56 protein-coding genes and 4 tRNA genes (1 of these 60 cut by a window edge) are annotated in these 55,117 nt (G+C 70.4%); 33 read left to right on the top strand and 27 right to left on the bottom strand.

What is annotated here, in order from left to right:
- Positions 1-1,186: the 5' portion of a sensor histidine kinase gene (locus ACWFR1_RS02700; RefSeq protein WP_453545650.1), read on the bottom strand. 101 nt of this gene lie to the left of the window's left edge; only the first 1,186 of its 1,287 coding nucleotides appear in the window; its start codon is at positions 1,184-1,186; its stop codon lies beyond the left edge, outside the window.
- 157 nt (positions 1,187-1,343) lie between these two features.
- A complete protein-coding gene (locus ACWFR1_RS02695) occupies positions 1,344-2,552 on the bottom strand; it encodes a sensor histidine kinase (protein ID WP_453545648.1) in 1,209 nt (402 codons plus the stop codon).
- Between the two features lie 162 nt (positions 2,553-2,714).
- Between ACWFR1_RS02695 and ACWFR1_RS02690 the strand changes: the two genes are divergently transcribed.
- The 14 genes from ACWFR1_RS02690 to ACWFR1_RS02625 all read left to right on the top strand — a co-directional run bounded on the left by ACWFR1_RS02690 (position 2,715) and on the right by ACWFR1_RS02625 (position 15,652).
- Positions 2,715-3,143 carry an NADH-quinone oxidoreductase subunit A gene (locus ACWFR1_RS02690; RefSeq protein WP_453545646.1) on the top strand — a complete coding sequence of 143 codons (429 nt, stop codon included), beginning with the start codon at positions 2,715-2,717 and terminating at the stop codon, positions 3,141-3,143.
- On the top strand, positions 3,134-3,697 hold the full coding sequence (locus ACWFR1_RS02685) for an NADH-quinone oxidoreductase subunit B (RefSeq protein WP_453545644.1): 564 nt from the start codon (positions 3,134-3,136) through the stop codon (positions 3,695-3,697). Before ACWFR1_RS02690 ends, ACWFR1_RS02685 begins: the two co-directional genes overlap by 10 nt.
- The gene (locus tag ACWFR1_RS02680) at positions 3,694-4,914 is read left to right on the top strand and encodes an NADH-quinone oxidoreductase subunit C (protein ID WP_453545642.1); all 1,221 of its coding nucleotides are present in this window, start codon (positions 3,694-3,696) and stop codon (positions 4,912-4,914) included. The genes ACWFR1_RS02685 and ACWFR1_RS02680 overlap by 4 nt, the downstream gene beginning before the upstream one ends.
- Entirely contained in the window at positions 4,911-5,879 is a 969-nt protein-coding gene (locus ACWFR1_RS02675) for a complex I subunit 1/NuoH family protein (protein ID WP_453545640.1), read from the top strand. The genes ACWFR1_RS02680 and ACWFR1_RS02675 overlap by 4 nt, the downstream gene beginning before the upstream one ends.
- Positions 5,879-6,451: a NuoI/complex I 23 kDa subunit family protein gene (locus ACWFR1_RS02670; RefSeq protein ID WP_453545638.1), complete on the top strand. Its 573-nt coding sequence runs from the start codon at positions 5,879-5,881 to the stop codon at positions 6,449-6,451. The genes ACWFR1_RS02675 and ACWFR1_RS02670 overlap by 1 nt, the downstream gene beginning before the upstream one ends.
- Complete coding sequence (locus ACWFR1_RS02665) at positions 6,448-7,026, top strand: NADH-quinone oxidoreductase subunit J family protein (protein ID WP_453545636.1); 579 nt, start codon at positions 6,448-6,450, stop codon at positions 7,024-7,026. The genes ACWFR1_RS02670 and ACWFR1_RS02665 overlap by 4 nt, the downstream gene beginning before the upstream one ends.
- Positions 7,026-7,424, top strand: a complete 399-nt coding sequence (gene nuoK, locus ACWFR1_RS02660; RefSeq protein WP_453545634.1) for an NADH-quinone oxidoreductase subunit NuoK — start codon at positions 7,026-7,028, stop codon at positions 7,422-7,424. The genes ACWFR1_RS02665 and nuoK overlap by 1 nt, the downstream gene beginning before the upstream one ends.
- A complete protein-coding gene (locus ACWFR1_RS02655) occupies positions 7,421-9,400 on the top strand; it encodes an NADH-quinone oxidoreductase subunit 5 family protein (protein ID WP_453545631.1) in 1,980 nt (659 codons plus the stop codon). Before nuoK ends, ACWFR1_RS02655 begins: the two co-directional genes overlap by 4 nt.
- Before the next feature lie 27 nt (positions 9,401-9,427).
- A complete protein-coding gene (locus ACWFR1_RS02650; RefSeq protein ID WP_453545779.1) occupies positions 9,428-10,981 on the top strand; it encodes a complex I subunit 4 family protein in 1,554 nt (517 codons plus the stop codon).
- Positions 10,978-12,501, top strand: a complete 1,524-nt coding sequence (locus tag ACWFR1_RS02645; protein WP_453545629.1) for an NADH-quinone oxidoreductase subunit N — start codon at positions 10,978-10,980, stop codon at positions 12,499-12,501. Before ACWFR1_RS02650 ends, ACWFR1_RS02645 begins: the two co-directional genes overlap by 4 nt.
- A gap of 34 nt (positions 12,502-12,535) precedes the next feature.
- On the top strand, positions 12,536-12,997 hold the full coding sequence (locus tag ACWFR1_RS02640; RefSeq protein WP_453545627.1) for an MscL family protein: 462 nt from the start codon (positions 12,536-12,538) through the stop codon (positions 12,995-12,997).
- Between the two features lie 167 nt (positions 12,998-13,164).
- Positions 13,165-14,028 (top strand): zinc metalloprotease HtpX, encoded by an 864-nt coding sequence (htpX, locus tag ACWFR1_RS02635; RefSeq protein WP_453545624.1) that lies wholly within the window; start codon positions 13,165-13,167, stop codon positions 14,026-14,028.
- Complete coding sequence (locus ACWFR1_RS02630) at positions 14,025-14,417, top strand: YccF domain-containing protein (RefSeq protein ID WP_453545622.1); 393 nt, start codon at positions 14,025-14,027, stop codon at positions 14,415-14,417. The genes htpX and ACWFR1_RS02630 overlap by 4 nt, the downstream gene beginning before the upstream one ends.
- Positions 14,417-15,652, top strand: coding sequence for a hypothetical protein (locus tag ACWFR1_RS02625; protein ID WP_453545620.1), 1,236 nt, complete (start codon positions 14,417-14,419; stop codon positions 15,650-15,652). Before ACWFR1_RS02630 ends, ACWFR1_RS02625 begins: the two co-directional genes overlap by 1 nt.
- On the opposite strand, the gene ACWFR1_RS02620 is transcribed toward ACWFR1_RS02625, so the two are convergent.
- The 4 genes from ACWFR1_RS02620 to ACWFR1_RS02605 all read right to left on the bottom strand — a co-directional run bounded on the left by ACWFR1_RS02620 (position 15,618) and on the right by ACWFR1_RS02605 (position 18,591).
- Complete coding sequence (locus tag ACWFR1_RS02620) at positions 15,618-16,856, bottom strand: APC family permease (protein WP_453545618.1); 1,239 nt, start codon at positions 16,854-16,856, stop codon at positions 15,618-15,620. The genes ACWFR1_RS02625 and ACWFR1_RS02620 overlap by 35 nt on opposite strands.
- Positions 16,857-16,877: 21 nt before the next feature.
- Positions 16,878-17,501, bottom strand: coding sequence for an alpha-ketoglutarate-dependent dioxygenase AlkB family protein (locus ACWFR1_RS02615; RefSeq protein ID WP_453545616.1), 624 nt, complete (start codon positions 17,499-17,501; stop codon positions 16,878-16,880).
- On the bottom strand, positions 17,498-18,004 hold the full coding sequence (locus ACWFR1_RS02610; RefSeq protein WP_453545614.1) for a methylated-DNA--[protein]-cysteine S-methyltransferase: 507 nt from the start codon (positions 18,002-18,004) through the stop codon (positions 17,498-17,500). The genes ACWFR1_RS02615 and ACWFR1_RS02610 overlap by 4 nt, the downstream gene beginning before the upstream one ends.
- A 95-nt stretch (positions 18,005-18,099) precedes the next feature.
- Entirely contained in the window at positions 18,100-18,591 is a 492-nt protein-coding gene (locus ACWFR1_RS02605; protein ID WP_386300090.1) for a YajQ family cyclic di-GMP-binding protein, read from the bottom strand.
- Positions 18,592-18,757: 166 nt separating this feature from the next.
- On the opposite strand from ACWFR1_RS02605, the gene ACWFR1_RS02600 reads away from it, so the two are divergent.
- A tRNA-Tyr gene (locus ACWFR1_RS02600) sits at positions 18,758-18,839 on the top strand.
- Positions 18,840-18,908: 69 nt separating this feature from the next.
- Here ACWFR1_RS02600 and ACWFR1_RS02595 read toward each other — a convergent pair.
- Together ACWFR1_RS02595 and ACWFR1_RS02590 are read right to left on the bottom strand one after the other, a co-directional pair.
- The gene (locus ACWFR1_RS02595) at positions 18,909-19,565 is read right to left on the bottom strand and encodes an NAD(P)H-binding protein (RefSeq protein WP_453545612.1); all 657 of its coding nucleotides are present in this window, start codon (positions 19,563-19,565) and stop codon (positions 18,909-18,911) included.
- 2 nt (positions 19,566-19,567) lie between these two features.
- The gene (locus ACWFR1_RS02590; RefSeq protein ID WP_453545610.1) at positions 19,568-20,857 is read right to left on the bottom strand and encodes an amidohydrolase family protein; all 1,290 of its coding nucleotides are present in this window, start codon (positions 20,855-20,857) and stop codon (positions 19,568-19,570) included.
- Positions 20,858-21,085: 228 nt separating this feature from the next.
- On the opposite strand from ACWFR1_RS02590, the gene ACWFR1_RS02585 reads away from it, so the two are divergent.
- The 6 genes from ACWFR1_RS02585 to ACWFR1_RS02560 all read left to right on the top strand — a co-directional run bounded on the left by ACWFR1_RS02585 (position 21,086) and on the right by ACWFR1_RS02560 (position 23,635).
- A tRNA-Thr gene (locus tag ACWFR1_RS02585) sits at positions 21,086-21,158 on the top strand.
- A gap of 44 nt (positions 21,159-21,202) precedes the next feature.
- A tRNA-Met gene (locus ACWFR1_RS02580) sits at positions 21,203-21,275 on the top strand.
- 86 nt (positions 21,276-21,361) lie between these two features.
- Entirely contained in the window at positions 21,362-21,526 is a 165-nt protein-coding gene (gene rpmG / locus ACWFR1_RS02575) for a 50S ribosomal protein L33 (RefSeq protein ID WP_007265873.1), read from the top strand.
- Between the two features lie 101 nt (positions 21,527-21,627).
- Complete coding sequence (locus ACWFR1_RS02570; RefSeq protein WP_453545608.1) at positions 21,628-22,080, top strand: FAS1-like dehydratase domain-containing protein; 453 nt, start codon at positions 21,628-21,630, stop codon at positions 22,078-22,080.
- Between the two features lie 2 nt (positions 22,081-22,082).
- Positions 22,083-22,511, top strand: coding sequence for a MaoC family dehydratase (locus ACWFR1_RS02565; protein WP_453545606.1), 429 nt, complete (start codon positions 22,083-22,085; stop codon positions 22,509-22,511).
- Positions 22,508-23,635, top strand: a complete 1,128-nt coding sequence (locus tag ACWFR1_RS02560; RefSeq protein WP_453545777.1) for a UDP-N-acetylmuramate dehydrogenase — start codon at positions 22,508-22,510, stop codon at positions 23,633-23,635. Before ACWFR1_RS02565 ends, ACWFR1_RS02560 begins: the two co-directional genes overlap by 4 nt.
- Before the next feature lie 5 nt (positions 23,636-23,640).
- On the opposite strand, the gene ACWFR1_RS02555 is transcribed toward ACWFR1_RS02560, so the two are convergent.
- Positions 23,641-24,273: an NAD(P)-dependent oxidoreductase gene (locus ACWFR1_RS02555; RefSeq protein ID WP_453545604.1), complete on the bottom strand. Its 633-nt coding sequence runs from the start codon at positions 24,271-24,273 to the stop codon at positions 23,641-23,643.
- An 87-nt stretch (positions 24,274-24,360) separates the two neighbouring features.
- On the opposite strand from ACWFR1_RS02555, the gene ACWFR1_RS02550 reads away from it, so the two are divergent.
- Positions 24,361-24,951, top strand: a complete 591-nt coding sequence (locus ACWFR1_RS02550; RefSeq protein ID WP_453545602.1) for a TetR/AcrR family transcriptional regulator — start codon at positions 24,361-24,363, stop codon at positions 24,949-24,951.
- Positions 24,952-25,013: 62 nt separating this feature from the next.
- Here the strand turns inward: ACWFR1_RS02550 and ACWFR1_RS02545 are convergent, their stop codons facing one another.
- Both ACWFR1_RS02545 and ACWFR1_RS02540 read right to left on the bottom strand, forming a co-directional pair.
- On the bottom strand, positions 25,014-26,036 hold the full coding sequence (locus ACWFR1_RS02545) for an adenosine deaminase (RefSeq protein ID WP_453545600.1): 1,023 nt from the start codon (positions 26,034-26,036) through the stop codon (positions 25,014-25,016).
- 122 nt (positions 26,037-26,158) lie between these two features.
- Positions 26,159-27,385 carry a pyridoxal phosphate-dependent aminotransferase gene (locus ACWFR1_RS02540; protein WP_453545598.1) on the bottom strand — a complete coding sequence of 409 codons (1,227 nt, stop codon included), beginning with the start codon at positions 27,383-27,385 and terminating at the stop codon, positions 26,159-26,161.
- Between the two features lie 206 nt (positions 27,386-27,591).
- On the opposite strand from ACWFR1_RS02540, the gene ACWFR1_RS02535 reads away from it, so the two are divergent.
- The 10 genes from ACWFR1_RS02535 (at position 27,592) to ACWFR1_RS02490 (ending at position 40,799) form a co-directional block, all read left to right on the top strand.
- A tRNA-Trp gene (locus ACWFR1_RS02535) sits at positions 27,592-27,664 on the top strand.
- A gap of 104 nt (positions 27,665-27,768) precedes the next feature.
- Positions 27,769-28,056 carry a preprotein translocase subunit SecE gene (gene secE, locus ACWFR1_RS02530; RefSeq protein WP_267045277.1) on the top strand — a complete coding sequence of 96 codons (288 nt, stop codon included), beginning with the start codon at positions 27,769-27,771 and terminating at the stop codon, positions 28,054-28,056.
- Between the two features lie 44 nt (positions 28,057-28,100).
- Positions 28,101-29,024, top strand: a complete 924-nt coding sequence (nusG, locus tag ACWFR1_RS02525) for a transcription termination/antitermination protein NusG (RefSeq protein ID WP_453545595.1) — start codon at positions 28,101-28,103, stop codon at positions 29,022-29,024.
- Positions 29,025-29,182: 158 nt separating this feature from the next.
- The gene (gene rplK / locus ACWFR1_RS02520) at positions 29,183-29,617 is read left to right on the top strand and encodes a 50S ribosomal protein L11 (RefSeq protein ID WP_030318720.1); all 435 of its coding nucleotides are present in this window, start codon (positions 29,183-29,185) and stop codon (positions 29,615-29,617) included.
- 78 nt (positions 29,618-29,695) lie between these two features.
- A complete protein-coding gene (rplA, locus tag ACWFR1_RS02515; RefSeq protein ID WP_024755370.1) occupies positions 29,696-30,424 on the top strand; it encodes a 50S ribosomal protein L1 in 729 nt (242 codons plus the stop codon).
- Between the two features lie 119 nt (positions 30,425-30,543).
- On the top strand, positions 30,544-31,479 hold the full coding sequence (locus tag ACWFR1_RS02510; RefSeq protein ID WP_453545592.1) for a hypothetical protein: 936 nt from the start codon (positions 30,544-30,546) through the stop codon (positions 31,477-31,479).
- A 248-nt stretch (positions 31,480-31,727) separates the two neighbouring features.
- Positions 31,728-32,258: a 50S ribosomal protein L10 gene (gene rplJ, locus ACWFR1_RS02505; RefSeq protein WP_024755372.1), complete on the top strand. Its 531-nt coding sequence runs from the start codon at positions 31,728-31,730 to the stop codon at positions 32,256-32,258.
- 110 nt (positions 32,259-32,368) lie between these two features.
- On the top strand, positions 32,369-32,752 hold the full coding sequence (gene rplL / locus ACWFR1_RS02500; RefSeq protein WP_399224180.1) for a 50S ribosomal protein L7/L12: 384 nt from the start codon (positions 32,369-32,371) through the stop codon (positions 32,750-32,752).
- A gap of 549 nt (positions 32,753-33,301) precedes the next feature.
- Positions 33,302-36,784 carry a DNA-directed RNA polymerase subunit beta gene (gene rpoB, locus ACWFR1_RS02495; RefSeq protein ID WP_453545590.1) on the top strand — a complete coding sequence of 1,161 codons (3,483 nt, stop codon included), beginning with the start codon at positions 33,302-33,304 and terminating at the stop codon, positions 36,782-36,784.
- A gap of 100 nt (positions 36,785-36,884) precedes the next feature.
- Positions 36,885-40,799, top strand: coding sequence for a DNA-directed RNA polymerase subunit beta' (locus ACWFR1_RS02490; RefSeq protein ID WP_453545588.1), 3,915 nt, complete (start codon positions 36,885-36,887; stop codon positions 40,797-40,799).
- Between the two features lie 56 nt (positions 40,800-40,855).
- Here ACWFR1_RS02490 and ACWFR1_RS02485 read toward each other — a convergent pair whose 3' ends face one another.
- From ACWFR1_RS02485 to ACWFR1_RS02420, 14 genes are all read right to left on the bottom strand, one after another.
- On the bottom strand, positions 40,856-41,119 hold the full coding sequence (locus tag ACWFR1_RS02485; protein WP_056651295.1) for a hypothetical protein: 264 nt from the start codon (positions 41,117-41,119) through the stop codon (positions 40,856-40,858).
- On the bottom strand, positions 41,106-41,339 hold the full coding sequence (locus tag ACWFR1_RS02480) for a hypothetical protein (RefSeq protein WP_453545586.1): 234 nt from the start codon (positions 41,337-41,339) through the stop codon (positions 41,106-41,108). Before ACWFR1_RS02480 ends, ACWFR1_RS02485 begins: the two co-directional genes overlap by 14 nt.
- Positions 41,340-41,362: 23 nt before the next feature.
- Positions 41,363-42,298 (bottom strand): peptidoglycan-binding protein, encoded by a 936-nt coding sequence (locus ACWFR1_RS02475; RefSeq protein ID WP_453545584.1) that lies wholly within the window; start codon positions 42,296-42,298, stop codon positions 41,363-41,365.
- A 115-nt stretch (positions 42,299-42,413) separates the two neighbouring features.
- A complete protein-coding gene (locus ACWFR1_RS02470; protein WP_453545581.1) occupies positions 42,414-42,815 on the bottom strand; it encodes an ATP-binding protein in 402 nt (133 codons plus the stop codon).
- 43 nt (positions 42,816-42,858) lie between these two features.
- The gene (locus tag ACWFR1_RS02465) at positions 42,859-43,434 is read right to left on the bottom strand and encodes a hypothetical protein (RefSeq protein ID WP_453545578.1); all 576 of its coding nucleotides are present in this window, start codon (positions 43,432-43,434) and stop codon (positions 42,859-42,861) included.
- Positions 43,434-44,549 (bottom strand): hypothetical protein, encoded by a 1,116-nt coding sequence (locus tag ACWFR1_RS02460; protein WP_453545576.1) that lies wholly within the window; start codon positions 44,547-44,549, stop codon positions 43,434-43,436. The genes ACWFR1_RS02465 and ACWFR1_RS02460 overlap by 1 nt, the downstream gene beginning before the upstream one ends.
- Before the next feature lie 12 nt (positions 44,550-44,561).
- Positions 44,562-45,698 carry a hypothetical protein gene (locus ACWFR1_RS02455; RefSeq protein ID WP_453545575.1) on the bottom strand — a complete coding sequence of 379 codons (1,137 nt, stop codon included), beginning with the start codon at positions 45,696-45,698 and terminating at the stop codon, positions 44,562-44,564.
- A 32-nt stretch (positions 45,699-45,730) separates the two neighbouring features.
- A complete protein-coding gene (locus ACWFR1_RS02450; RefSeq protein ID WP_453545573.1) occupies positions 45,731-46,924 on the bottom strand; it encodes a hypothetical protein in 1,194 nt (397 codons plus the stop codon).
- A 57-nt stretch (positions 46,925-46,981) separates the two neighbouring features.
- Positions 46,982-48,175: a hypothetical protein gene (locus ACWFR1_RS02445; protein ID WP_453545571.1), complete on the bottom strand. Its 1,194-nt coding sequence runs from the start codon at positions 48,173-48,175 to the stop codon at positions 46,982-46,984.
- 155 nt (positions 48,176-48,330) lie between these two features.
- Entirely contained in the window at positions 48,331-49,254 is a 924-nt protein-coding gene (locus ACWFR1_RS02440) for a phage distal tail protein (RefSeq protein ID WP_453545569.1), read from the bottom strand.
- 67 nt (positions 49,255-49,321) lie between these two features.
- Entirely contained in the window at positions 49,322-50,575 is a 1,254-nt protein-coding gene (locus ACWFR1_RS02435; RefSeq protein WP_453545567.1) for a tape-measure protein, read from the bottom strand.
- Positions 50,572-51,783, bottom strand: coding sequence for a phage tail protein (locus ACWFR1_RS02430; RefSeq protein ID WP_453545564.1), 1,212 nt, complete (start codon positions 51,781-51,783; stop codon positions 50,572-50,574). Before ACWFR1_RS02430 ends, ACWFR1_RS02435 begins: the two co-directional genes overlap by 4 nt.
- Positions 51,784-51,812: 29 nt before the next feature.
- The gene (locus tag ACWFR1_RS02425) at positions 51,813-52,784 is read right to left on the bottom strand and encodes a hypothetical protein (RefSeq protein WP_453545562.1); all 972 of its coding nucleotides are present in this window, start codon (positions 52,782-52,784) and stop codon (positions 51,813-51,815) included.
- Between the two features lie 97 nt (positions 52,785-52,881).
- Entirely contained in the window at positions 52,882-53,094 is a 213-nt protein-coding gene (locus ACWFR1_RS02420; RefSeq protein ID WP_453545560.1) for a hypothetical protein, read from the bottom strand.
- 306 nt (positions 53,095-53,400) lie between these two features.
- Here ACWFR1_RS02420 and ACWFR1_RS02415 point away from each other — a divergent pair, with 306 nt between their 5' ends.
- Complete coding sequence (locus ACWFR1_RS02415) at positions 53,401-54,210, top strand: hypothetical protein (protein WP_453545558.1); 810 nt, start codon at positions 53,401-53,403, stop codon at positions 54,208-54,210.
- A gap of 45 nt (positions 54,211-54,255) precedes the next feature.
- Here ACWFR1_RS02415 and ACWFR1_RS02410 read toward each other — a convergent pair whose 3' ends face one another.
- Together ACWFR1_RS02410 and ACWFR1_RS02405 are read right to left on the bottom strand one after the other, a co-directional pair.
- Entirely contained in the window at positions 54,256-54,456 is a 201-nt protein-coding gene (locus ACWFR1_RS02410) for a hypothetical protein (RefSeq protein ID WP_453545556.1), read from the bottom strand.
- A gap of 215 nt (positions 54,457-54,671) precedes the next feature.
- On the bottom strand, positions 54,672-54,962 hold the full coding sequence (locus ACWFR1_RS02405) for a hypothetical protein (RefSeq protein WP_030213969.1): 291 nt from the start codon (positions 54,960-54,962) through the stop codon (positions 54,672-54,674).
- Between the last annotated feature and the right edge of the window lie 155 nt (positions 54,963-55,117).

Below are 55,117 nucleotides of genomic sequence, written 5' to 3'. Positions count from 1 at the left end.
TCGCCAGGCTCCGGCCCGCCGCCGCCTCCGCGCCGCCGACGCCGTCGTCCCGCACCTGGATCATCAGCCGGTCGCCCGTCCGCCACACGTCCACCCAGGCGCGCCGCGCCCGCGCGTGCTCCGTGACGTTCCGCAGGAGCTCCGAGACCGTGAAGTACGCGATGCCCTCGATCGCCGCGACCGGCCGGGCCGGCAGGTCCACGTCCACCGACACCGGGACCGAGCACCGGGAGGCCACCGACGAGAGCGCCGCGTCCAGGCCCCGGTCGGTCAGGACGGCCGGGTGGATGCCCCGGGCCAGGGCCCGCAGCTCCTGAAGGGCGACCTTCACCTCGCCGTGCGCCTCGTCGACCATCACCGCGGCCGCCTTCGGGTCCTCCGCCAGCTTCTCCTTCGCCAGCCCCAGATCCATGGCGAGCGAGGCGAGCCGGGCCTGCGGACCGTCGTGCAGGTCGCGCTCGATGCGCCGCAGGTCCGCCGCGGCCGTGTCCACGACCACGCCCCGGTCCGACTCCAGCTCCGTCACCCGCGAGGCCAGCCGCCCCGGGCCGAGCAGCCCCGCGACGAGGAACCGGTCGACGCCGACGATCCCGCGCAGCACCCACGGCCCGGCCAGCACGAACAGCAGTCCGATCAGGCAGGTCACCCCGGTCTCGAAGGGCGAGTCGAGGTAGAAGTCGTGCGTCCCGTCCCCGTACAGCTGGATGCCGTCCTGCCCGACGTACGCGGGGAACACCCACTGCCACAGCGGGTACGTGAAGAGGCCCCAGCCCCAGGCCCACAGCGCCACCGACACCGAGAAGCCGAAGACGGCCCACGGCATGTGCAGCAGCGCGTACAGCAGGTGGCGCCACGACGCCCCGCTCTTCAGCATGGCGCCCATCCAGGAGAACGCCCCGCCGGTCCTGCCGCGCACCGGCTCCGGCGCCTTCACGTCCAGGTCGAGCAGCGCCCGCGCCCGGGCCCGCTCGACCGCGCCGAAGCCCCGGCACATCGCCAGCGCCCCGGCCAGGATCGGCACACCGAGGAAGGTGATGAGCAGCCCCGCGCCGGCCGAGACGAAGGCGACGGAGAGCGCGAACCAGCAGACGCTGAGCGGCAGCCCGATCAGCACGTAGCCGAGGGCGCGCCAGGTGCGGGCCTCGAACGGCGCGCGGATCGCGGCGGGGAGTCGGGGGGAGGCCATCGCGGTCGTCCTTCTCTGCCGAAAGGGGTGGGGCGGTCCGTGTTCCGGTCCGTGTTCCGTTTCATGTCCCGGTACGTGTTCCAGGGTTCCGTTTCGCCGCGCCCCGGACCATGAGGGGAGTGGGCGTCTCAGGCCGGGGGTTTTCCCTACCTGACGCTCAGGCGGCGGGCCGGGAGCGCCACGGCAGCTCCGCCGTGACCGTCGTCGGACCGCCCTCGGGGGAGTCGACGACGAGGAGGCCGTCCACCGCCCCCAGCCGCTCCGTAAGACCCGAGAGCCCCGTCCCGCCGTCGAGCCGCGCCCCGCCGACGCCGTCGTCGCTGACCTGGAGCATCAGCCGGTCCTCCACCCGCCACACCTCCACGGACGCCGTCCGGGCGCGCGCGTGCTTGGAGACGTTCTGGAGGAGCTCCGAGACCGTGAAGTACGCGATGCCCTCGATCGCCTCGGCCGGCCGCTCCGGCAGCTCCACCGACACCTTCACCGGCACTGTGCAGCGCGCCGAGACCGACGAGAGCGCGGCGCTCAGCCCCCGGTCCGTGAGGACCGCCGGGTGGATGCCCCGGGCGAGGTCCCGCAGCTCCTGGAGTGCGAGCTTCACCTCGCCGTGGGCCTCGTCGACCATCGCCGCGGCCCCCTCCGGGTCCTCCAGGAGCTTCTCCTTCGCGAGACCGAGCCCCATCGCGAGGGCGACGAGCCGGGCCTGCGCGCCGTCGTGCAGATCGCGCTCGATGCGCCGCAGGTCCGCCGCGGCCGTGTCCACGACCACGCCCCGGTCCGACTCCAGCTCGGCGATCCGCCGCTCCAGCTCGTCGGAGGGCGAGAGCAGCCCGCGGACCATGCCCCGGTCGGCGTTCGACAGACCGCGCGCGATGAAGGGAAGGACGGGCCAGAGGACCAGGAGCGAGACCAGCCCGACCGTGAACGTCACGATCCCCCAGGGCAGCCGGATCAGCCCGTACAGCTGGGTCCGCCAGGCGACCGGGTCCTTCAGCGAGGACCACAGCCAGGCGAAGAAGCCGCGGCCCGACGGCATCCGCGACGGCTCCGCGACCCGTACCCCGAGCAGCGCGCGGGCCCGCGCCCGCTCCGACCTGCCGATCAGGCGCGCGCCGCCGAGCCCGAGGGCGAGCAGCGGCAGCCCGATCACCGTGACCGAGAGGCCCACGCCGAGCAGGACGGTCACGACCGCGTAGACGAAACCGGCCAGGGCCGTGAAGAGACTGGAGAGGAGGAAGGCGATCTCCTTCCAGGTCTCCTTCCCGTAGGCGAGCCGCAGCGGCGGTCGCGGGTCGACGGCGGCGGCAGGGGACTGACCAGGGGACTGGCCGGGGGACCGTCCCGGGGATTCATGATCGGCGCTCATGGTGGCAAGCCTGCCGGTCGCGGGACGCGCGACGCCATGGGGGAGGTGGGTGAGCGGCAGTAGGGATATCCCCACCGGGGACTGGCCTGGGACTGGCCGGGGACTGCTTACGGCGCCTTTAGCAGGGCCTAGACTCGCGTCCGTACAGAACAGAAGTGACCCATGAGACACCGAGACCGAGGGGCGGACGTGCGGGAACCGACCGTTGTCGCGGCCGACGCGGCGGACTACTTCCAGACGTACTCCGTCGTCGGGCTGCTGGCCGTCGTCGGCGTGCTCTTCGTCGCCGTGGCGTTCGGCGCCGGGCGACTGCTCAGGCCCGTCGTGCCGACACCCGAGAAACTCCTCACCTACGAGTGCGGCGTCGACCCCGTGGGGGAGGGCTGGGCGCACACCCAGGTCCGCTACTACGTGTACGCCTTCCTCTACGTCGTCTTCGCCGTCGACTCGATCTTCCTCTTCCCCTGGGCGACGGTCTTCGCGGCGCCCGGCTACGGCGCCACGACCCTGGTCGAGATGTTCGTCTTCCTCGGCTTCCTGGCCGTGGGGCTGCTCTACGCGTACAGGAAGGGCGTCCTGACATGGACGTAACACCCCTGCCCGCTCCGACGCTGGGGCCGCTCGCCCGCCTCGCGCCCGAGCCGATGAAGGTGGTCCTGAACTGGGGCCGCCGCTACAGCCTGTGGGTCTTCAACTTCGGCCTCGCCTGCTGCGCGATCGAGTTCATCGCCGCGTCGATGGCCCGGCACGACTTCATCCGGCTAGGCGTGATCCCCTTCGCGCCGGGGCCGCGCCAGGCGGACCTGATGATCGTCTCCGGCACGGTGACGGACAAGATGGCCCCGGCCGTGAAGCGCCTGTACGAGCAGATGCCCGAACCGAAGTACGTGATCTCCTTCGGCGCCTGCTCCAACTGCGGCGGCCCCTACTGGGACTCGTACTCCGTCACCAAGGGCGTCGACCAGATCATCCCGGTCGACGTGTACGTGCCCGGCTGCCCGCCGCGCCCCGAGGCGCTCCTCCAGGGCATCCTCAAGCTCCAGGAGAAGATCGCCCGCGAGAGCCTGGCGGAGCGGTACGCGACGACCGCGTCCGTCTCGGAACTGACCAGCCCGCTGACGCCCCCGCCGGGAGCCAGGTCATGAGTACGTACGACTCCCTCCCCGGCTCCGTGACGGAGGTCTTCGGCGAGGAGGCGACGGCGGAACAGGCCTACGACCTGCTGACCGTAGACGTCCCGCCGGGGTCGTGGATCACGGCCCTGGAGACCGCCCGGGACGACCTCGGGTGCACCTACTTCGACTGGCTGAGCGCGGTCGACGAGCCCGGCACGGGCTTCCGGGTCTGCGCGCACGTGGTCGCCCTCGAAGCCGGCCGGCCCCCGCGCCGCCTCCTCGTCCGTACGACGGTCCCGCACGCGGCCCCGGTCCTCCCGACGGCGATCGGCGTGTACGCGGGCGCCGGCTGGCACGAGCGCGAGACCCACGAGATGTTCGGCGTGGACTTCACGGGCCACCCGCACCTGGTGCCGCTGCTCCTCCCGGAGAACTTCGAGGGCCACCCGCTGCGCAAGGACTTCGTCCTCGCGGCCCGGGTCGCGAAGGCGTGGCCCGGCGCGAAGGAGCCGGGCGAGTCCCATGACGGCAGCGGCCCGAAGCGCCGCCAGATGCTCCCGCCGGGTGTGCCGGACCCCAACGAGTGGGGCCCCCTCAAGGGCCAGCTCCCGCCGGCCCCGGCCCGCCCGGCGCGAGCGGCGGCGGGCGACCGTCCGGCCCGCCGCGCGCGCTCGGTGGCGGAGGGCTCGGCGAGCCAGCCGGAGCCGACCGCGGCGCCGACCTCTGCGCCGACCTCTGCGGCGGAGGGGCAGGAAGCCGCCCCGGCGGCACGCCCCCCGCGCCGCTCCCGCTCGGTGACGGAGGGCTCGGCGAGCCAGGCGACGGCCCCGGAGGCCGGCACCCCGCCGGACGACCAGGCCGCGACCGCTCCCGCGCCGGCGGCGCGCCCGCCGCGCCGCTCGCGCACGACGGCCGACGGATCCGCGAGCCAGGCGGCGGCCCCTGAGCAGGAGCCGACGGCGGACGGCCCGGCCACCGCTACCCCCCGCACGCGCAGCGCGGACGCCCCCTGGCACCACGCCCGCCCGACCTTCGACGAGCAGGCCCCGGAGCCCGAGACCCCGGCCGAGACCCCGGAAGCACGCGAAGAACCCACCGAACCGGCGAAGGCAACCGAACCGGCGGCAACCGAACCGGCGGCGGCAACCGAACCGGCGGCGGCAACCGAACCGGCGGCGGCAACCGACCCGGCGGCGGCAACCGAACCGACCGACCCCACCAACCCCACCGGAGGCGACCCCGCGTGAACGACGCACTCGACGTCGCCGTCCGGCTCCTCATCGTCTTCGCCGTGTTCCTCGTCCTGCCGCTGGTCGTCGGGCAGACCGAGCACAAGGTCATGGCCCACATGCAGGGCCGCCTCGGCCCCATGTACGCCGGTGGCTTCCACGGCTGGGCCCAGCTCGTCGCCGACGGCGTGAAGTTCGCGCAGAAGGAGGACATCGTCCCGGCCGAGGCCGACCGGCGGATCTTCCAGCTCGCGCCGGCCGTCGCCCTCCTCCCGTACCTCCTCGTCCTCGTCGCGATCCCGATCGGGCCGAGCGAGGGGGCCGTCGGCCAGGTCGTCGACGCGGGCATCTTCTTCGTGCTGGCCGTGATGGGCATCGGCGTCCTCGGCAGCCTCATGGCCGGCTGGGCGTCCGCCAACAAGTTCTCCCTGCTCGGCGGCCTCCGTACCGCCGCCCAGCTGCTCGCCTACGAGCTCCCGATGCTGCTCGCCGCCGCCTCCGTCGCGATGGCCGCCGGCACCGTCTCCCTCTCCGGCATCCTGAACGCCTTCGAGTGGTGGTGGCTGCCCTGGCAGATCATCGGCGCGATCGTCTTCTTCGTGGCCGGTCTCGCCGAGCTCCAGCGGCCGCCGTTCGACATGCCGGTCGCCGACTCGGAGATCATCTTCGGCGCGTACACCGAGTACACCGGCCTCCGCTTCGCGCTCTTCCTGCTCGCCGAGTACGCGGGCATCGTCGTCCTCTGCGGTCTCACCACCGTCCTGTTCCTCGGCGGCTGGCACGGCCCCCTCGGCGCCGACGGCCTCGGCTGGGTCTGGACCCTCCTCAAGACCGCCGTCCTCGCCTTCGTCGTGATCTGGCTGCGGGTGACCTACCCGCGTCTGCGCGAGGACCAGCTCCAGAAGCTGGCCTGGACGACGCTCGTCCCGCTCGCCCTCGCGCAGATCGCGCTGACCGGCATCGTGAAGGTGGCGATCCAGTAATGCCCATCCCCGGCTCCGGCCTCGCCAAGGGGCTCGCCGTCACGCTCCGCACGATGACGAGGAAGACCGTCACCGCGCAGTACCCGGACGTCCAGCCCGAGCTGCCGCCCCGCACCCGCGGGGTCATCGGACTGTTCGAGGAGAACTGCACGGTCTGCATGCTCTGCGCCCGTGAGTGCCCCGACTGGTGCATCTACATCGACTCCCACAAGGAGACGGTGCCGGCCGCCGCCCCCGGCGGCCGCGAGCGCAGCCGGAACGTCCTCGACCGCTTCGCCATCGACTTCTCCCTCTGCATGTACTGCGGCATCTGCATCGAGGTGTGCCCCTTCGACGCGCTCTTCTGGTCGCCCGAGTTCGAGTACGCGGAGACCGACATCCACGAGCTCACGCACGAGCGCGACAAGCTCCGCGAGTGGATGTGGACGGTCCCCGAGCCGCCCGCGCTCGACCCGAAGGCGGAGGAACCGAAGGAGATCGCCGCGGCCCGCAAGGCGGCGGAGAAGGCGGCCGAGAAGGCGGCGGCGGAGCAGGCAGCCGCAGCCGCCGAGGCCCAGGAGGAGCAGCAGTGACCCCGGCAGCACACCCCGCGCACCTGGCGGCGGAGGCGGCCGCGGAGGCCCACGGCTTCCTCTCGCCCTCCGGCGTCGAGATCGCCTTCCTCCTGGTCGGCCTCGTGACCCTCGGCGCGGCCGTCGTCACCGTCACCACGCGCCAGCTGGTCCACGCCGCGCTCTGGCTGGTCGTGGCGCTCGGCGGACTCGCCGTCGAGTACCTGCTCCTGACCGCCGAGTTCATCGCCTGGGTCCAGGTCCTGATCTACGTCGGCTCCGTCGTCGTCCTCCTCCTCTTCGGCCTCATGCTCACCAAGGCCCCCATCGGCCGCTCCCCGGACGCCGACTCCGGCAACCGCCCGGTCGCCCTCGGCGTCGCGCTCGCCGCCGCCGTGGCCCTCGTCTGGGTCGTCGTCGACGCGTTCCGTACGACCTGGATCGATCTCGACGGAGCCGTCCAGGGCTCCACCGAGGTCACCGGCGCCGTCCTCTTCAAGCACTGGGTGCTGCCCTTCGAGGCCCTCTCGGTGCTCCTCCTGGCCGCGCTGGTCGGCGCGATCGTCCTCTCCCGCAAGAAGGAGCAGGAGCGCTGATGCACCTCGCCTATCCCGCGGTCCTCGCCGCCCTCCTCTTCTGTGTCGGCGTGTACGGCGTCCTCGCCCGCCGCAACGCGATCCTGGTCCTGATGTCCGTCGAGCTGATGCTCAACGCCGTCAACCTCAACCTGGTCGCCTTCGACGTCTGGCTCCGCGACACCCTGCACGCCGGGCAGGCCCTCACCCTCTTCACCATCGCCATCGCTGCCGCGGAGATCGGCATCGGTCTCGCGATCGTCCTGATGGTCCACCGCAACCGCGGCACCGCGGACGTCGACCGCCTCCGCGACACGGCGGAGCACCCGGACTCCCCGGACGGCCCGGACAGCGCACCCGGCGCCGACGCGGCCGCAGACGACACGCCCCACGGCGAGAAGGCCGAGGCCACCGCGTGACCACCACGACCCTCGCCGTCCTCGTCCCCCTCCTGCCCTTCCTCGGCTCCGTCGCCGGACTCCTCCTGGGCCGCACCGCGCCCGGCTTCGTCCGGCCCCTCGCCGTGCTCCCGACGCTCGCCGCCGCCGTCCTCGCCGTGCTCGTGGCCGTCCGCCAGGGCGGCGGGAAGGCGATCGACGCCGCCACCCAGCTGACCCCCACCGGCTCGGTCCCGATCGACCTGGCCCTCCACATCGACGGCTTCGCGGCCCTCGTCGCCGTCCTCGTCGGCGTCATCGCGACCTGCGTGCAGATCTACTCGACCGGCTACCTCCGCGACGACCCCCGCTACCCGTCGTACGCCGCGCTCGTCTCCCTCTTCACCTCCGCGATGCTGCTCGTCGTCTACTCCGGCGACCTGATGGTGCTCCTGGTCGGCTGGGAGATCATGGGCATCTGCTCGTACTTCCTCGTCGGCCACTACTGGGAGACGCCCGAGGCGCGGGCCGCCTCCCTCAAGGCCTTCCTCGTCACCAAGCTCGGTGACGTCCCCTTCCTCATCGGTCTCTTCGCGCTCGCCACCGACGCCGGCACCTTCCGCATCACGGGTGTCCTCGACGCCGTCGCGAGCGGCGGCCTCGACCACCCCACCCTGATCGCGCTGCTCCTGCTCGCGGGTGTGGCGGGCAAGTCCGCGCAGTTCCCGCTGCACACCTGGCTCCCGGACGCGATGGCCGGCCCCACCCCCGTCTCCGCGCTCATCCACGCGGCGACGATGGTCGCCGCCGGCATCTACTTCACGGCCCGGCTGCTGCCCGTCTTCGCCGCCTCGGCCGCCGCCATGACCGTGCTCGCCGTGATGGCCGCGATCACGATGGTCGGCTCGGCGCTCGCCGCGCTCGCCCAGGACGACATCAAGCGCGTCCTCGCCTACTCGACGATCGGCCAGCTCGGCTACATGGCCGGCGCCCTCGCCGTCGGCGACCGCGGGGCCGCCGTCTTCCACCTCCTGTCGCACGCCGCCTTCAAGGCGCTGCTCTTCCTCGCCGCCGGCACGGTCATCCACGCCGCCGGGACGAACTCGCTCACCGCCATGTCCCGCATGAGCGGCCTCGCGAAGCGCATCCCCGACGCGTACTGGACGATGACCGTCGCCCTGCTCGCGCTCGCCGCGATCCCGCCCTTCGCCGGCTTCTTCTCCAAGGAAGCCGTCCTCGTGGCCGCCGAGCACACCGCGCTCGGGGACCAGGCCGGTGTCCCCGCCGGGGCCGGCTGGACCGTCCTCGTCGCCGGGCTCCTCACCGCCCTCCTCACCGCGGCGTACGCGCTCCGCCTCTGGCTGCGGACCTTCCGCGGCCGCGGCGCCGAGGCCCCCGACCACGGCCGCCAGCCGATCGCCATGACCACCGTCCTGTGGGTCCTCGCGGTCCCCTCCGTGGGCTTCGGACTGACCGTCACCTATCTCGACGACTGGTTCGACAGCGACGCCCTCACCCCGACCGTCACCACGGCCGTCCTCGGCACGGGCCTCGCCGCCGCCGGAGCGGTGATCACCTACGCGGTCTGGCGCACGCTCGCGGCCCGCACCCCCGTGGCGCCGCCCGTCCCGCACGTGGCCCACCCCGACGCCGACGCCGGCCTGGTCGAGGCCGAGGCCCTGCACCTGCCGCACCCCGCCGAGGACCCGGCCGACCCCGGCCGCGCCCTCCTCGGGCCGCTGCACGCCCCCGCCGCCGACGGCTTCCACCTGGACGCCGTCTACCGGGCCGCCTTCGTCCGCCCCGTACTCGCCGCCGCCTCCCTGGTCCGCTTCCTGGACCGCGAGGTCGTCGACACGTACGTCAGCGCCGCGGGCAACTCCGCCAAGGGCCTCGGCTGGCTCGTCCGCCGCGCCCAGACCGGCAACGTCCAGACCTACCTGAGCGCCCTGCTCGCCGGCTCCGTCGTCCTGGCGATCGCCGCAGTCGCCCTCGCCAACGCCGTCGCCGGAGCGTGAGCCGTGATCGATATCAGCGAATCCGTGATGCAGTTCCTTCTCGCGTTGACCGTCGTCGGCCCGCTCATCGGCGCGGCCGCCGCTCTCCTCCCGGCCCCGCCCGGACTGAAGGGGAAGTCCCCGGACCAGGCCGTGCTCCGCCACGGCGTCACCGTCACCGGCGTCATCCTGCTGGCCACGATCGTCCTCGCGCTCGGCTTCGACCACGACCAGCCGTCGAAGATGCAGGCGAGCACGGACATCAAGTGGATCCCCGCACTGGACGTGCGCATCCACCTCGGCATCGACGGCATTTCCCTCCCCCTCTTGGTCCTGACCGCGCTGCTGACCTTCCTCTGCGCGCTGTACAGCTCCTACAAGATGCCTGCCGGCCCTTCCCCCAAGGGCTTCGTCGCGCTTCTCCTCGTCCTCGAGTCCGGCACCCTCGCGACCTTCGCCGTCCTCGACCTCGTCCTGTTCTTCCTGGCCTTCGAGATGGTCCTCATCCCGATGTACTTCCTCATCGCCCGCTGGGGCGGCGAGGGCAGGCAGGCCGCCGCCTGGAAGTTCATCCTCTACACGCTGCTCGGCTCCGTCGTCATGCTGCTCGGCCTGCTCCTCATCGGCGTGAAGGCCGGCACGTTCGACATGGTGGCACTCGCCACTGACAACGGCCGTGGACTGACCACGTCCGTGCAGGTCATCGCCGTTCTCGCGATCGGTCTCGGGCTCGCCGTGAAGACCCCGATGTGGCCGCTGCACAGCTGGCTCCCGGACGCCCACACCGCCGCCCCGACCGTCGGCTCCGTCCTCCTCGCCGGCGTCCTGCTCAAGATGGGCACGTACGGCTTCGTCCGGATCCTCCTGCCGATCGCCCCCGACGGCATGCGGACCTTCGCGCCCTACCTCGCCGCCTTCGCCGTCGCCGGGATCATCTACGGATCGCTCGCCTGCCTCGCCCTCGCGCGCCCCGGCGCCAAGGGCGACCTCAAGCGCCTCATCGCGTACTCCTCCGTCGGCCACATGGGCTTCGTCCTCCTCGGCATCGCCTCCATGACCCCCACCGGCGTCAACGGCGCGCTCTTCGCCAACATCGCCCACGGCCTCGTCACCGGCCTGCTCTTCTTCCTGGTCGGCGCCCTCAAGGACCGCTACGGCACCGCCGACCTCGACACCCTCGCCGGCGCCACCGGAGCCGCCCTCTACGGCCGCGCCCCGCGCCTCGGCGCCCTCCTCGCCTTCGCCGCCGTCGCCTCCCTCGGCCTGCCCGGCCTGGCCGGCTTCTGGGGCGAGATGCTGGCCCTCTTCGGCGCCTTCGATCCGGCCGAGGGCCTCAGCCGCCCGGCCTTCCTCACCTTCACGGCGATCGGCGCGTTCGGCACCCTCCTGACCGCCGCCTACCTCCTCCTCGTCGTCCGCCGCGTCTGCATGGGCGGCCCGCGGCCCGCGGAGGAGACGGCGATCGCCGACGTCCAGGGGTACGAGTTCGCCGCCTGGACCCCACTCGTCGCCCTCACCGTCCTCGCCGGACTCTGGCCCGCGGTCCTCCTCGGCCTCACCGACCCGGCCGTCCAGCAGCTCCTCGCCGGAGGGAACCGATGACCCCCACGACGCTCGCCGGCGAGTCGCTCGTCCAGTCCGTCGACTGGCTCACGATCGCGCCCCCCACCCTCACGGCCGTGGTCGCCCTCGTCGTCCTCGTCGCCGACCTCTTCGTCCCGCAGGAACGCAAGCAGCTCCTCGGCTGGACCGCGATCGGCGGCCTCGTCGCCGCCCTCGCCCTCCTCGTCCCGCTGCGGGCCGGCGACCGCTCCACCTTCTGCCTCACCGCCGAGGCCCAGGCCCAGGGCCACACGGCCGCGTGCAGCTACACCGCCGACCACTTCACCCTCGTCATCCAGCTGCTCGTCCTCGGCGGCGCGCTGCTGACGGCGCTGCTCTCGCTCTCGGAGACCCGTGAGAAGCTCCCCGCCGGCGAGTACTGGTTCCTGCTGCTCTCCTCCGCCGCCGGCGCGGCCCTGCTGCCCGCCTCCCGCGACCTCGCGACCCTCGTCGTCGCCCTCGAAGTGGCCTCGCTGCCCGCGTTCGCGCTCGTTGGCCTCAAGCGCGGCGACCGCATGTCCGGCGAGGCCGCCCTCAAGTTCTTCCTCTCCTCCGTCACCGCGACCGCCGTCACCCTGCTCGGCGTCAGCTTCGTGTACGCGGCGACCGGCACCCTCCACCTCACGGAGATCGCCCAGCGCCTCGACTCCGTCCCCGGACAGCTGGAGACGCTCGCCGAGGCGGGCGTGGCCCTCACCCTCGTCGGCTTCGCCTTCAAGACGGCCGCCGTCCCCTTCCACTTCTGGGTCCCCGACACCTACGTCGGCGCCCCGCTGCCCGTCGCCGCCTACCTCTCCGTCGTCGGCAAGGCCGTCGGCTTCACCGGGCTCGTCCTCGTGACGGTCGTCGCCTTCCCCTCGTACGCGGACGTCTGGGGCCCCGCGCTCGCCGTCCTCGCAGCGCTCACCATGACCGCCGGGAACGTCGCAGCCCTCCGCCAGGTCTCCACGCGCGCGTGGAGCGCGGTCCGGCTGCTCGCCTGGTCCTCCGTCGCCCAGGCTGGCTACCTCCTGGTGCCGATCGCCGCCGCCGCGTACTCCAGCGACGACCAGATCGGCGCCACCGTCGCGTACGCCCTGATGTACGCCGTCGTGAACCTCGGCGCCTTCGCGGTCGTCGCGCTCGTCGCCCGCACCCACCCCCGGAACCGGATCGCGGACTACCGCGGCCTGTACGCCGCGCGCCCCGCCACCGCCCTCGCCCTCGGGTTCTTCCTCCTGAATCTGGCCGGTTTGCCCCCGGGTATCATCGGCCTCTTCGCCAAGGTGACCGTCTTCTCGGCGGCCGTCGACGCCGGCCTCGGCTGGCTGGCCGTGGTGATGGGTCTCAACGTCGTCATCGCGCTGTACTACTACCTGCGCTGGACGGCGCTGCTCTTCCGCGCGCCGGTGGAGGCCCCCGTCCCCCACAGGGCCTCCGTGCCGGTCACCCTGGCGATCGCGCTGACCGCCGCCGCCGGAGTCGTGCTGTCGGGCTACCCGCAGTTCGCCCTCCGCTTCGCGACGGACAGCCTCTTCTGACCCCCCACGGAACGAACCAAGGAGCAGTACCCCCGTGCTGAACGGATTCAAGGACTTCATACTTCGCGGAAACGTCATCTCGATGGCCATCGGTCTGGCTGTCGGAACCGCGTTCACGGCCGTCGTCACGGGCTTCAGCAAGGCGTTCATCACCCCGCTCATCGGTCTCGCCACCGGTTCCGTCGGTGACTTCAGCGAGGCGGAGTTCAGCGTCGGCAAGACCGTCTTCCCCTACGGCCTCGCCATCTCCGCCGCCATAGCGTTCGTCATCACCGCCGCGGTCCTCTACTTCCTGATCGTCGCCCCGCTCGCGAAGGTCCAGGACAGGTTCGCCAAGGCGGAGGCGGCCGACCCCAAGGCGGAGAAGCGAGACTGCCCCCGCTGCTTCACCGAGATCCCGGCCATCGCCACCCGCTGCGCCCACTGCACCAGCGAGGTCGAGCCCACCGCCGCCTTCCTGGCGCCGGAGAAGGTCGCGGTCCCGGCGGCCCGCTGAGGGGCCGTCCTCACCCGAACGGCCCCAGGGGCCGCCCGCCCCACCCCTGTACGGCCGGGGGAACCCGAGCCTCCCGCCTGGCGTTGACCAGTACGGGAGGGTCCACTGGACGAGTGGACCACCACGAAGCAAAGGGTTCCCCTGCCGCACCACTTGGAGGGCGTACCGTGCACCGCCGGCACAACGGGCTGAGGACCGCCGTCCTCCTCGGAGGGCTCTCCGCCCTCATCATCGTCATCGGCAGCTTCTTCGGACGGACGGGGCTGATCGTCGCGCTCGTCGTGGCGCTCGGCACCAACGCGTACGCGTACTGGAACAGCGACAAGCTGGCGCTGCGGGCCATGCGGGCCCGTCCCGTCAGCGAGTTCGAGGCCCCCGCGCTGTACAGGATGGTGCGCGAGCTCTCCACGCAGGCCCGCCAGCCGATGCCGCGGCTGTACATCTCGCCGACCCAGGCGCCCAACGCCTTCGCGACCGGCCGCAACCCGCGCAACGCCGCCGTCTGCTGCACCGAGGGCATCCTCGCGATCCTCGACGAGCGCGAGCTGCGCGGAGTCATCGGCCACGAGCTGAGCCACGTCTACAACCGGGACATCCTCATCTCCTCGGTCGCCGGAGCGCTCGCCTCGGTGGTCCTGTTCCTGGTCAACTTCGCCTGGCTGATCCCGGTCGGCCGCTCCAACGACGACGACGGCCCCGGCATCCTCGGCTACCTGCTGATCGTGATCCTGGGCCCGATCGCCGCCTCGATCATCCAGCTGTCCATCTCCCGCTCCCGCGAGTACGAGGCCGACGCCTCCGGCGCCCAGCTCACCGGCGACCCGCTCGCCCTGGCCGGCGCCCTGCGCAAGCTGGAAGCCGGCACCAAGCAGCTGCCGCTACCGGCCGAGCCGAAGATCGAGACCGCGAGCCACATGATGATCGCGAACCCCTTCGGCCCCGGCAGGGGCATGTCCAAGATGTTCTCCACCCATCCGCCGATGGCCGAGCGCATCGCCCGACTCGAACAGATGGCAGGTCCCCGCCCGTGAAGACCGTTCTCAACGTCATTTGGCTGATCCTCTGCGGATTCTGGATGTTCCTCGGCTACATGCTGGCGGGCGTCCTCCTCTGCATCACGATCATCGGTATCCCCTTCGGCCTCGCCGCGTTCCGCATCGGCCTCTACGCCCTGTGGCCCTTCGGGCACACGGTCGTCGACCGCCGCGACGCGGGCGCGGCCTCTTGTGTCGGCAACGTGCTGTGGCTGATCCTCGCCGGCTGGTGGCTCGCCCTCGGGCACATCGTCACCGGCATCGCCCTCTGCATCACGATCATCGGCATCCCGCTCGGCATCGCGAACTTCAAGCTGATCCCCGTCTCGCTGCTCCCCCTCGGCAAGGAGATCGTCCCCACGGACCAGGCGTTCGCGGCCCGCTGATGCGGCACCCGCGCTACGCGCTGGTCGCCGCCCCCGCCGACCCGCGCCCCACGGACCCGCCCCGAGCCGACCCGCGCCCCACGGACCCGCCCCGAGCCGACCCGCGCCCCACTGACCCGCCCCGAGCCGACCCGCCAGCCACGGACCTGCCCCGAGCCGACCCGCCAGCCACGGACCTGCCCCGAGCCGATCCGCCAGCCACGGACCTGCCCCGAGCCGATCCGCCCCGAGCCGATCCGACCCCCGGCGCTCCCACCCTCCACGTCCTGGCCCTCTGCGCGGACGTGGAGGGCCTCTTCGCCGAACCGGACGCGCCCGCCCGCATCCGCTACGAGCTCCGCGGCTGCGAACCGCGCGGCGAGCTCTCCCGGGCCGTCACCCAGGCGATCGTCGACGGCACCGCACCCTTCGGCACGCTCGTCGTGGACCTCCACGGCACTCTGTGGGCCCTCGCGGAGACCCGGGTCCTCGGCATGCGCGGCGACGTCGTCACGATCGAGGCGACCGGCGAGCCGAGCCCCGCCCGCCAGGCCGCCGACCCGGTCCCGTGCGGGAACCTGATCCCGGTCACGCGCGCCGCACCCGAGGAGGACACCCACACCGACGTCACCTTCGTCGGCTGCTCACCGCGCGGCGCACTGCGCGACGCCCTCGCCGCGGGCGCGCGGGAGTACCCGGAGGTCCGCTACCGAGGCCTCACCCGGATCGGAAGGGGCCACCACGAGGGCGAGGCGGGCCGGATCACCGGCTGGGCCGCCTCCACCCGCCACCGCGGCCTCGTCGACCTCACCCTCTCGTTCCCCCGTACGCGCCTGGTGCCCCCCGCGACCGGCGAGATATGGGACCTGTTCTGGCAGGCCGGGCCCACCGAGCCCGGCACCTGGAAGCGGTTCGCCGGCGCGGCCCGCGGCGAGTGGCTGGCCCGGGCCGCCGCCCACGCCCCGTACGGCGCCCCGGAGCCCGTCCCCGGCGCCACGTACCACCTCGACGGCACCGACATCGTCGACGAGGACGCGTTCCGGTGCGCGCTGGGAGAGGCCGTGCTCGGCCCCGGCCGCCGCTTACGTGCCGGAGGGCCCGGCGAGGAACTGGCCGGCGCCACCGTCGTCTGGCACCACGCCGACGTGGCCCGCGCCTGCCTGGGCGTCCTGCCCTACAGCGGGCACCGCCCCGCGACCTTCCAGGAGCTCGTCGACGAGCTCACGCACGCGGGGGTACGGCTCGTCCTCGACTGACCGCCCACGCCACGACCCCCGCCGCGATGACCCCGGACCCCACGAGGACGGAGCCGAGAGGAAGCGAGAAGGCGAGCACCGCGCACCCGGTCAACCCGAGCGCGGCGAGCGGCCGGCTCCGGCCCCCCAGGGTCCAGGCGGAGGCGTTCGCGATGCCGTAGTAGACGAGCACGCCGAAGGACGAGAAGCCGATCGCGCCGCGCACGTCCGCCGTCGCCGCCACGACGGCCACCACCGCGCCCACGGCGATCTCGGCCCGGTGCGGAACGTGGAAGCGGGGGTGCACGGCCGCGAGCCGGACCGGCAGGTACCCGTCCCGGGCCATCGCCAGGGTCGTACGGGACACCCCGAGGATCAGCGAGAGCAGCGAGCCGAGCGCGGCGACCGCCGCGCCCACCGTGACGAGCGGCACCAGCCACCGCGCGTCCGCCGCGCGGGCCGCGTCGGCGAGCGGCGCGGGGGAGTCGGCCAGGGCGTCGGGCCCCAGGACGGCGAGCACGCTCACCGCGACCGCCGCGTAGACGGCGAGCGCGATCCCGAGGGCCACCGGCACCGCGCGGGGGATCGTGCGGGCCGGATCGCGGACCTCCTCGCCGAGCGTGGTGATGCGCGCGTACCCCGCGAACGCGAAGAAGAGCAAACCCGCGGCCTGGAAGACGGAGCCCGCCACGACCTCCCCGCCGAACGCGGGAGACGACACCTCGCCGGCCCCGAAGGACACCACGACCACACCGGCGAGGACCGCGAGAACCACCGCCACGACGACCCGCGTGAGCAGTGCCGACTTCTGAACTCCCCGGTAGTTGACGGCGGTCAGGGCCACCACGGCGGCGACCGCCACCGCGTGCGCGTACGCGGGCCACACGTACGCCCCGACGGTCAGCGCCATCGCCGCGCACGAGGCGGTCTTGCCGACCACGAACGCCCAGCCGGCCAGGTACCCCCAGAACGAACCCAGGCGTTCGCGACCGTACACATAGGTGCCGCCGGAGGCCGGATAGAGGGCGGCGAGCCGGGCCGATGCCATGGCGTTGGCGTACGCGACGACGGCGGCGACCCCGAGCGCCCAGAGAAGCCCGGCCCCGGACCCGGCCGCACCGGCCGCCGGCCCGAGCGCCACGAAGATCCCCGCCCCGATCATCGAGCCGAGCCCGATCACCACCGCGTCGAAAACGCCGAGCGACCGGCGCAGTTCCTCTGCCACGCGCTTCAGCCTAGAGGGCCGTCACCAACCGGTCTCCCGCAGCGTGACGTTGAGCCGCCCGACCAGACCGAGCGCCGGGTCGGCCGTACCCGGGCGGACGACGGGAACCCCGTGATGAACCCACCGCGAGGCCCCGCCGAAGACGAAGAGATCACCGGAGGCCAGCTCGACGTCCCGATAGGGCCGCCCGCGGTTCTCCGCGTTCCCGAACCGGAAGACGCACCGGTCCCCGAGGCTCAACGACACCACCGGAGCCCCGGACCGCTCCTCCTTGTCCTGGTGCATGCCCATCCGCGCGCCGACCCCGTAGAAGTTCACCAGCGCGGTATCAGGCACGAACCCAGCACCCTCCCCATAAGCCTCGACGACCGCCTCCTGCCCCAACGCGACCAGCCAGTCAGGCAGTTCGACCCCCACCGAGTCGAGATAGCGGTACGGCTCCCACTGCCGCCCCAGGCACAGCGACCGCACCGACATGACGCCCCCGCCCGGCAGCACGGTGTGCCGGTACGACACGGGCCCGCGCCCCCACTCCCGGCAGGCGTCCACCAACTCCCGCTGCCGCGCGAGCGGCAGCCACCCGGGCACGTGCACGGCCCCGGGCGCGACGACGGCCCGCTCGCGCGGAAAGAGCCCCTCGCTCACACGGACCCCGCTGGGGCACCCTCGAGTCGCAGCAACCGCTGCTTCCGCTCCAGCCCCGCGGCGTACCCGCGCAGACTCCCGTCGGCCCCGATCACCCGATGGCAGGGCCGCACCACGAGCAGCGGGTTGCGCCCGATCGCGGTGCCCACGGCCCGCACCCCGGCCCCGGACGAGCCGACGAGCCGGGCGACGTCCCCGTAGGAGACGGTCGTGCCGTACGGGATCTCCTCCAGCGCCCGCCAGACGCGCCGCTGGAACTCCGTACCGCCGCCCAGGTCGCACGGGAGGTCGAACCGGTCCCGCCGCCCGGCGAAGTACTCACCGAGCTGCCCGGCGACCTCGGCGAAGGCCTCGGGCGCCGGGATCCACCCGTCCTCGACCTCGACGCCGCCCTTCTGCCCCGGCAGGGACAGCGAGCGCAGCACGACACGGCCCCCTTCGGCGAGCTGCCCGACCAGCAGCATCTCGCCCAGGGGGCCGTCGACGTACGCGTACACGGTCATGACTGGTTCCTCTCCCCGCACGGACCTTCCACGATCCAGTGTGCGGGGCCCGCCGACCCTCGGGCTGGCGGAATTCGGACACGAGCCTCGACGGCTCAGCGGTAGTTCACGAACTGGAGGGCGAAGTCGAAGTCCTTGCCCTTGAGCAGCGCCTGCACGGCCTGCAGGTCGTCCCGGCTCTTCGAGCTGACCCGCAGCTCGTCGCCCTGGACCTGCGCCTTGACGCCCTTCGGGCCCTCGTCCCGGATCGCCTTCGCGACCTTCTTGGCGTTCTCCTGCGAGATGCCCTCGGTGACCGACGCGAAGAGCTTGTACTCCTTGCCGGACAGCTGCGGCTCGCCCTCGACGTCGAGGGACTTCAGCGAGATGCCGCGCTTGATCAGCTTGGTCTGGAAGATGTCGAGGATCGCCATGACGCGCTCCTCGCCGTTCGCCTGCATCAGGATCTTCTCGCCCGACCACTCGATCTTGGCGTTGGTTCCCTTGAAGTCGTAACGCTGGGAGATCTCCTTCACGGCCTGGTTGAGGGCGTTGTCGACCTCCTGCCGCTCGACCTTGGACACGATGTCGAAACTGGAGTCGGCCATGACTCGTGGCTCCTTGCTCGGTTGTGGGGTACAGCCCAAAGCCTAGGGGGTGCGCCACGGCTCGAACCGCTGATCAATCCGGTGGCGAACCACCCCCGGGGATCAGGTATTGTTTACGTCGTTGCCACGGAACACCGCGAAAGCGGCTCCACGGCAGCGATCTCATGGCGATGTGCCCGAGTGGCCAATGGGAGCGGACTGTAAATCCGTCGGCTTAGCCTACCCAGGTTCGAATCCTGGCGTCGCCACGTGAAGAAGGTCCCCGGTGTTCGCACCGGGGACCTTCACTCGTTTACGGGGCCGGCCGGGCCGCGTCGTCAGTTTCCGGCCACGTCCTTCACCGCGACCGCCAGCGGCGTCGAGCCGCTGATGAGCTCCAGGGTCAGACCGGCCGTCGCCGGAGTGTCGATGAGCTCCGCGAGGACCGCCGCCACGTCGTCGCGCGGGACCATGCCCCGGCCGGTGTGGGCCTCCAGCCGGACCAGGCCGTTGCCCGCGTCGTTCGTCAGGGAGCCCGGGCGCAGGATCGTCCAGTCCAGGGTGGACCGGCGCCGGATGTCGTCGTCGGCCGCGCCCTTGGCGCGCTGGTAGGCGTCGAAGACCTCGTCGCCCTGGTGGGCCGCGTCCGCGCCCATCGAGGAGACGACCACATAGCGCCGCACGCCAGCCCGCTCCGCCGCGTCCGCGAAGAGCACCGCCGCCGCCCGGTCCACCGTGTCCTTGCGCTCCACCGAGCTCCCCGGGCCCGCGCCCGCCGCGAAGACCGCCGCGTCGGCGCCCTGGAGCACCGCCGCGACCATTTCCACCGACGCCGTCTCCAGGTCCAGGATCACCGGCTCGGCGCCCGCGTCCCGTAGGTCGTCGCCCTGCTCCGGCCTGCGGATGATCCCCGCGACCTCGTGTCCGCCCGCCGACAGCAGCCTCTCCAGGCGCAGGGCGATCTGTCCGTGTCCACCAGCGATGACGATGCGCATACTCACGACCGTACGACGGGACCGGCCGGAGGGCTCCCCGGCTCCGGCGGCTGCGGCCGCTCCGGCCGCACCTGCCGGGGCAGGTCCAGGGCGGCCGCCGAGTCGCAGTACTCCCGCACCGCGCTCGTCCGGGCCACCACCCGCCCCCGGTGCACCACGATCCGGCTGTACGCGAGGGACAGCACGCCCGCGAGCCGCTCGCCGCGCACCGCGAGGAGCTCCGCCGGGAAGCCCGCCTCCACCCGCACCTCCGGCAGCCCCATCGCCGCCCGAGCCCCCGAACTCACCGCCGCGTACGCATCCTGGGGCGGCAGCCCGCCGAGCGAGGCGAGGAGGTACGCCGCCTCCAGCGGATCCCCCCGCCCCACCGGGTTGGACACGTCCCGCAGCGCCCCGCTGCCCGCCGCGACCCGCACCCCGGCCGCCCGCAGCAGCCGCACCGGCGCCGCGCCGCGCAGCTCCGTACCCCCGCAGCCGCCCTGCGGCAGGCACACCACCGTCACCCCGGCCGCCGCCAGCTGGTCCGCCGCCCGCCGCGCCACGTCCGAGGGGAGCCGGCCGAGCCCGGCGCACGGCCCGATCGTCACCCCTGGCCGCAGCCCGCCGGCCATCGCCGCGAGCCGGGCGAGCCGGGCCGGGTCGTCCCCGTCGGTGTGCAGGTCGACGGGGCAGCCGTGCTCGGCCGCGATCTCCAGGACCGCCTCCACGTACCCCGCCGGATCCGGGTCGAGGTCCGGGCAGCCGCCGACCACCCCGGCGCCCATCTTCACCGCGTCCCGCAGCATCGCGAGCCCGTCCGCGCCCGCCGCCCCGGTGAGGAGCCGGGGCACGGCGACCGCCGTGAGGTCGGCGAGACCCCGCAGGGAGCGCCGGCCCTGGAGCACGGCCTCCAGGGGGCCGAGGCCCTGCACGTCGCCGATCCGTACGTGCGCGCGCAGCGCCGTCGCGCCGTGGCCCAGCTGGAGCAGGGCGGCCTCGGTCGCCCGCCGCTGCACCTCCTCCGGGGCGTACGAGACGGGGCCCGGGGTGTCGGCGGAGAGCGCGGTGTCGGCGTGGGCGTGGGGTTCGGCGGCGGCGGGCAGCAGCAGATAGCCGGCGAGGTCCACGCGGGAACCGCCGACGGCGCTGAGACTGCCGGCCGTCCCCACGGCCTCGATCCGCCCGCCCACGAGCCGGACGTCCACGGTCCGGCCGTCGGTGAGGCGGGCGTGGGAGAGCAGGAGCGAGGTCGAGTCGGCGGTGGTGGCGGCCCCGTCCTCGGGCGGCTGGGGCTGCTTGCTGTCGGCTGACATCGGGCTCCTCAAGGCTCCTCAAGATCAAGATCGCGCAAGTGGGGCAGAGCCTAGGGCGGCTCGGACCGACCTTCGAGGAGGAGCGCAATAGTCGTACCGATGAGTCCACGAGTGGCGTACGTGACGCCTGGTGAGAGCCCTCGCGGACCCCGGACGAGGGCCTTCGCGGAGGCGCGCGGAAACGGATTTGGGCGATGGGCGGGAGACCGTGTAATGTCTTCCTCGCTCGCCCCAATAGCTCAGTCGGTAGAGCGTCTCCATGGTAAGGAGAAGGTCTACGGTTCGATTCCGTATTGGGGCTCTGGTGAGAAGGACCCCGCCCTCGGGCGGGATCCAGATCATCAAAGCGGTGTAGCTCAGTCGGTAGAGCAAGCGGCTCATAATCGCTGTGTCACCGGTTCAAGTCCGGTCACCGCTACACACGGTAGCCGATTGTGGGGTCGGTCCTTCGATCGGCTACTCTTTTATGCGTTCATCCGTCCCATCCGTCCAAGGAGCACTCACGTGGCTGCCACCGACGTCCGCCCGAAGATCACGCTGGCCTGCGTGGAGTGCAAGGAGCGGAACTACATCACCAAGAAGAACCGGCGTAACAACCCGGATCGCATGGAGATGAAGAAGCACTGCCCCCGCTGCAACTCGCACACTGCACACCGCGAGACGCGCTAAACAGGCTCGTACACGAGGCCGTCCCCACTAGGGGGCGGCCTCGTGTCGTTTCTCGGCAGCACCCAGCAACATCGGCAATGAATCCTGGAGGTATCGAGTCCATGGCGCTCGACCAGTCCTTCGTGGGCCGGACCTATCCGCCCACCCCGGCCTACGAGGTCGGCCGCGAGAAGATCCGCGAGTTCGCCGAGGCGATCGGTGACGCCAATCCCGCGTACACCGACACCGAGGCCGCCAAGGCGCTCGGTCACTCCGATGTGATCGCCCCGCCCACCTTTGTGTTCGCCATCACGTTCAAGGCGGCCGGCGCGGTCATCGAGGACCCGCAGCTCGGGCTCGACTACAGCCGCGTGGTCCACGGCGACCAGAAGTTCGCCTACACCCGGCCCGTGCGCGCCGGGGACCGGCTCTCGGTCACCTCCACCATCGAGGCGATCAAGTCCCTCGCCGGCAACGACATCCTGGACATCCGCGGCGAGGTCCACGACGCCTCCGGCGAGCACGTCGTGACCGCCTGGACGAAGCTCGTCTCCCGCGCACCCGAGGGGGCCTGACCATGACCGCCAAGATTGCCTACGACGAGGTCGAGGTCGGCACCGAGCTGCCCGCGCAGTCCTTCCCCGTGACGCGCGCCACACTCGTGCGGTACGCCGGCGCCTCCGGGGACTTCAACCCCATCCACTGGAACGAGAAGTTCGCGGTGGAGGTCGGCCTCCCGGACGTCATCGCCCACGGCATGTTCACCATGGCCGAGGCGATCCGCGTCGTCACCGACTGGGCCGGCGACCCCGCCGCCGTTGTCGAGTACGGCGTCCGCTTCACCAAGCCGGTCATCGTCCCCAACGACGACCAGGGCGCCCTCGTCGAGGTCAGCGCCAAGGTCGCCGCGAAGCTGGACGACCGGAAGGTGCGGGTCGACATCACCGCGACGAGCGCGGGCCAGAAGGTCCTGGGCATGTCGCGAGCCGTGGTCGAGCTCGCCTGAGACGCGGAGCCCCGTATCCCCCGACGTCGTCAGGGGGTACGGGGCTTTCTCGTACCCTTGAGCCCGTGCAGCCACTCCACGACGCCCCCCTCGCGCCCCTGACCACCTTCCGGCTCGGCGGACCCGCCACCCGGCTCGTCACCGCCACCACCGACGACGAGGTGGTCGCGGCCGTCCGCGAGGCCGACGCCGCGGGCACCCCGCTGCTGATCATCGGCGGCGGCTCCAACCTGGTCATCGGGGACAAGGGCTTCGACGGCACGGCGCTGCGCATCGCCACCACCGGCTTCGCCCTGGAGGGCACGCGCCTGGAGCTCGCCGCGGGCGAGGTCTGGTCGGACGCCGTGGCGCGGACCGTCGAGGCCGGACTCGCCGGGATCGAGTGCCTGGCCGGCATCCCCGGCTCGTCCGGCGCGACCCCCATCCAGAACGTCGGCGCGTACGGGCAGGACGTCTCCGCCACCGTCACCGAGGTCGTCGCCTACGACCGGCGCGCCGAGGAGACCGTCACCCTCACCAACGCGGAGTGCGCCTTCTCGTACCGGCACAGCCTCTTCAAGGACGAGCCCGCGCGGTACGTGGTGCTGCGGGTCCGCTTCGAGCTGGAGGACGCGGACGGGATGTCGGCGCCGATCAAGTACGCGGAGACCGCCCGCGCCCTCGGCGTCGAGGCGGGGGACCGGGTGCCGCTCGCCCGGGCCCGCGAGACCGTGATGCGGCTGCGCGCCGGCAAGGGCATGGTCCTGGACCCGGAGGACCACGACACCTGGTCCGCGGGCTCCTTCTTCACCAACCCGATCCTGACGGTGGGGGAGTACGAGACCTTCCTCACGCGCGTGGCCGGACGGCTCGGCCCCGACGTCACCCCGCCGGCCTTCCCCGCCGGCGAGGACGGCGCCGTGAAGACCTCCGCGGCCTGGCTGATCGACCGGGCCGGGTTCACCAAGGGGTACGGCTCCGGGCCCGCCCGGATCTCCACCAAGCACACGCTCGCCCTCACCAACCGGGGCGAGGCGACCACCGAGGACCTCCTCGCCCTCGCCCGGGAGGTCGTCGCCGGGGTGCGGGACGCCTTCGGCATCACCCTCGTCAACGAGCCCGTCACCGTCGGCGTCACGATCTAGGGCTGTCAGTACGCGACGCCCACGCCCTGCTTGACCGTCTCCGGGGCGTCGATCATCGCCAGCATCGCGTGGGCCACGTCCGCGCGGGCCAGCGTGCGGCCACGGGGCGGATTGCCGCCGACGACCGTGCGGTACCGGCCGGTGAGCGGCTTGTCCGTCAGCCTCGGCGGGCGGACCGAGGTCCAGTCGGTGGCGCTCGCCGCCAGCGCGGACTCCATCACCCGCAGATCGGCGTAGATGTCCTTCAGGACGCTGTTGATCAGCGCGAGGGCGGCCTTGTCGAGCACCCCGTCGCCCGCCGCGGCGGGGCCCAGCGGGGCCGCGCTGACCACCAGGAGGCGGCGCGACTTCTCCGCCTCCATGGCGGTGAGCACCGAGCGGGTCAGCCGGGCGGCCACGCCCGCGTCCGCGCGCGTCCGGGCTCCGAGGCCCGAGAGCACGGCGTCCCGGCCCGCGACCGCGCCGCGCAGGGCCTCCGGGTCGGAGAGGTCGGCGCGGAGGACCGCGAGCCGCTCCCCGGTGACCGCGAGCCGCGCCGGGTCCCGCACCACCGCCGTCACCTCGTGGCCCGAGGCCAGCGCCTGGCGGACGATCTCCCGGCCGATGCCGCCGGTCGCACCGAAGACTGTGAGCTTCATGTCGCACCCTCCTGGGGTGGGTAAGTGTTCACTCACCCCCAGGGTGGGTGGATACTCACTCACGCGTCAAGCGTGGCTGGAGGATGCATGGAACAGAGACCGACCCGCGTACGGATCGTCGACGCCGCGCGCGACCTCATGCGGACGGCGGGGCTCGCCCGCACCACGACCAAGGAGATCGCCAAGGCCGCCGGCTGCTCGGAGGCGGCGCTCTACAAGTACTTCGCGAGCAAGGAAGAGCTCTTCCTGACCGTCCTCGACGAGCGGCTGCCCCGCCTCGGCGGGCTGCTCGGCGCGCTCGCCGCCGACCCCGGCAGCAGTACCGTCGAGGACAACCTCACCGAGATCGCCCGGCAGGCCGCCCTCTTCTACGAGGAGAGCTTCCCGATGGCCGCCTCGCTCTACGCCGAGCCGCAGCTCAAGGCCCGCCACGAGGAGGGCGTGCGCCGGCTCGGCGCCGGCCCGCACAAACCCGTCGAGGGGCTCACGGCCTACCTCCGCACCGAGCAGCGACTCGGCCGCGTCGCCGCCGACGCCGACCCGCGGGCAGCCGCCGCCCTCCTCCTCGGCGCCTGCGTCCAGCGGGCCTTCGCGTACGAGATGGCGGAGGACGGCCCCGGGCCGCTCGACGACTTCGCCCGCTCGATCGCGCGCACGCTGATGCGCGGGATCGGCTGAGGACCGGCTGAAGGGCCGATTGAAGACCGGCTGAGGACCGGCCTGAAGGACCCGCCGACGGATCAGTCGGCGATCCAGTCGTCGATCCCCGCCAGCAGCTTCGCCCGTACGCCCTCCGGGGCCGCCGAGCCCCGCACCGACTGCCGGGCCAGCTCCGCCAGCTCCGCGTCCGTGAAGCCGTGGTGCCGGCGGGCGATCTCGTACTGCGCCGCGAGCCGCGAGCCGAAGAGCAGCGGGTCGTCCGCGCCCAGCGCCATCGGGACGCCCGCCTCGAAGAGCGTCCGCAGCGGTACGTCCTCGTGCCGCTCGTAGACACCGAGGGCCACGTTCGACGCGGGGCAGACCTCGCAGGTCACCCCCCGCTCCGCGAGCTTCCGCAGCAGCCGGGGATCCTCCGCCGCCCGCACCCCGTGGCCGATGCGCGAGGCCCGCAGGTCGTCCAGGCAGTCGCGTACGGAGGCGGGGCCCGTCAGCTCCCCGCCGTGCGGGGCCGCGAGCAGACCGCCGTCCCGCGCGATCGAGAACGCCCGGTCGAAGTCACGGGCCATCCCGCGCCGCTCGTCGTTGGAGAGCCCGAAGCCGACCACGCCCCGGTCCGCGTACCGCACCGCGAGCCGCGCGAGCGTCCGCGCCTCCAGGGGGTGCTTCATCCGGTTCGCGGCGACGAGCACCCGCATCCCGAGCCCGGTCTCCCGCGAGGCCGCGTCGACCGCGTCGAGGATGATCTCCATGGCCGCGATGAGCCCGCCGAGCAGCGGGGCGTACGAGGTGGGGTCGACCTGGATCTCCAGCCATCCCGAGCCGTCCCTGACGTCCTCCTCGGCCGCCTCGCGGACGAGTCGCCGGATGTCGTCGGGCTCGCGCAGGCAGGAGCGCGCGATGTCGTACAGGCGCTGGAAGCGGAACCAGCCGCGTTCGTCGGTCGCCCGCAGCTTGGGGGGCGTACCGCTGCTCAGCGCCTCGGGAAGATGGACGCCGTACTTGTCGGCCAGCTCGATGAGCGTCGTGGGCCGCATCGAACCGGTGAAGTGCAGGTGCAGATGGGCCTTGGGCAGCAGGGTGATGTCGCGTGAAACGTGCTCCATCGACTGATACTGCCGCACCCGAATGGACGAAGGCACCCCGTTTCCCCGATCGGGACCTTGCTAGAACGCAAAAACGGGCCCCGGTTCCGAAGAACCGGGGCCCGTCAGGTCGTGCGAGGGGATCAGACGGTCGCCTCGGCCAGCAGCTTCTGGATCCGGGACACACCCTCGACCAGGTCCTCGTCGCCGAGCGCGTACGACAGACGCAGGTAGCCGGGGGTGCCGAAGGCCTCGCCCGGGACGACCGCGACCTCGGCCTCGTCGAGGATCAGGGCCGCGAGCTCGACCGAGGTCTCGGGGCGCTTGCCGCGGATCTCCTTGCCGAGCAGCCCCTTCACCGACGGGTACACGTAGAACGCGCCCTCCGGGGTCGGGCAGAGCACGCCCTCGATCTCGTTGAGCATCCGCACGATGGTCTGGCGGCGCCGGTCGAAGGCGCGCCCCATCTCCGCGACGGCGTCCAGGTTGCCCGAGACGGCGGCGAGCGCGGCGACCTGCGCCACGTTGCTCACGTTGGACGTGGCGTGCGACTGCAGGTTCGTCGCGGCCTTGACGACGTCCGTCGGGCCGATGATCCAGCCCACCCGCCAGCCGGTCATCGCGTACGTCTTGGCGACGCCGTTGACGACGATGCACTTGTCGCGCAGCTCCGGCATGACCGCCGGGAGGGAGACCGCGGAGGCTCCGCCGTAGACCAGGTGCTCGTAGATCTCGTCCGTGAGGACCCACAGGCCGTGCTCCACGGCCCAGCGGCCGATCGCCTCGGTCTCGGCCTCGCTGTAGACGGCGCCGGTCGGGTTCGACGGGGAGACGAAGAGGACGACCTTGGTCTTCTCCGTGCGGGCCGCCTCCAGCTGCTCCACCGAGACCCGGTAGCCGGTGGTCTCGTCGGCGACGACCTCCACCGGGACACCGCCCGCGAGACGGATCGACTCGGGGTACGTCGTCCAGTACGGCGCCGGGACGATGACCTCGTCGCCCGGGTCGAGGATCGCGGCGAAGGCCTCGTAGATCGCCTGCTTGCCACCGTTGGTCACCAGGATCTGGGAGGCGTCGACCTCGTAGCCCGAGTCGCGCAGCGTCTTGGCGGCGATCGCGGCCTTCAGCTCGGGCAGACCGCCGGCCGGCGTGTAGCGGTGGAACTTCGGGTTCCTGCAAGCCTCGACGGCCGCCTCGACGATGTAGTCGGGGGTCGGGAAGTCGGGCTCACCGGCGCCGAAGCCGATCACCGGGCGGCCGGCGGCCTTGAGGGCCTTGGCCTTGGCGTCGACGGCGAGGGTGGCGGACTCGGAGATCGCACCGACGCGGGCGGAGACCCGACGCTCGGTGGGAGGGGTAGCAGCGCTCATACGGCCCATCGTCCCAGACCGGATCCGAGCCGGGCACACAGGTTTCACGGACCGGACAGGAACGGTCAATACCGGTCGTACGCCCGTCCGAGGGCAGGTCGGCGCGGTTTCTGTTCGACGCGGACCCCCATCACCACGTATGCTCACTGCTCGTTGGCCCGCACCGACCACATCTCACGATGCGGTAGGTTGAGGCACACCAACAAAGGGTCGTAGCTCAATTGGTAGAGCACCGGTCTCCAAAACCGGCGGTTGGGGGTTCAAGTCCCTCCGGCCCTGCTACACACACCGCCAGGTGTTGTGCGCATGTACGTACTTCATTGCACCGCCGTGCGGCTCCATCCCGGGCGCGGCACGGCCGACCCGGAATCAGGTGAGAGATCGTGACGGACGCCGTAGGCTCCATCGACATGCCTGATGCCGACGACGAAGCCGCGGACGCGAAGAAGAAGGCCCGTAAGGGCGGCAAGCGCGGAAAGAAGGGCCCTCTGGGCCGTCTCGCGCTCTTCTACCGCCAGATCGTCGCTGAGCTCCGCAAGGTCGTTTGGCCCACGCGCAGCCAGCTGACGTCGTACACCACTGTGGTGATTATCTTCGTCGTCATCATGATCGGCCTCGTCACCGTGATTGACTATGGCTTCCAGGAAGCAGTCAAGTACGTCTTCGGCTGACTTTTTGTTCCACCCCATCTGTATCGCAGGAAGAAGCAGCCACCGTGTCTGACGCGAACCTGAACGACGCCTTCGAGTCCGAGTCCGCCGAGGACGAGCTGGACATCGTCGAGGCCGCCGACGAGGACCAGGCCGACGCTGCTGACGACGCTGCGGGCGAAGCCGCCGAGGAAGCCGCTCTCCACGTCGAGGACGAGGAAGAGGCGGAAGCCGAGGAGTCCGACGAGGACGCCGAGGCCGAGGTCGAGGAAGACGAGTCGGACGAGTCCGAGGACTCCGACGACGACGAGTCCGTCGAGGCCGAGGACGCCGCGGACGAGACCGAGGAGGAGGCCGAGCCGGCCGCCCCGGTCGACCCGGTCGCCGCGCTCCGCGAGGAGCTCCGCACCCTCCCCGGCGAGTGGTACGTCATCCACACCTACGCCGGCTACGAGAAGCGCGTGAAGGCCAACCTCGAGCAGCGTGCCGTCTCGCTCAACGTCGAGGACTTCATCTACCAGGCCGAGGTCCCCGAGGAAGAGATCGTCCAGATCAAGGGCGGCGAGCGGAAGAACGTCAAGCAGAACAAGCTTCCCGGCTACGTTCTCGTCCGCATGGACCTGACGAACGAGTCCTGGGGCGTCGTCCGCAACACCCCCGGCGTCACCGGCTTCGTGGGCAACGCCTACGACCCGTACCCGCTGACCCTGGACGAGATCGTCAAGATGCTCGCCCCGGAGGCCGAGGAGAAGGCCGCCCGTGAGGCCGCGGAGGCCGAGGGCAAGCCCGCTCCCGCCCGCAAGCTTGAGGTCCAGGTTCTGGACTTCGAGGTCGGTGACTCGGTCACGGTCACGGACGGTCCCTTCGCGACCCTCCAGGCCACGATCAACGAGATCAACCCGGACTCGAAGAAGGTCAAGGGCCTCGTCGAGATCTTCGGTCGCGAGACCCCGGTCGAGCTGAGCTTCGACCAGATCCAGAAGAACTGATCTCACCGTCTTCCGACCAGGTCAGAGTGGCTCTTACAGCCGCTCTGACCTGCTCGGTTTTTAGCCGCACGTCCATACCCGTTATCGTTGTGCGGTATGCCTGCATCCGGATGACCGGAAGGCGGGCTGAACACTCTCACTAGGACCCGGAGAGAGCAATGCCTCCCAAGAAGAAGAAGGTCACGGGGCTTATCAAGCTCCAGATCAACGCCGGTGCGGCGAACCCGGCCCCGCCGGTCGGCCCCGCGCTCGGTCAGCACGGCGTCAACATCATGGAGTTCTGCAAGGCCTACAACGCCGCGACCGAGTCGCAGCGTGGCATGGTCGTGCCGGTGGAGATCACGGTCTACGAGGACCGCAGCTTCACCTTCATCACCAAGACTCCGCCGGCCGCGAAGCTGATCCTCAAGGCCGCAGGTGTGGACAAGGGCTCCGGCGAGCCGCACAAGACCAAGGTCGCGAAGCTCACGGCCGCTCAGGTCCGCGAGATCGCCACGGTCAAGCTGCCCGACCTGAACGCCAATGACCTGGACGCCGCGTCCAAGATCATCGCCGGTACCGCCCGCTCCATGGGCATCACCGTCGAGGGCTGATCAACCCCCTTGTGACCTAGTGGTAGGGCCCGCGCCGGCCCGCACCACGACTCCATACCTGAACCAACAGGAGAAGAAGTGAAGCGCAGCAAGGCTCTCCGCGCCGCGGACGCCAAGATCGACCGGGAGCGTAACTACGCCCCCCTCGAGGCCGTCCGTCTGGCGAAGGACACCGCCGCCACGAAGTTCGACGGCACCGTCGAGGTCGCCTTCCGCCTGGGTGTCGACCCGCGCAAGGCCGACCAGATGGTCCGCGGCACCGTGAACCTCCCGCACGGCACCGGCAAGACCGCCCGGGTCCTGGTCTTCGCGACCGGTGACCGTGCCGAGGCCGCGATCGCCGCTGGCGCCGACATCGTCGGCTCCGACGAGCTCATCGACGAGATCTCCAAGGGCAACCGCCTGAACGAGTTCGACGCCGTTGTGGCCACCCCGGACCTCATGGGCAAGGTCGGCCGCCTCGGCCGCGTCCTCGGCCCGCGTGGTCTCATGCCGAACCCCAAGGTCGGCACCGTCACCCCCGATGTCGCGAAGGCTGTCAACGACATCAAGGGCGGCAAGATCGAGTTCCGCGTCGACAAGCACTCGAACCTGCACTTCATCATCGGCAAGGTCTCCTTCGACGAGACGAAGCTGGTCGAGAACTACGCCGCGGCCCTGGACGAGATCCTTCGTCTGAAGCCGTCCGCCGCCAAGGGCCGCTACATCAAGAAGGCGACCCTGACGACGACGATGGGCCCCGGCATCCCGCTGGACTCCAACCGCACCCGTAACCTCCTCGTCGAGGAGGACCCGGCCGCGGTCTGAACCTCACCGGTTCGCTGAGTGGTCGACAGGCCCCCGCCTCTCCTCGGAGAGGCGGGGGCCTGTTCTTTGTTACGGTTCAAGAAACCGTAAAGACGTTGATCAAGGGGTGGGGAACACTCATGAACATGTCCGCATGGAAGCGCGCGGGCGTCGCCCTGACGGCCACGGCCGTCGTGGTGGGTGTCGCGGGATGTCAGGACGGCGGTACGAAGGCGGCCGACGCGCCGGCGAAGCCGCGGACGCAGAGCCTGGAGGACGTCACCAAGGTCATCCAGGCCGCGTACACGAAGACCTCCGAGGCCAAGGCCGCGAAGATCCGGATGACCATCGAGATGACGGGGGCCGGCCCGGGCTCCGGCACTACCACCATGACCGGTGTGCAGGGCTGGGACCCGGCCGCGATGGACGTGACAATGTCCGGCGGCATGTTCGCCGGCGCGGACGCCGCCGGAATGCCCGAGAAGATCCGCATGATCATGCGTGACAACGTCATGTACATGGACATGGGTGCCGAGCAGGCCGCCGAGATGGACGGCAAGCGCTGGATGAAGATGGACTTCGCGGGTCTCGCGAAGGGGTCCGACGCCGTCCTGGGGAAGCAGATGTCGCAGGGCCTGGGCGGTATGAACCAGGACCCGGCCCAGCAGCTCGCGCTCCTCCTGGAGGCCCCGGGCATCAAGCACATCGGCCCGGAGAAGGTCGAGGGCGTCGACGCCCAGCACTACAAGGGCGCGATCGCCTTCGAGGACATGCTGAAGGCCAACAAGGCCTTCGACGGCATGCCGAAGGCGGACCGCGAGAAGCTCGTCACGACGATGAGGGAATCGGGGATCAAGGGCTACGACACCGAGCTCTGGGTCAACGGCGACGGCTACCCGGTCAAGATGGTCGTCGGCATGAAGCTGCCCGAGGGCACGATGAACATGACCGCCTTCTACTCCGACTACGGTACGAAGACGAGCGTCCAGGTCCCGCCGGCCAAGGACACCGTCGACCTCATGGAGATGCTCAAGGGGATCGGCGCGGGAGCCGGCGAAGGCCTCGGTCAGGGCTGATTTGCCCGAACCGCACCCCGTCACGTACGCTTCCACAGAAGCCAAAGACCGCTGGTCGTTGCCGCTCCCACTCGGGTTCGGTGGCCGAAGGATTCGCTGAGATGCGAACGACCCGCGCAGGTGACTGTGGATGAGTTCCCGGATCTTCGTGATGCGGTCGAGCCAAGCCCCGTGCGCCTGCGCCGGGGCGTTTTGTTTTGTTCAGCCCCTTCCGCGCGGTCCCATCACCCGGAAGGAGGCCGACGCTCATGGCAAGGCCCGACAAGGCTGCCGCGGTAGCCGAGCTCAAGGACAAGTTCCAGAGCTCGAGCGCCGTTGTGCTGACCGAGTACCGGGGTCTCACCGTCGCGCAGCTCAAGACGCTGCGTCGTTCGCTCGGTGAGAACGCCCAGTACGCCGTGGTGAAGAACACGCTGACCAAGATTGCGGCCAACGAGGCCGGGATCACCTCGCTCGACGACCAGTTCACCGGTCCGACGGGCGCTGCCTTCATCACCGGTGACCCGGTGGAGTCGGCGAAGGGTCTTCGTGACTTCGCCAAGGAGAACCCGAACCTCATCATCAAGGGCGGTGTCCTTGACGGTAAGGCGCTGACCGCCGATGAGATCAAGAAGCTTGCGGACCTCGAGTCCCGCGAGGTTCTGCTCAGCAAGCTGGCCGGCGCGTTCAAGGGCAAGCAGTCTCAGGCTGCCTCGCTCTTCCAGGCGCTGCCGTCGAAGTTCGTCCGCACTGCGGAAGCGCTTCGCGTCAAGCTCGCCGAGCAGGGCGGTGCCGAGTAATTCGGCTCGCGCATTGATCCGCGCCGCCTAGCGCGCGGGTCTCAGCGGGCCGTTACGCCCGCCTCTCTATACATCCGGCACCTGCCGAATTAGTGGAAGGATCGCCCATCATGGCGAAGCTCTCTCAGGACGACCTCCTCGCCCAGTTCGAGGAGATGACCCTCATCGAGCTCTCCGAGTTCGTGAAGGCGTTCGAGGACAAGTTCGACGTCACCGCCGCCGCGGCCGTCGCCGTTGCCGGCCCGGGCGCCCCGGCCGCCGGTGCCGAGGCCGTCGAGGAGCAGGACGAGTTCGACGTCATCCTCGAGGGTGCCGGCGACAAGAAGATCCAGGTCATCAAGGTCGTGCGCGAGCTCACCTCCCTCGGCCTCAAGGAGGCCAAGGACCTCGTCGACGGCACCCCGAAGGCCGTCCTCGAGAAGGTCGCGAAGGACGTTGCCGAGAAGGCCGCCGAGTCCCTCAAGGCCGCCGGCGCCTCCGTCACGGTCAAGTAAGACCGTTTCGGCTCGCTGAGCTGACTCCTGCCCCCGTGTAACGCGAGGGCACCGAAAGGCGATCACCCTTCTGGGTGGTCGCCTTTCGGCGTTCCCCGGGAAGGGCGTGGCGGGGCCCCCGAGGGCCGCCGGAGGCGGAGTATGGTGATCTTCGCCGTGCGCCCCGCAGACCGGGGGGCCTTGACGAACCGCACGCAGCGCGCAATTCTCAGGACGCGTCGTCACAACGATCCGTATCCGAGGCATGGATCGACGGCTGAACGGGCAGTATCGAGGTGCGCCACACGGCGCGAGGTACCGCGGAGTTGAGAGCAACGAGGGTCGCGAATTACTCGCCCTGGACATCAGTGAGCCAAGTGGCTACACTGACCCTTTGCGCTGCCTGTTAGCTGCCCCCTGCCCGTCACCAGGGGCATACCTTCGCATCCGCTTCGTGGACCGACCCCGTCTGAACTGGCCTTTCAGCCATCTCAGGAAAAGTCTGCCGTGAAGCGATGCTGAGGGACCGGTACGCGCGTAGTGAGTCCGAGCCCTCGGAAGGACCCCCTCTTGGCCGCCTCGCGCAACGCCTCGACCAATACGAACAACGGCGCAAGCACCGCCCCGCTGCGCATCTCCTTTGCAAAGATCAAGGAGCCCCTCGAGGTTCCGAACCTCCTCGCGCTGCAGACCGAGAGCTTTGACTGGCTGCTCGGCAACGCCGCCTGGAAGGCTCGCGTCGAGGCTGCCCTTGAGTCGGGACAGGACGTCCCCACGAAGTCCGGCCTGGAAGAGATCTTCGAGGAGATCTCGCCGATCGAGGACTTCTCCGGGTCGATGTCGCTGACCTTCCGCGACCACCGCTTCGAGCCGCCGAAGAACTCGATCGACGAGTGCAAGGACCGTGACTTCACGTACGGTGCCCCGCTCTTCGTCACCGCCGAGTTCACCAACAACGAGACCGGCGAGATCAAGTCCCAGACGGTCTTCATGGGTGACTTCCCGCTCATGACCAACAAGGGCACCTTCGTCATCAACGGCACCGAGCGTGTCGTGGTGTCGCAGCTGGTCCGATCGCCGGGTGTCTACTTCGACTCCTCGATCGACAAGACGTCCGACAAGGACATCTTCTCCGCCAAGATCATCCCGTCCCGGGGTGCCTGGCTGGAGATGGAGATCGACAAGCGCGACCTGGTCGGTGTCCGCATCGACCGCAAGCGCAAGCAGTCGGTCACCGTTCTGCTGAAGGCTCTCGGTTGGACCACCGAGCAGATCCTGCAGGAGTTCGGCGAGTACGAGTCCATGCGCGCCACCCTGGAGAAGGACCACACCCAGGGCCAGGACGACGCGCTGCTCGACATCTACCGCAAGCTGCGTCCGGGTGAGCCGCCGACCCGTGAGGCCGCTCAGACGCTGCTCGAGAACCTCTACTTCAACCCGAAGCGCTACGACCTCGCGAAGGTCGGCCGCTACAAGGTGAACAAGAAGCTCGGCGCCGACGAGCCGCTGGACGCCGGCGTGCTCACCACCGATGACGTCATCGCCACCATCAAGTACCTGGTCAAGCTCCACGCGGGCGAGACCGAGACGGTCGGCGAGAACGGCAACGAGATCGTCGTCGAGACCGACGACATCGACCACTTCGGCAACCGTCGTCTGCGTAACGTCGGCGAGCTCATCCAGAACCAGGTCCGCACGGGTCTGGCTCGTATGGAGCGCGTCGTCCGCGAGCGGATGACGACCCAGGACGTCGAGGCGATCACGCCGCAGACCCTGATCAACATCCGCCCGGTCGTGGCGTCGATCAAGGAATTCTTCGGCACCTCGCAGCTGTCGCAGTTCATGGACCAGAACAACCCGCTGTCGGGTCTGACGCACAAGCGTCGTCTCTCGGCGCTGGGCCCTGGTGGTCTGTCCCGTGAGCGGGCCGGCTTCGAGGTCCGAGACGTGCACCCGTCCCACTACGGACGCATGTGCCCGATCGAGACCCCTGAAGGCCCGAACATCGGTCTGATCGGTTCGCTCGCCTCGTACGGCCGCGTCAACGCGTTCGGCTTCATCGAGACGCCGTACCGCAAGGTCGTCGACGGTCAGGTCACCGACGAGGTCGACTACGTCACCGCCGACGAGGAGGACCGCTTCGTCATCGCGCAGGCCAACGCCGCGCTCAACGACGACATGCGGCTCACCGAGAACCGCGTCCTGGTGCGTAAGCGTGGCGGCGAGGTCGACTACGTCCTGCCGGCCGAGGTCGACTACATGGACGTCTCGCCGCGCCAGATGGTGTCGGTCGCGACCGCCATGATCCCGTTCCTCGAGCACGACGACGCCAACCGTGCCCTCATGGGCGCGAACATGATGCGTCAGGCCGTCCCGCTCATCAAGAGCGAGGCGCCGCTCGTCGGCACCGGCATGGAGTACCGCTGCGCCACCGACGCCGGTGACGTGCTCAAGGCCGAGAAGGACGGTGTCGTCCAGGAGCTGTCGGCCGACTACGTCACGGTCGCCAACGACGACGGCACGTACATCACGTACCGCCTGCACAAGTTCTCCCGCTCCAACCAGGGCACCTCTGTGAACCAGAAGGTCGTCGTGGACGAGGGCGACCGCGTCATCGAGGGCCAGGTCCTCGCCGACGGTCCCGCCACCGAAGACGGCGAGATGGCGCTCGGCAAGAACCTCCTCGTGGCGTTCATGCCGTGGGAGGGCCACAACTACGAGGACGCGATCATCCTGTCGCAGCGCCTCGTGCAGGACGACGTCCTCTCCTCGATCCACATCGAGGAGCACGAGGTCGACGCCCGTGACACCAAGCTCGGCCCGGAGGAGATCACCCGGGACATCCCGAACGTCTCCGAGGAGGTCCTCGCCGACCTCGACGAGCGCGGCATCATCCGTATCGGTGCCGAGGTCGTCGCCGGCGACATCCTCGTCGGCAAGGTCACGCCCAAGGGCGAGACCGAGCTGACGCCGGAGGAGCGCCTGCTCCGCGCGATCTTCGGTGAGAAGGCCCGTGAGGTCCGTGACACCTCGCTGAAGGTGCCGCACGGCGAGATCGGCAAGATCATCGGCGTCCGCGTCTTCGACCGCGAGGAGGGTGACGAGCTTCCCCCGGGCGTGAACCAGCTGGTCCGCGTCTACGTCGCCCAGAAGCGCAAGATCACCGATGGTGACAAGCTCGCCGGCCGTCACGGCAACAAGGGTGTCATCTCCAAGATCCTTCCGATCGAGGACATGCCCTTCCTCGAGGACGGCACGCCGGTCGACATCATCCTCAACCCGCTGGGTGTCCCGTCCCGAATGAACCCGGGACAGGTCCTGGAGATCCACCTCGGCTGGCTCGCCAGCCGCGGCTGGGACGTCTCCGGTCTCGCGGACGACTGGGCGCAGCGCCTCCAGGCGATCGGCGCCGACCAGGTCGCCCCGGGCACCAACGTCGCCACCCCCGTCTTCGACGGTGCGCGTGAGGACGAGCTCGCGGGTCTGCTGAACCACACCATCCCGAACCGCGACGGCGAGCGCATGGTGCAGCCGACCGGTAAGGCGAGGCTGTTCGACGGCCGCTCCGGCGAGCCGTTCCCGGACCCGATCTCCATCGGGTACATGTACATCCTCAAGCTCCACCACCTGGTCGACGACAAGCTGCACGCCCGGTCGACCGGTCCCTACTCGATGATCACCCAGCAGCCGCTGGGTGGTAAGGCCCAGTTCGGTGGCCAGCGCTTCGGTGAGATGGAGGTGTGGGCGCTTGAGGCTTATGGCGCCGCGTACGCCCTCCAGGAGCTGCTGACGATCAAGTCCGACGACGTGACCGGCCGCGTGAAGGTCTACGAGGCCATCGTCAAGGGCGAGAACATCCCTGAGCCCGGCATCCCCGAGTCCTTCAAGGTGCTCATCAAGGAGATGCAGTCCCTGTGCCTCAACGTGGAGGTGCTCTCTTCGGACGGCATGTCCATCGAGATGCGCGACACCGACGAGGACGTCTTCCGCGCAGCGGAGGAGCTCGGTATCGACCTGTCCCGGCGCGAGCCGAGCAGCGTCGAAGAGGTCTGACGGGAGTCCGGACCGGGGGTTCAGCGATGAACCCCCGGCCGGCCCCAGGACCCCCGTTCCAGACCCCAAGACTTACAACCCTGAGAGGGATTGACGCATAGTGCTCGACGTCAACTTCTTCGACGAGCTCCGGATCGGTCTGGCTACCGCTGACGACATCCGTCAGTGGAGCCACGGCGAGGTCAAGAAGCCGGAGACCATCAACTACCGCACGCTCAAGCCCGAGAAGGACGGACTCTTCTGCGAGAAGATCTTCGGTCCGACCCGGGACTGGGAGTGCTACTGCGGCAAGTACAAGCGTGTCCGCTTCAAGGGCATCATCTGTGAGCGGTGTGGCGTCGAGGTCACCCGCGCCAAGGTGCGTCGTGAGCGGATGGGCCACATCGAGCTCGCCGCTCCCGTCACCCACATCTGGTACTTCAAGGGCGTCCCGTCGCGCCTCGGATACCTGCTCGACCTCGCCCCGAAGGACCTCGAGAAGGTCATCTACTTCGCGGCGTACATGATCACGTTCGTCGACGACGAGCGTCGTACGCGTGACCTGCCCTCGCTCGAGGCGCACGTCTCCGTCGAGCGTCAGCAGATCGAGAACCGTCGCGACTCCGACCTGGAGGCCCGCGCCAAGAAGCTCGAGAACGACCTCGGCGAGCTCGAGGCCGAGGGTGCGAAGGCCGACGTGCGCCGCAAGGTGCGCGAGGGTGCCGAGCGCGAGATGAAGCAGCTGCGCGACCGTGCGCAGCGCGAGATCGACCGTCTGGACGAGGTCTGGTCGCGCTTCAAGAACCTCAAGGTCCAGGACCTTGAGGGCGACGAGCTCCTCTACCGCGAGCTGCGTGACCGCTTCGGCACGTACTTCGACGGTTCGATGGGTGCGGCTGCTCTGCAGAAGCGCCTGGAGTCCTTCGACCTCGAGGAGGAGGCCGAGCGCCTCCGCGAGATCATCCGTACCGGCAAGGGCCAGAAGAAGACCCGTGCGCTCAAGCGCCTCAAGGTCGTCTCCGCGTTCCTGCAGACCGCGAACAGCCCCAAGGGCATGGTTCTCGACTGCGTGCCGGTCATCCCGCCGGACCTGCGTCCGATGGTGCAGCTGGACGGTGGCCGCTTCGCGACCTCCGACCTGAACGACCTGTACCGCCGCGTGATCAACCGCAACAACCGTCTGAAGCGACTCCTTGACCTCGGCGCGCCCGAGATCATCGTGAACAACGAGAAGCGCATGCTTCAGGAGGCCGTGGACGCCCTCTTCGACAACGGTCGTCGTGGTCGTCCGGTGACCGGTCCCGGTAACCGTCCTCTGAAGTCCCTCAGCGACATGCTGAAGGGTAAGCAGGGTCGTTTCCGTCAGAACCTGCTCGGCAAGCGTGTGGACTACTCCGCGCGTTCCGTCATCGTCGTCGGTCCGCAGCTGAAGCTGCACCAGTGCGGTCTGCCGAAGGCCATGGCGCTGGAGCTCTTCAAGCCGTTCGTGATGAAGCGCCTGGTCGACCTGAACCACGCGCAGAACATCAAGAGCGCCAAGCGGATGGTCGAGCGCGGCCGCACGGTCGTGTACGACGTCCTCGAAGAGGTCATCGCCGAGCACCCGGTTCTGCTGAACCGTGCGCCCACGCTGCACCGCCTCGGCATCCAGGCCTTCGAGCCCCAGCTGGTCGAGGGCAAGGCCATCCAGATCCACCCGCTCGTCTGCACCGCGTTCAACGCGGACTTCGACGGTGACCAGATGGCCGTGCACCTGCCGCTCTCCGCGGAGGCGCAGGCCGAGGCCCGCATCCTGATGCTGTCCTCGAACAACATCCTGAAGCCCGCCGACGGCCGTCCGGTCACGATGCCGACCCAGGACATGGTCCTCGGTCTGTTCTTCCTGACCACCGACGGTGAGCTCCGTGACACCAAGGGCGAGGGCCGCGCGTTCGGCTCCACGGCCGAGGCGATCATGGCGTTCGACGCCGGCGAGCTGGCGCTGCAGTCCGAGATCGACATCCGCTTCCCCGTCGGCACCGTCGCTCCCCGCGGCTGGGTTCCCCCGGTCACGGAGGACGGCGAGGACAGCATCGCCGCCGGTGAGTGGCAGCAGGGTGACTCGTTCCGTCTGCGGACGACCCTGGGTCGCGCGCTCTTCAACGAGCTGCTGCCCGAGGACTACCCGTTCGTCGACTACTCCGTCGGCAAGAAGCAGCTCTCCGAGATCGTCAACGACCTCGCCGAGCGCTACCCCAAGGTCATCGTGGCGGCGACGCTCGACAACCTGAAGGCGGCGGGCTTCTACTGGGCGACCCGTTCCGGCGTCACCGTGGCCATCTCCGACGTCGTCGTTCCCGAGGCGAAGAAGGAGATCGTCAAGGGCTACGAGGCGCAGGACGAGAAGGTCCAGAAGCAGTACGAGCGCGGCCTGATCACCAAGGAAGAGCGCACGCAGGAGCTCATCGCGATCTGGACCAAGGCGACCAACGAGGTTGCCGAGGCGATGAACGCGAACTTCCCCAAGACGAACCCCATCTTCATGATGGTTGACTCGGGTGCCCGAGGAAACATGATGCAGATGCGTCAGATCGCCGGTATGCGTGGTCTGGTGTCGAACGCCAAGAACGAGACGATCCCGCGTCCCATCAAGGCGTCGTTCCGTGAGGGCCTCACCGTCCTCGAGTACTTCATCTCCACGCACGGTGCCCGTAAGGGTCTGGCTGACACCGCCCTGCGTACCGCCGACTCGGGTTACCTGACCCGTCGTCTGGTGGACGTCTCGCAGGACGTCATCATCCGCGAGGAGGACTGTGGCACCGAGCGCGGTCTGAAGCTGCGGATCGCGGCCAAGGACGAGACCGGTGTCCTGCGGAAGACGGACGACGTCGAGACCTCCGTGTACGCGCGGATGCTCGCCGAGGACGTCGTCGTCGACGGCAAGGTCATCGCGCCGGCCAACGTCGACCTGGGTGACGTGCTCATCGACGCCCTCGTCAACGCGGGCGTCGAGGAGGTCAAGACCCGTTCGGTCCTGACCTGTGAGTCCGCCGTCGGTACCTGTGCGTTCTGCTACGGCCGTTCGCTCGCCACCGGCAAGCTGGTCGACATCGGTGAGGCGGTCGGCATCATCGCCGCCCAGTCCATCGGTGAGCCCGGTACCCAGCTGACGATGCGTACCTTCCACACCGGTGGTGTGGCCGGTGACGACATCACCCAGGGTCTGCCCCGTGTCGTCGAGCTCTTCGAGGCTCGTCAGCCCAAGGGTGTCGCCCCGATCTCGGAGGCGGCCGGCCGCATCCGTATCGAGGAGACCGAGAAGACCAAGAAGATCGTCGTCACCCCGGACGACGGCACCGACGAGACGGCGTTCCCGATCTCGAAGCGTGCCCGTCTGCTCGTGGGCGAGGGCGACCACGTCGAGGTGGGCCAGAAGCTCACCGTGGGTGCCACCAACCCGCACGACGTGCTGCGCATCCTCGGTCAGCGCGCGGTCCAGATCCACCTGGTCGCCGAGGTCCAGAAGGTCTACAACTCGCAGGGCGTGTCGATCCACGACAAGCACATCGAGATCATCATCCGGCAGATGCTGCGCCGCGTGACGATCATCGAGTCCGGCGACGCGGAGCTGCTGCCGGGCGAGCTCGTCGAGCGCTCGAAGTTCGAGACCGAGAACCGTCGTGTGGTCACCGAGGGCGGTCACCCCGCCTCCGGCCGTCCGCAGCTGATGGGTATCACCAAGGCCTCGCTCGCCACCGAGTCGTGGCTGTCGGCGGCGTCCTTCCAGGAGACCACCCGGGTTCTGACCGACGCGGCGATCAACGCCAAGTCGGACTCCCTGGTCGGCCTCAAGGAGAACGTCATCATCGGTAAGCTCATCCCGGCCGGTACGGGCCTCGCCCGCTACCGCAACATCCGGGTCGAGCCGACCGAAGAGGCCAAGGCCGCGATGTACTCGGCCGTCGGCTACGACGACATCGACTACTCGCCGTTCGGCTCGGGCTCCGGCCAGGCCGTTCCGCTGGAGGACTACGACTACGGTCCGTACAACCAGTAAGTAGTGCGAACCGAAGGGCGGTCACCCCGATTGGGGGGTGGCCGCCCTTCGGCGTTTCAGCGCGCGGCCAGTTCCCAGACCGCCACGAGCACGCCGGCGCTCGCCGTGAGCGCGGCGATGCTGGCCAGCGGCCAGCGGGCGCGCTCCAGCGCGTCGAGCCGGGCCTCGTGGTCGGCCAGCTGTTTGTCGGTCTGGTCGCTGCGCTGCACGAGCAGCGCGAGCGAGCCGTCGACGCGGGCGAAGCCGGCCTCCAGGGTGCCCCTGAGGCGTTCCAGTTCGAGGGCGACGGCGACGGGGTCGTTCGGATCAGACTCGGTCATCGGCACCACCCGGCGAGCTGCGCAGCCAGGACGGCAGAAGGTTCTGCACCAGGTCGAGGGCCATCACCCGGGCCAGTCCGCCGGCGACGGCCAGCGCCCCCGCGACCCAGGGGAGGGTCGCGGGGACGCCGGACGCGTCGACGATGGCGGGGAGCACGACGGCGATGCCGACGGCGGACTGGAGGACGGTGCGGGCCGTGCGCTTGGCGGCATCGGACATCGGGGGTCTCCTCTCGTGCGGGGCTACTTCGCGTACGGGACCTTCAGCGCGTTCCAGGAGGCGGCGCCGGGCACACCGTCGGCGTCGGAGCCGCGGAAGCCGAGCTTGTGCTGCCACCTGGCGTAGCTGCGCCGGTCGGCCTCGCTCCAGCGGGGACCGGGGCCGACGGCGTACGCGGAGCAGCCCTCGGCGACGAGCCGGCGGCCCATCGCCGTGATGACCGGGGAGCTCGTCTCCTTGCGGAAGAACGAGGTGCCCGGGAAGGGCTGGTAGCGGGGGGCGGGCTTGGCCGGGACCTGCTTTCCGGGGGCCGGCTTGACGGCCGGGGGGTTCTTGACGGGGGCCGCGGCGAGCCGCTCCTGCACCCGGTCGCGCAGGCCCGGCATGGCGAAGCCCTTGGGGTCGCTCTTCCAGTCGGACCACTCCAGGTGGCCGATGACGGACTTGGCGCCCCATTCGTGGGCGCGGCAGAGGGCGGCGGAGACCCGCTCGACGGCGTCGAGCTGGGCGGCCGGCCAGGGGTCGGTGCCGTTGCCGAGGTTGACGCACTCGAAGCCGTAGAAGCGGGCGTTGCCGTCGACGGCGTTGCCGCTGCCCTGGTGCTCGCGCGGGGCGGGCGGCCGGACGCCGTACGTCTCGGTGACGACGGCCTGGAGGACGGACGGATCGCCGCCGCCTGCGTGGTTGGCGCGGCCGCTGCCGACGAGGTGGACGGTGCCGTCCTTGGCGATCACTCCGTGGCAGAGGGGGCCGGGGAGGCCCTCGTAGCCGTTGAAGCACATCTCCACGGAGGAGGCGGTGCCGGTGGAGACGGTGTGGTGGATCATGACGCCCACCACGGGGCCCCAGGCGCCGGCCTGGTTGCGGTTGTGGGTGCGCCAGCCGGGGTGTTCGACGACGGTGACGCCTTCGGCGCGGAGCGCGGCGACGAACCGGTCTGCGGGGAGGGGAGTGGCCATCGGTTGTCCTCCAGACATGCGGGAGCCCCGGCCGTGGGGGCGCGGGGCGGGCGTACGGGGGGGCGTGGGGCGTGGTGACCTCGGTGACCCCTGTGGGCCGGTGGGCCGGGCCTGCTTACGGGGCGGGTGCGGGCTCCGGTGCCGGCTCGGGCTCAGGGGCCGGGGCCCAGGTGGCGCAGAGCGAGGCGTAGGCCGCCCGGCGGGCCTCGAAGTCGGCGAGCGCGGCGGTGACGGCCCGCTGGACGGCGGTCGGGTCGGCCACGACGGGGACGCCGTCCTTCGCCTCGACGACGGCCAGGCCGTAGCCGCGCAGGGTGGCGTCACCCGTGCCGGTCCGGGAGAACTCCGCGCTGACGTACACCGACGGGTACTGGCCGGTGATCGGGTCCAGCTCCAGGGCGTAGCCGAGACCGGAGTCGTAGACGCGTACGGAGAGGGTGTGGCCGCCCTCGGTGACGGAGGCGCGGCCGGCGTAGTCGATGGCCACGCCCCAGGGCTGGGTGGGGTCGATGTTCATGGTGTGCTCCTCGATGGCCTCGTCGGCCGCGGTGGGCGGACGGTCAGGTCTGGGTGCCGTACATGCTGATGGGCTGGGCGTACACCGTGCCGGTGCCGGTCACATGCGCGTGGATCTCGACGGTCATGACCTTGCCGAACTTGGTCCCGAAGTCGGTGAACGGCAGCAGACCGGTGTAGTCGAAGGTCTGTCCCGCGGCGACGGTCGGGCCGAACTGCTGGCCGTCGACCATGACCATCACCTCGCCGGTCGCGCCGCTGGACACCTTCGTGTACATCGCCAGCCGCATCTTGGGCTGCCAGATCGGGTTGAAGGACCGGGCGATGGGGGTGAAGGCCGTGCTCGTGGTGGACGGCCACTTCGCCACGTTCAGGTGGTCCACCGGCGGCATCAGCTGCAGCCACGGCCGGGCGAGGCCGCCGGTCACGAGGTCGTCCGCGAAGAGCTCGTGGCTGTAGTCGTCGAAGACCCGCAGGACCGGCTTGTTGGTCTTGGGGGCGTTCGGGTCGGGGCGGATCTCGTTGAGGACAGGACGGGTGTTGACCGCGGTGGACAGCGCCTGGATGCGGCGTTCCATCTGGATCAGCCGGTCGATGATGTCCTCGGGCAGCAGTGCCATCAGACCCCCTCAAGTGCGAGTTCGGCGGTGTCGGGGCGGCCTCGCTCGGCCGGCCGGACCTTGACGCCGACGATGCGGTAGCGGGAGTCGAAGCCCGTCGGGTGCCACTCGTCGGTGATGCGGATGCGGGCGGTGCGGCCGAGGAGCGCCGGGGGGACGATCCCGCCGAGCCGGATGCTGATCTCGGGGATCTGCACGGACCCGGTGGGTCCCGCTTCGACCGCCGCCTGGGCGAGCGAGTTCAGCGTGGCCTTGTCGCTGATCTCGTTGTGGTCCGAGGACAGGTCGAGCTGGGGCCAGAGGTCCGGGAGCGGCGTCCTTCGCCGGGCGAGCTCGGACAGCGTCGGCCGGGACTCGGCGCCGGCGTTGCTGTTGGTCGAGGCGCCGCGGGCCAGGGCCTCGGTCCCGCCGCGGGTGGCGTCGTCCGGAAGGGAGTACGACAGGATCGTGCCGGGCCGGTCGAAGACCATGTCGGTGGCGCCGGTGCGGATGGGCTTGCCGAGCCGGAGCTGGCGGATCCGCCTGCCGTCGCTCGGATCGCGGTAGACCAGGATCTGGTATTCGGCGCCTGTCTCCTGGGCGCCGAGCTGGTCGAGCGCCTCCTGGTAGGAGGTCTCGTCGCCGTACCGCCAGGAGGCCGTCCGCAGGACGCCGGACATCTCCTTCTCGTCGCCCACGTCGATCGAGCTGTCGTTCAGGCCGGCCGACAGGCTCTGCCAGAGGCTGCGGGCGATGACGAACTGGTCGGTCGGCTGGGTGAACACGGATGCGAACTCGTTCGTACGGATGCGGCGCCGGGCCGCGTACGAGTCGAAGGTGGAGGCCTGGATGCCCAGGGTCACCACACCTCGGTCGCTGGACTGCAGGTTGGTGGTCCAGACGATGCCGCCCCACCACAGGTCTCCGCCGCGTTCCAGGTAGACCGTGGTGCGGCCCGGCTTGATCTTGTGAGCCCGCTCGGCGATGGTGCGGTCGGGGATGGGGACGGTGCCGGACAGGGAGCCGGCCCGGCCGATGTAGTCCTCGAACGAGACGTCCCGCAGCGGCAGGATGTCGATCGTCGTGTCGGTCCAGAGGTCGCAGAAGATGGCCCGGTAGGGCGTGTCGAGTGCCATGGGACAGCCCCCTTACAGGATGTAGGTCGCGGAGACGCGGATGTTCCGGCCGTTGACGAGGGCGCCGTTGGCCGACCAGGTGCGCAGGCTGACCTGGCCGGTGGGCGAGACGTAGGCGCCGCCGTTGCCGAAGCCGTCGCAGGCGGAGGCCTCGTAGTCGAAGGCCGGGCGCCATCCGGCGGGCAGGGTGCACAGCGGCTCGTCGGTGACGTTGCCGGCGCTGTCGGCGTAGATGGTGGCGCCGTTACGGGTGACGGTGACGAGGATGGTCGCGAGGCCCCGCGAGCGTCGGGCGGAGAAGGCCACCACGGTCCAGCCGGCCAGCGCCGTCACGCCGCTGTTGGTGGTCTCCACCTCCACCGGCGGCTGGTAGGTGGCCCAGGAGGTGCCGTTCCAGCGCTGGATGGTGCCGTTGTTGTCGCGGAACTGGCCGGTGTAGCTGCCGACGGAGAGCGCCCCGCTGGGGGCGATGCCGCCGACCTCCTTGGGGTAGGCGACCCAGCCGTTGCCGTCCCACCGCTGGAGGTGGTGGGCGTTGTCGTTGTCCTGGTACTGGCCCGGGTAGGAGCCCGGCACGCCGGCGTTGTTGTACACGGGCAGGATGCCGCCGACCCCGACGAGGGTGGTGCGCAGGTCGGTCAGGGCCCCGCCCGCCCAGTTGATGCCGCCGGTGCCGGCCGAGGTGCCGGCCGGCACCTTGACCGAGAAGAGGGCGAGGGAGAGCGGGGGCGCCTCCGGCGCGGACGGCTGGGCCTTCGGCTCGCCCCTGATGATCTCCAGGGCGGCTTCGCTCTTGGTCAGGTTGTCGAACTCGTCGTCGTACACGCGCAGGACGACGAGGTCGACGCGCGGGTTGACCGGATCGCCGTCGCCGAAGGTGAGGACGGTCTCCGCGTCGAGGGTGACGGGGTAGGCGCCCTGGTTGTCCGGGCCCTGGATGACGGCGCGCCCGGCGTAGACGGTCGCGCTCATCGGGCCGCTGGAGGCCATCGAGAGGCCGTTGACCCGGTACTTTCCGTCGACCGAGCCGGGCAGGATGCCGGAGCGCGAGGCGAGCGGGTTGACCGGGGTGGTCGCGCCGTGGGCGGTGAGGCGGGTGGTGACACGGGTCTGCCCGGTCGGCGGGAGCCAGCCGCTGCGCAGTGCCATGGTGTTCTCCTGTCGGGGTGGTGGGATCCGGGTTACGGCAGCGGGTCGACCTTGATGAAGGTGTTGTCGAAGCCGGCCTTGAGGACGGGCGTGGTGGGGGAGTTGACCCGGAAGAAGGCCGTGAGCGTGTACGTCGCGCCCGCGGTCAGGCCCGACTGGCGGTAGGAGCTGGACACCGAGGTCATGTGCTGGCTGGCGGCGAGCGCCGCGTAGTCGTCCTCGAGGTCGCTGATGACCGTGGCGCCCTGCGTGAGCTTGAGCGCCATGAACGCGTAGTTGTCGTAGCTGGTCGACCGCATCTTGCAGCCCCAGCTGATGACGACCGCCCTCGACGGCGGGGCGGTGAAGTTGAGCGTGAGCGGGTTGGTGGTGCGGCCCGCGAGCGTCGAGGTGTACGTGGTCGACGTGGTGTCGCCGTAGTCGCGGTTGTCGATGAAGTACGGGCCCGCCACGACCGGGACCCATGTGGTGCCGTCCCAGCGCTGGAGCCGGCCGGTCGTCGAGTCGCGGTACTGGCCCGTGTAGCTGGCCGGTGTGCTGGACGCGGAGTTCGGGATGATGCCGCCGAGCGTCGACGGGTACGACACCCAGGCGCCGCCGTCCCAGCGCTGGAGCGTGCCGGCCGCGTCCTGGTACTGGCCCGGGTAGGCGCCCGGCAGGACCGCGCCCTCGACCGGGAGGATGCCGCCGAGGGCGACGACCGGGGTGCGGAGGTCTTCGAGCGCCGTGTTCCAGGGGATGCCGCCGTTGCCGGCGCTGGCACCGGCGGGGACGGTCACCTTGTACAGCGGGAGGCAGCGCGCCGGGACGAGCGGGGTCTTCGGGGTCTGTTCGGCGGCGCCCTGGATGATCTCGATCGTGGCCTCGGTGCGCGTCCCGCCGTCGTACAGCTTGTCGTAGACCCGCAGGACGAGGAGGTCGATGCGGTTGTACGTGGCGTTGCCCGGTGCGAAGGTCACGACCTCGGAGTTCGGCAGCGTCACCGGGAAGACGCCCTGGGAGATCTCGCCCTGGATGACGGCCCGGCCCTCGGAGACGGTCGCCGACATGGCGGCGGAGCCGAAGGTCCAGAAGCCGGCGAGGCGGTGCTGGCCGCCGTACGAGCCGGGCAGGATGCCGGAGCGGACCTGGACGGGGTTGGTCATGGTGGTGACACCGGTCTGGGTGAGCCGGGTGTCCTCGCGGGTCTGGCCGGTCTCGTTGACCCAGCTGCTGCGCAGGTTCATGGGGTTTCTCCGTTCGGGGAGTCGGGGAGTCGGGGGGCGGTTCAGCGGTGGGGGGCGTCAGGACCTGACCCATTCGGCGGAGAGGTTGCAGGCGTAGCCCGAGCCGCCGAGGGTCTTGATCGCCGCGGTGTGGTTGTGGAAGCCGGCGAGCTGGAGGGTCTCGCCGGCGACGAGCCGGATGATCCCGCTGCCGCCCACGGAGATGGCGCCGTTGCCGGCGGGGGTGAGCCAGGTCAGCCGGGACTGTCCGACGCCGGCGACGACGACGCGGGCGCCGCGCATGCCGGTCTGGGACTCGTTGGCCCAGGTGGCGTGGGCGTTGACCCGCCACCAGCCGGTGCGGGGCACGGTGTAGGTGGTGTTCGAGGACCAGGCGGCGGCGTCGTCGACCTCGACGGTGGGCAGGGTGAGCACGGTCCAGGTGTTGGGGGAGACGCTCTGCTGCTGTCCGGTCAGCCACTGCGTGGCCGCGAACAGCACGGTCGAGGCGCCCTGGACGTACTGCCAGCCGGTGCCGTTCCAGCGCTGCAGCGCACTGCCGTTGTCCCGGTACTGGCCGGTGTAGGCGCCGCTGGCCGTGGTGCTCGGGGCGATGCCGCCGATCGCCTTCGGGTACGAGACCCAGGTCGTGCCGTCCCAGCGCTGGAGCAGGCTCGCCGAGTCCCGGTACTGGCCGACGTAGGCGCCCTTGAAGCCGCTGGTGGGCATGATGCCGCCGAGCGCGACGACCGGCCAGTGCAGGGTGGTGACGGCGGTGCTCCAGGCGATGCCGCCGGTGCCGGCCGAGGTGCCCTTGGGGACCTTGATCGTGTAGAGCGGGATCGTGCTGCCCGCCCCGGACTGCGGGACGGAGGGGGTGGCCTCGGGGGTGCCCTTGACCAGCCGGATGACCACCTCGGTGGGGGCCGCCTGGTCGTAGAGCTCGTCCACCACGGCCAGTTCGATCAGGTCGATCCGGTCGTACTGCGGGTCGCCGTCCCCGATCGTGAAGCTCTCCGGCGCGGTGGCGGCGACGAGGTAGGCGCCCTGGGCGGTGTCGTTGCCCTGGACGATCGCGCGGCCGGTGCCGATGGTGGCCTGCATCGGCGTGCTGCCGGTCAGGACGAAGCCGCCCGGGACGATGCCCGCCCGCGAGCGCAGCGGGGTCTCGTCGGCACTCTGGCCGCTGGGGGTGAGCAGGGCGGCGAGGGTCAGGCGGGTGTCCTCGCGGGTCTGGCCGGTGGACTGGAGCCAAGCGGCGCGTACGGTCATGGGGTCACCTCTCCGAAAGGGGTCGGGTCGGGGCGTGTCGGGGTGGTTGGTGGGCGGAACCGCCGGCGGCCGGCGCCCGAAGGGCGGACGGCGGGCGCGTCCTTGTCGCACAAGGGCGCCGGCGGCCGGCGGCGGACGCGGTCAGCGCGCCCCGGTCACCACTCGGCGCTGCGCCAGCGCACGGTCATCAGCGCGGCCTCGGTACCGGATTCGGGCCGGAAGGACAGGTCGGTGCGACCGGGGTCGAGCACGAACAGCTCTTCCGGGGTGGAGTCGGCCATCGCGGTGTGCAGGCGGGACGCGGAGTTGTTGAGCGTGACCGTGCCCGCGCGCGTGTCGATGACGAGTTCGTCGCCGACGGTCAGGTCGATCGCGTACCGCAGCCGGCGCCTGCTGACCCGCTCGGTGACGGTCGGCATGGAGCAGGGGCCGCGGAAGACGATGACCGGGTGGACCGGGGCCGAACCGGCGTTCTCGACGACGGCGTCACCGGTGCTCTTGGCCTGGCCCCAGGAGAGCGGCCAGGTCAGCGGCCAGACGAGGCCCGACTCCGGCTGCGGGGGACTGGTCGTGGCGGTCTGCTCGTTGACGGCGTACCGGCGCGGGTCGGAGGCCAGCCACTGGACCGACATGCGGGAGCTGCCCTGGGTGGCGAAGCCCTGGTCGGCCGGGACGACGCGCTGGGCGATGCGGGCGCGGACGGTGAGCAGTTCGCCGTGCAGCCGGACGGTGAGCCACCGCTCCTCGTCGAGGAGGGCGAGCGACTGCCGCAGGGCGCGGACGGCGCTCGCGGTGCCGCCGTACTCCGGCATCAGCACGATCGTGCCGCCGACCTTGCGCGGCTTGGCGTAGCGGGCGCCCGGCCAGGCGCCGTGGGAGGTGGGACGGTCGGCGTCGGCGGAGTCGTACTCGGGCAGGTCCTCCCAGCCCGACAGGCCGGACTTGTCGACGGCGAAGGGGGTGCCGGGGCCGATGAGAAGCCCGGCCCACTGCATCTGCCCGTCCTGGGTGATGAGCGAGCCGGGCGCGAGGTCGGCGGAGTAGGAGTTTCCTGCGTACGGGGTCGTGGTCTCGGCCATGGGGCCGTCACCTCACTTGGGATGGGGGTCGGCGGTGGGCGGACGGGCGCGGGCTGAGGCGCGGGCGTCAGCGGGCGGCGGTCGCGAGGAAGAGCAGGTCCTCGGCGGTCGACCGGGGACCGGCGCCGGGCTCCTCGTGGAAGTCCCGGATGCGGTGCGGCCGCGGGAGCGGCTCGGTGAGGGCCGGGACGCGACGGTTCTCCAGCTGGGAGAGCGAGTCGATCCGGTAGTCGTCCGCGGTGCCGGCGGAGACGATGCCGCCCTCGGCGAGCAGGGGGAGCTTGTCGAGTTCGACGCCGAACTTCTTGCCGGTGAGGGGGATTTCGAAGCTGAGCTTGTTGAGCCCGTCGATGATCCAGTTGGCGAAGGCGATGAGACCGTTGATCGGTCCCTTGACGACTCCGAGCACGGTGCTCAGCGCGCCCTCGATGAGGTCGCCGATGCCGTTCAGGGCCTTGCTCACGGCGTCCTTGGCCGTACGGAAGAAGCCCGGGATCTTCTCGGTGATCCACTCGGCGACCGGCCGCACGGCGTCCTTGATGCCGCCCATGGTGCGGGAGGCGATGCCGCGCAGCGCGTTCGATGCGGAGCTGACGGTGGAGCCGATCCTGGAGATGCCGCCGATGGCCGATCCGACGATCCTGAGCGCGGTCTTGAAGAGGGTCAGATACGCCTTGACGTACGTCCCTATCGCCTTGCCCAGGACCTTCATGAACGGCTGGATGAACTTCCAGACCGCCTGGAAACCCTTCAGTGCCTGCTGGAAGACCTGCTTGATGATCCGCTGACCGGTCTCGGAGTTGACGGCCAGTTCGATCAGGTACGCCGCGATGGGCACGATCAGGCCGACGAGGAAGCCGAGCGGGTTGGCCCGCATGGCGACGTTGATGGCCGTCATGGCGATGGAGGCGATGGTCATGACCGTGCCGAAGGTGCTCATCATGGTCGCGATGACGTCCGTGATGGGGAGCAGCGGCAGCAGGATGCCGAGGATCGCCCCGACCCCGGTACCGATCTTGCCGGCGGCGCCGCGGGCCTTGCCGGCGGCGGTGCCGATCCGCTTGACGCCGGCGGGGGCGCTGGAGCGGCGGATCTTGCCCATGGCGGTGGCGGCGCCGGAGGCGTTCTGGCCGAGGGTGCGGAGGGGGGTGCCGACGTTACGGGCGGCGTCGGCGAGGGCGCTGAAACCGCCCGTCGCGCGCTGGACGTTCTGCCGGAGCTTCTTCAGCGAGCCGTCGACTCCGACCAGCCCCTGCCGCACGTTGTTCATCGGAGCGACGGCCAGGCGGAAGTTCGGAGCGACGGCGAGCGCGGCGCTCATGCGCGTGCTCCACGCGCCTTCACGAGGTACATGAGCGCTGCGGCGGTGGCGTGCGGGTCACTGGTCCGGGCCGCGTGGTAGTGCTCGATGTGCAGCCCGGCACCGGCGCCGGGGCCCTGCTGGCCGCCCTGCCCCATGCGGGCGCGGCGGGCGGTGGAGGCGAGCAGCCGGTCCAGCTTGGAGAGCGGGAGGACGGCCTCGGCCTCGCCGGCCTCGGCGAGGATCGCCGGGACACCGCCGTGGCGGGGCATGACGACACCACCGGTGGCGAGCATGGGGATGGTCGGCAGGTTGACGCCGAAGGTCTTGCCGCCGACGACGGGGACCCAGCCGGGCACGCTGACCTTGACGCGGTTGAGGCTGCCGATCATCGAGTTGATGAGGCCGATGACGGCGTTGATCGGGCCCTTCACGCCGCTCTTGATGCCGTCGAACGCCCGGGACGCGATGTCCTTGAGGCCGTTCCAGGCGGCCGACATCTTGTCCTTGACGGCGGTGAACGCCTTCGGGATCGCGGTCTTGACCCAGTCGACGATCGGCATGATGACGGCCTTGATGCCGTTCCAGACCGTGCTGATTACGGCCTTGATCGCCTTCATGACCGTGGTGATGACCGTCTTCCAGATCTTCACGTAGGTCTTGATGACGGTCGCGACGGCCTTGACGACGGTGGAGATGGCCTTCTTGATGCCGTTCCAGACCGTCTTGATCAGGGCGCCGGCCTTTTTCATGATCGGCCCGACGGCCTTCATGACGGAGCTGATCACGGACTTGATGGCGCTGAACGCCTTCTTCAGGACCGTCTGCATCGTCTTCGAGCGGAGCGCCATCTCGACGATCGTCTCGATGAGCGGCATGAAGAGTTCGAGCAGCCGGACGAGGAAGTTGCCCTTCATGGACTTGTTGAGCTTGTCCTGGCCCTTGGCCGCCTTGCCGGCGCCGGACTCGTACTTGGAGAGCTTGCCGCCGGCCGACTGGGCGGTGTCGCCGGCCTTCTTCATGGCGCGCTCGGCCTGGTCCGAGGCGGTCTTCAGGTTCTTGAGCTGGGTGGTGGAGCCCTGGGCGTTGGTACGGAGCGTCTTGAGCTGCCCGGACGCGGACTTGCCGGCGTCGCCGACCTTCTTGACCGAGGTGCCGGCGCCGGACGCCTGCGTCTTGAGGTTGCGCAGGGAGTCGGACGACTTCTTGAGGGAACTGACGAGAGACATGGGTTACCTCCTTTCGGGGTGGGTGGGGGTCAGCCGGAGGAGCCGGCGATCGTCTGGTCGAGGTTGGTGATCGTGCCGCGGAGGTCCTGGAACTTCTTGCGCAGGGTCTCGGTCTTGTTGGTGAGCTCGCCCATCTTTCTGGCCGTACTGGCCAGGCCGGACTCCTTGTTGAGCTTCTCGACGCTCCCGGCGACTTCCTTCAGCGCCGGGCGGTCGACCAGCTTGACGGCTTCGCTGATCTTCTCGACGCCGTTCGCCGCCTTCGTGGCCTTGCGCTCGCTCGGCAGCTTGCGGAAGGACTCCAGGAACGTGGGGGCCAGCTTGTCGAACCTGTCCACCGCCTTGTTCAGTGGAACGAGCTGCTCGCGCAGCTTCCGTGCCCGCTCGGCGTTGGCCGGGTCGCTCACGAGATCCGCGAGGCTGGTGCCGCCGTTCCAGACCCGCTGCTCGCGCGCTTTGACATTGCCGAGCGCCTCGCGCTGCCAGCCGCCGTCAGCGTTCTTGGTCCAGACCCGCTTGTTGTCGTCGCCACGAGCCTGTGCATCCCGCCACCAGTTGACGATCACGCCCCTGATGGCGGGCAGCAGGGTGACCAGGGCCATGCCTCCGAGGGCCGCGGCGAGCCAGAGCTGCCACTGGACGTCGGCGCCTTCCTCCTTGCTCTCGTACCACTTCTCCCACGCTGCGGCGATGCCGCCGAGGAACGGCGTGGCCTCCAGGAGTTCGACGTTCCTGTTCTTCGTGACCTCCGTGTGGATTTCCTTGATCTGCTGGACGATGGGGAGGAAGAAGCTCTCCGTGGTGATCCTCGGGACGACGTCGATCAGGTGCTTCTTCAGCGCGGAGGCGACCGCCGCGGTGGTGTCGATGAACGGCTTCTCCTCCTTGGTCGTGGCGTCCTTGTTTTCGATCGTGTACTTGACCTCTTGGTTGGCCTCGGCGAAGAGGGCCTTCTTGAGGTCGGCGATCTCGGTGGAGAGCTCGTCGGGGGTTTTTGCCATGAGTTACTCCGCTTCCGGCCGGTGTGGGCCAAGCGCCGAAAAGCCCCCGCCGCAAAACCTCGGCAGGGGCTCGTTCGTCTGGGGCAGCGGGAGGCGGCTAGGCGTTCTCTTCCCGGCGGGATCCGCGCCGCACCGTCGCGAGGGCGTCGTTCCAGCCGGCCGAGTACGCGAGGGTCTCGTAGCGGGAGACCTCGGCGTACAGGCTGCCGAGCAACGCTCTCTTGTCGAGGGGGACGGGTCCTTCGAGGAGCTGGCGGAGGCGGTCCTGGAGCGGGATGTGCGGTCGCGATGCCTCTGCCTGCTGAGTCATGGACGCCTGCCTTCCGGTTGCTTGCCCGTGCGTGTGTGGCGGCGCCGCGGAGTGAGGAGCGGGGGCACCACATGTGTTCGAACTGCTGTGCGAACAGAGTGTGGAACATCTGTTCGAGGTTTGTCGAGCGGGAAACACCTGACGGCGTGTCTTTTGGCTGGTTCCCCGAACGTGTTGGCGGCTGATCGGAGCTTCTGTTCGACCGGGTAACCTGGAGGACGCGTTCCTTGGGCCCGACCATCTCGGGGGGCGAGGGGCGCGAGGGGCGCGCGGGGACCCCAGGGGGCTGGAAGGCAGTACTGACGCATGGACACGGAGCCGGGAGCGAACCCACGGGAGCGAGTCGTCGACTGGCTTGCGAACCACCCCGATCTGCCCCACCTCTTCGCACGCCTCTCCGAGCTCGTGCACGTCCATGGGTACGCCCCCGAGGACCTCGTCGTGATCCCCCGGAGCGAGGTGGACCGCCGCGAGACGACCGCCTTCACCTCCGGCTGGGCCGAGGCCGTGTCCGACGAACTCCCGCGTATACGCCGGGAGTACGAGAAGCGTGTCGCGGACGCCTACGCCCAGGGGCAGGGTGACGCGCGTGGAATCCGCCGCCCCCAGCGCCGGCTGGACGGCGGTCAGGACGGTGCCCGGGTCATCACGCTCCCCTTCGCCCGTCTCCTCGAACCTCCGGCCGCCGTCGTCGAGGCCGAGGAGCGCGTACGCAGGGAACGCGAGCTGTTCGACCAGCGGTCCGGGCCCGAACCCGAGCCCGCCGCTCCCGCCCCCGTACCGGATCCGGAGCCCGAACCCGAGCCCGAGCACCAGAAGGAGCCGGGACCGGATTCGGAGCCGGACGTCCTCGTCACCGCCCAGGAGAGCCGCACCCGCAGGAACGCCCAGCCGGTACGGAAGGTCGTCCGCGGCAAGGGCGGGCGCCCGATCGTCCCGCCGCTGGCCGGCGTGCCCGTACAGGCCACGAACGGCAGCGAGCGCCGGGCCGCCGAGGCCGCCGGAGCGGAGACGCGCGCGGGCAAGCGGCGCCGCCTGTCCGAACGGGCCAGGGCCCTGGAGGAGGATCTGACCTCCCAGCGAGCACAGGAAGCGCCCCCGGAGTCCGCTCCCTGACGGGAAACGGACTCCGGGGGCCGCGGGGGTGTGGCTCGTCGGCGCTCAGCCGAAGAACCGGACGAGCTGTCCGGGGGAGATCTCGGCGGTCTCGCCCGACGGGGAGTCCTCGCCCTGTCCTTCGGTCTCCTCGTCCTCGTCCTTGACGCCCGGACGGGGTACGGGCTTCGGCGGATCGGGCTGATCGCCGTCCTCGGACGCGTTGACGCACTGGAACATCCAGTTCGCGACGGCCAGATGGTCCACCGTCGCCGCGAGGAGATGATCGGTGATCGACCACTCGGCGGCCTCGCCGTGGAGCTCGCGCTGGAGGGCGCTCTCCCGCGGCAGATGCTTGATCAGCGCCAGGACCCGCCTGCTGGAGAGCTCCTCGCGATGCCAGTCCAGGAAGTCGATCCCGTAATAGCGGATGAAGTCCGCCTCAAGGGCCTCGGCGTGTTCGTCAACGAACTCGACGAGGCTCAGTCTTCCCCCAGGCCGAGCCCGGTCTCCTTGCCGTAGGCCTCCAGGATGGCGGCGATGTCCTGCATGGTGACGTCGTGCTGCTCGAAGCGGTTGAACTGCTCCTCACCCATCAGGAGTGCGAGCAGGCCGTCCACGTCGTTGTCGTCGAGCTTGCGCAGCCCCTTGGCGGTGGCGCGGCTCAGCTCCGTCGGAAGGGTGTAGGACTCGCCGTCCAGCTCGAAGGACCACTTGCGGCCGTGAGCCTCCTGGCGCTGGGCGCGGGCGGCGTTGACGTCGAAACGGGCCATGGGATGCGTACTCCTTGATTCGGGAGAGGTGAAGGGAAGAAGGAGAGGGGGGTGGGGCGGGGCGGGGGGGGGGCGGGCCCCCCCCGGGGGGGAAAGTTAAGTACGGCGCGGGGTAAATGCTTTAAAAAAAGAGGTAAGGCGCCAGCGGGTTTGCG

It is taken from the genome of Streptomyces sp. NPDC055103, from assembly GCF_053607625.1.
The sequence above is the reverse complement of the archived record's forward strand: the minus strand, read 5'-3'. Positions and strand labels throughout refer to the sequence as shown.

Bases quoted from the DNA above. Each gene is read 5' to 3' on its own strand.
- rplK (WP_030318720.1), top strand. From the start codon at position 29,183: ATGCCTCCCAAGAAGAAGAAGGTCACGGGGCTTATCAAGCTCCAGATC.
- ACWFR1_RS02570 (WP_453545608.1), top strand. From the start codon at position 21,628: ATGGCGCTCGACCAGTCCTTCGTGGGCCGGACCTATCCGCCCACCCCG.
- ACWFR1_RS02470 (WP_453545581.1), bottom strand. From the start codon at position 42,815: ATGAACATCGACCCCACCCAGCCCTGGGGCGTGGCCATCGACTACGCC.
- ACWFR1_RS02550 (WP_453545602.1), top strand. From the start codon at position 24,361: ATGGAACAGAGACCGACCCGCGTACGGATCGTCGACGCCGCGCGCGAC.
- ACWFR1_RS02405 (WP_030213969.1), bottom strand. From the start codon at position 54,962: ATGGCCCGTTTCGACGTCAACGCCGCCCGCGCCCAGCGCCAGGAGGCT.
- ACWFR1_RS02650 (WP_453545779.1), top strand. From the start codon at position 9,428: ATGCAGTTCCTTCTCGCGTTGACCGTCGTCGGCCCGCTCATCGGCGCG.
- ACWFR1_RS02670 (WP_453545638.1), top strand. From the start codon at position 5,879: ATGCCCATCCCCGGCTCCGGCCTCGCCAAGGGGCTCGCCGTCACGCTC.
- ACWFR1_RS02475 (WP_453545584.1), bottom strand. From the start codon at position 42,298: ATGGCCACTCCCCTCCCCGCAGACCGGTTCGTCGCCGCGCTCCGCGCC.
- ACWFR1_RS02510 (WP_453545592.1), top strand. From the start codon at position 30,544: ATGAACATGTCCGCATGGAAGCGCGCGGGCGTCGCCCTGACGGCCACG.
- ACWFR1_RS02425 (WP_453545562.1), bottom strand. From the start codon at position 52,784: ATGGCAAAAACCCCCGACGAGCTCTCCACCGAGATCGCCGACCTCAAG.
- ACWFR1_RS02685 (WP_453545644.1), top strand. From the start codon at position 3,134: ATGGACGTAACACCCCTGCCCGCTCCGACGCTGGGGCCGCTCGCCCGC.
- ACWFR1_RS02465 (WP_453545578.1), bottom strand. From the start codon at position 43,434: ATGGCACTGCTGCCCGAGGACATCATCGACCGGCTGATCCAGATGGAA.
- ACWFR1_RS02680 (WP_453545642.1), top strand. From the start codon at position 3,694: ATGAGTACGTACGACTCCCTCCCCGGCTCCGTGACGGAGGTCTTCGGC.
- rplJ (WP_024755372.1), top strand. From the start codon at position 31,728: ATGGCAAGGCCCGACAAGGCTGCCGCGGTAGCCGAGCTCAAGGACAAG.
- ACWFR1_RS02610 (WP_453545614.1), bottom strand. From the start codon at position 18,004: ATGACCGTGTACGCGTACGTCGACGGCCCCCTGGGCGAGATGCTGCTG.
- ACWFR1_RS02485 (WP_056651295.1), bottom strand. From the start codon at position 41,119: ATGACCGAGTCTGATCCGAACGACCCCGTCGCCGTCGCCCTCGAACTG.
- ACWFR1_RS02695 (WP_453545648.1), bottom strand. From the start codon at position 2,552: ATGAGCGCCGATCATGAATCCCCGGGACGGTCCCCCGGCCAGTCCCCT.
- ACWFR1_RS02545 (WP_453545600.1), bottom strand. From the start codon at position 26,036: ATGGAGCACGTTTCACGCGACATCACCCTGCTGCCCAAGGCCCATCTG.
- ACWFR1_RS02420 (WP_453545560.1), bottom strand. From the start codon at position 53,094: ATGACTCAGCAGGCAGAGGCATCGCGACCGCACATCCCGCTCCAGGAC.
- ACWFR1_RS02625 (WP_453545620.1), top strand. From the start codon at position 14,417: ATGCGGCACCCGCGCTACGCGCTGGTCGCCGCCCCCGCCGACCCGCGC.
- ACWFR1_RS02605 (WP_386300090.1), bottom strand. From the start codon at position 18,591: ATGGCCGACTCCAGTTTCGACATCGTGTCCAAGGTCGAGCGGCAGGAG.
- ACWFR1_RS02435 (WP_453545567.1), bottom strand. From the start codon at position 50,575: ATGAGCGCCGCGCTCGCCGTCGCTCCGAACTTCCGCCTGGCCGTCGCT.
- ACWFR1_RS02430 (WP_453545564.1), bottom strand. From the start codon at position 51,783: ATGTCTCTCGTCAGTTCCCTCAAGAAGTCGTCCGACTCCCTGCGCAAC.
- ACWFR1_RS02540 (WP_453545598.1), bottom strand. From the start codon at position 27,385: ATGAGCGCTGCTACCCCTCCCACCGAGCGTCGGGTCTCCGCCCGCGTC.
- ACWFR1_RS02690 (WP_453545646.1), top strand. From the start codon at position 2,715: ATGAGACACCGAGACCGAGGGGCGGACGTGCGGGAACCGACCGTTGTC.
- ACWFR1_RS02445 (WP_453545571.1), bottom strand. From the start codon at position 48,175: ATGACCGTACGCGCCGCTTGGCTCCAGTCCACCGGCCAGACCCGCGAG.
- ACWFR1_RS02590 (WP_453545610.1), bottom strand. From the start codon at position 20,857: ATGTCAGCCGACAGCAAGCAGCCCCAGCCGCCCGAGGACGGGGCCGCC.
- ACWFR1_RS02450 (WP_453545573.1), bottom strand. From the start codon at position 46,924: ATGAACCTGCGCAGCAGCTGGGTCAACGAGACCGGCCAGACCCGCGAG.
- ACWFR1_RS02645 (WP_453545629.1), top strand. From the start codon at position 10,978: ATGACCCCCACGACGCTCGCCGGCGAGTCGCTCGTCCAGTCCGTCGAC.
- ACWFR1_RS02480 (WP_453545586.1), bottom strand. From the start codon at position 41,339: ATGTCCGATGCCGCCAAGCGCACGGCCCGCACCGTCCTCCAGTCCGCC.
- ACWFR1_RS02565 (WP_453545606.1), top strand. From the start codon at position 22,083: ATGACCGCCAAGATTGCCTACGACGAGGTCGAGGTCGGCACCGAGCTG.
- ACWFR1_RS02440 (WP_453545569.1), bottom strand. From the start codon at position 49,254: ATGGCCGAGACCACGACCCCGTACGCAGGAAACTCCTACTCCGCCGAC.
- ACWFR1_RS02460 (WP_453545576.1), bottom strand. From the start codon at position 44,549: ATGGCACTCGACACGCCCTACCGGGCCATCTTCTGCGACCTCTGGACC.
- ACWFR1_RS02455 (WP_453545575.1), bottom strand. From the start codon at position 45,698: ATGGCACTGCGCAGCGGCTGGCTCCCGCCGACCGGGCAGACCCGTGTC.
- ACWFR1_RS02555 (WP_453545604.1), bottom strand. From the start codon at position 24,273: ATGAAGCTCACAGTCTTCGGTGCGACCGGCGGCATCGGCCGGGAGATC.
- ACWFR1_RS02415 (WP_453545558.1), top strand. From the start codon at position 53,401: ATGGACACGGAGCCGGGAGCGAACCCACGGGAGCGAGTCGTCGACTGG.
- ACWFR1_RS02595 (WP_453545612.1), bottom strand. From the start codon at position 19,565: ATGCGCATCGTCATCGCTGGTGGACACGGACAGATCGCCCTGCGCCTG.
- rplL (WP_399224180.1), top strand. From the start codon at position 32,369: ATGGCGAAGCTCTCTCAGGACGACCTCCTCGCCCAGTTCGAGGAGATG.
- nuoK (WP_453545634.1), top strand. From the start codon at position 7,026: ATGCACCTCGCCTATCCCGCGGTCCTCGCCGCCCTCCTCTTCTGTGTC.